Annotated in this window: 20 protein-coding genes (2 of these 20 cut by a window edge); 13 read left to right on the top strand and 7 right to left on the bottom strand. The window is 72.2% G+C overall.

Features of this window, described 5'->3' with window-relative positions; all coding sequences use genetic code 11:
* The 8 genes from JIG36_RS29735 to JIG36_RS29700 form a co-directional block, all read left to right on the top strand.
* Positions 1 to 1,125, top strand: partial view of an NAD(P)/FAD-dependent oxidoreductase gene (locus JIG36_RS29735; RefSeq protein ID WP_203379680.1) — the 3' portion only. The gene continues 612 nt to the left of window position 1, outside the view; the window shows 1,125 of its 1,737 coding nt (coding positions 613-1,737); its start codon lies beyond the left edge, outside the window; its stop codon occupies positions 1,123 to 1,125.
* Between the two features lie 119 nt (positions 1,126 to 1,244).
* Positions 1,245 to 2,369: a substrate-binding domain-containing protein gene (locus tag JIG36_RS29730; RefSeq protein ID WP_203379679.1), complete on the top strand. Its 1,125-nt coding sequence runs from the start codon at positions 1,245 to 1,247 to the stop codon at positions 2,367 to 2,369.
* 54 nt (positions 2,370 to 2,423) lie between these two features.
* Positions 2,424 to 3,176 carry an ATP-binding cassette domain-containing protein gene (locus JIG36_RS29725; RefSeq protein ID WP_203379678.1) on the top strand — a complete coding sequence of 251 codons (753 nt, stop codon included), beginning with the start codon at positions 2,424 to 2,426 and terminating at the stop codon, positions 3,174 to 3,176.
* Complete coding sequence (locus tag JIG36_RS29720) at positions 3,173 to 4,369, top strand: sugar ABC transporter permease (RefSeq protein ID WP_203379677.1); 1,197 nt, start codon at positions 3,173 to 3,175, stop codon at positions 4,367 to 4,369. Before JIG36_RS29725 ends, JIG36_RS29720 begins: the two co-directional genes overlap by 4 nt.
* Entirely contained in the window at positions 4,366 to 6,462 is a 2,097-nt protein-coding gene (locus tag JIG36_RS29715; protein WP_203379676.1) for an AMP-binding protein, read from the top strand. The genes JIG36_RS29720 and JIG36_RS29715 overlap by 4 nt, the downstream gene beginning before the upstream one ends.
* A 131-nt stretch (positions 6,463 to 6,593) precedes the next feature.
* Complete coding sequence (locus JIG36_RS29710) at positions 6,594 to 7,244, top strand: TetR/AcrR family transcriptional regulator (protein WP_203379675.1); 651 nt, start codon at positions 6,594 to 6,596, stop codon at positions 7,242 to 7,244.
* Entirely contained in the window at positions 7,241 to 7,942 is a 702-nt protein-coding gene (locus tag JIG36_RS29705) for an SDR family oxidoreductase (RefSeq protein ID WP_203379674.1), read from the top strand. The genes JIG36_RS29710 and JIG36_RS29705 overlap by 4 nt, the downstream gene beginning before the upstream one ends.
* Positions 7,939 to 8,928 (top strand): phosphotransferase family protein, encoded by a 990-nt coding sequence (locus JIG36_RS29700; RefSeq protein ID WP_203379673.1) that lies wholly within the window; start codon positions 7,939 to 7,941, stop codon positions 8,926 to 8,928. Before JIG36_RS29705 ends, JIG36_RS29700 begins: the two co-directional genes overlap by 4 nt.
* On the opposite strand, the gene JIG36_RS29695 is transcribed toward JIG36_RS29700, so the two are convergent.
* The 3 genes from JIG36_RS29695 to JIG36_RS29685 form a co-directional block, all read right to left on the bottom strand.
* Positions 8,920 to 10,500 (bottom strand): P-loop NTPase family protein, encoded by a 1,581-nt coding sequence (locus tag JIG36_RS29695; protein ID WP_203379672.1) that lies wholly within the window; start codon positions 10,498 to 10,500, stop codon positions 8,920 to 8,922. The two genes, JIG36_RS29700 and JIG36_RS29695, sit on opposite strands and share 9 nt — an antisense overlap.
* Positions 10,497 to 14,237 (bottom strand): GTPase, encoded by a 3,741-nt coding sequence (locus tag JIG36_RS29690; protein WP_203379671.1) that lies wholly within the window; start codon positions 14,235 to 14,237, stop codon positions 10,497 to 10,499. The genes JIG36_RS29695 and JIG36_RS29690 overlap by 4 nt, the downstream gene beginning before the upstream one ends.
* Positions 14,238 to 14,433: 196 nt before the next feature.
* Positions 14,434 to 15,552 (bottom strand): SGNH/GDSL hydrolase family protein, encoded by a 1,119-nt coding sequence (locus JIG36_RS29685; RefSeq protein WP_203379670.1) that lies wholly within the window; start codon positions 15,550 to 15,552, stop codon positions 14,434 to 14,436.
* Positions 15,553 to 15,785: 233 nt separating this feature from the next.
* On the opposite strand from JIG36_RS29685, the gene JIG36_RS29680 reads away from it, so the two are divergent.
* Positions 15,786 to 16,172 (top strand): DUF6069 family protein, encoded by a 387-nt coding sequence (locus tag JIG36_RS29680; RefSeq protein WP_203379669.1) that lies wholly within the window; start codon positions 15,786 to 15,788, stop codon positions 16,170 to 16,172.
* Between the two features lie 58 nt (positions 16,173 to 16,230).
* Here JIG36_RS29680 and JIG36_RS29675 read toward each other — a convergent pair whose 3' ends face one another.
* Positions 16,231 to 17,703 carry a multicopper oxidase family protein gene (locus JIG36_RS29675; protein WP_203379668.1) on the bottom strand — a complete coding sequence of 491 codons (1,473 nt, stop codon included), beginning with the start codon at positions 17,701 to 17,703 and terminating at the stop codon, positions 16,231 to 16,233.
* 1,012 nt (positions 17,704 to 18,715) lie between these two features.
* Here JIG36_RS29675 and JIG36_RS29670 point away from each other — a divergent pair.
* Entirely contained in the window at positions 18,716 to 19,405 is a 690-nt protein-coding gene (locus tag JIG36_RS29670; RefSeq protein ID WP_203379667.1) for a PAS domain-containing protein, read from the top strand.
* A 144-nt stretch (positions 19,406 to 19,549) separates the two neighbouring features.
* On the opposite strand, the gene JIG36_RS29665 is transcribed toward JIG36_RS29670, so the two are convergent.
* The 3 genes from JIG36_RS29665 to JIG36_RS29655 all read right to left on the bottom strand — a co-directional run bounded on the left by JIG36_RS29665 (position 19,550) and on the right by JIG36_RS29655 (position 24,083).
* The gene (locus tag JIG36_RS29665) at positions 19,550 to 20,260 is read right to left on the bottom strand and encodes a LuxR C-terminal-related transcriptional regulator (protein WP_203379666.1); all 711 of its coding nucleotides are present in this window, start codon (positions 20,258 to 20,260) and stop codon (positions 19,550 to 19,552) included.
* A gap of 186 nt (positions 20,261 to 20,446) precedes the next feature.
* Positions 20,447 to 22,318 (bottom strand): ABC transporter ATP-binding protein, encoded by a 1,872-nt coding sequence (locus tag JIG36_RS29660; RefSeq protein WP_203379665.1) that lies wholly within the window; start codon positions 22,316 to 22,318, stop codon positions 20,447 to 20,449.
* Positions 22,302 to 24,083 carry an ABC transporter ATP-binding protein gene (locus tag JIG36_RS29655; protein WP_203379664.1) on the bottom strand — a complete coding sequence of 594 codons (1,782 nt, stop codon included), beginning with the start codon at positions 24,081 to 24,083 and terminating at the stop codon, positions 22,302 to 22,304. The genes JIG36_RS29660 and JIG36_RS29655 overlap by 17 nt, the downstream gene beginning before the upstream one ends.
* 127 nt (positions 24,084 to 24,210) lie before the next feature.
* Here JIG36_RS29655 and JIG36_RS29650 point away from each other — a divergent pair, with 127 nt between their 5' ends.
* The 3 genes in view from JIG36_RS29650 to JIG36_RS52375 are tightly spaced (at most 28 nt apart) and all read left to right on the top strand, a layout consistent with a single transcriptional unit that may run on beyond the window.
* A complete protein-coding gene (locus JIG36_RS29650) occupies positions 24,211 to 25,242 on the top strand; it encodes a GDP-mannose 4,6-dehydratase (RefSeq protein WP_203379663.1) in 1,032 nt (343 codons plus the stop codon).
* 28 nt (positions 25,243 to 25,270) lie between these two features.
* Positions 25,271 to 51,943 (top strand): type I polyketide synthase, encoded by a 26,673-nt coding sequence (locus JIG36_RS29645; protein ID WP_203379662.1) that lies wholly within the window; start codon positions 25,271 to 25,273, stop codon positions 51,941 to 51,943.
* Positions 51,940 to 57,671: the start of a type I polyketide synthase gene (locus tag JIG36_RS52375; RefSeq protein WP_236048429.1), read on the top strand. 14,581 nt of this gene lie beyond the right edge of the window; 5,732 of the gene's 20,313 nt are visible here — the first part of the coding sequence; the start codon lies at positions 51,940 to 51,942; its stop codon lies beyond the right edge, outside the window. The genes JIG36_RS29645 and JIG36_RS52375 overlap by 4 nt, the downstream gene beginning before the upstream one ends.

Below are 57,671 nucleotides of genomic sequence, written 5' to 3'. Positions count from 1 at the left end.
GGCTGGCGCAAGCGCTACCACTCGCTCGTGCTGCACGACCCGGTCTGGGCCGACGCGCTGCCCTACATGCCGTACCCGGAATCGTGGCCCGTCTACTGCCCGAAAGACAAGATCGCCGACTGGTTCGAGTCGTACGCCGCAGCCATGGAGCTCAACGTCTGGACCTCGGCCGATCTGCGTTCCAGCGCGTACGACGAAGCGACCGGCCGCTGGACGCTGCGGGTCGCGCTGCCGGACGGGGAGCGGGCGCTGCATCCGCGCGACGTCATCCTGGCCACCGGAGCCGCGGGCGAGCCCAACGTGCCCGACGTGCCCGGCCTCGACATCTACCAGGGCGAGAGCTACCACTCGAGCCGGCACACCGACGGTGGTCGCTGGGCCGGGCGCAAGGCCGTTGTCGTCGGCGCCTGCAACAGCGGCCACGACATCGCCCAGGACCTCTATGAGGCCGGCGCCGACGTCACGCTCGTGCAACGGTCGTCGACCCACATCATCAGCCAGCAGCACGGCATCCCGGCCATCTTCGGCAGCAACTTCGTCGAGGGCGGCCCGCCCACCAGGTACGCCGATCTGCTCGCGGCCGGCACCCCGTGGCCGCTGGTGCTCGAGATGGCCAAGGAGGGCGTGAAGGACACCGCCCGCAAGGACGCCGACCTGCTGGCCGCGCTCGACGCGGTCGGCTTCAAGCGCAACGACGGCCCCGACGGCACCGGCTTGATGGGCTACGCCCTGGCCTACGGCGGCGGCTACTACATCGACGTGGGCGCTTCGGGGCTCATCGCCGACGGGAAGATCAAGCTGGCTCAGGGATCCGGGCTGGCCGAGTTCACCTCCGACGGCATCAAACTGGAGGACGGCCGCACCCTGGAGGCCGACCTGGTCGTGCTCGCGACCGGTTACCGCAACATGCGCGAGACGGCTCGCCGGCTCTTCGGCGACGAGGTCGCCGACCGGCTCCCGCTCGTCCTCGGCATCGGCGAGGACGGCGAGATCGGCGGACTGTACCGGCGCACCGGACACCCGGCGTTCTGGTACATGGGTGGCCCGCTCGCCTGGGTCCGCATCTACTCCAAGCACCTCGCACTCCAGATCACCGCGAAGCAGGCGGGGATCCAGCCGGAGTAACCGATCACCCTGACGCCGTCGGGCCCGGTATCGCTGACTCTCTTGCAGCGCGCGGCTCCCGGCGTGATGCCCCATGCCCTTCTTCCGCCGGAAAGGCGGAAGAGCAGAGGAGTCAGCCCATGAAACGCACCTTTGGAGCCATAGCCTGCGCCAGCCTCCTTCTCGTCTCGGCCTGCGGAAGCGGCGACTCGGACGACGCCTCCGGCACCGGGAGCGGTGGACCTAAGCTCGTCTACTTCATGGCCCCCAACACCACCCCCACCCGCTACATCCAGCAGGACGGCCCGGCGTTCGAGAAGGCCATCAAGGCGCTCGACCCCAGTGTCGAGGTCAAGTTCGTCAACGCCGGCGGCGACTCGAACCAGCAGCTCGCGCAGGCCAACGCGGCGATCGCGGCCGGCGCCAAGGCCCTCGTGGTGGTGGCGGCCGACCCCAACACCAGCGCCGGACTGCTGCAGACCGCCGAGCAGGCCCAGGTGCCGGTCATCGGCTATGAGAACCCGCCGGTCAAGGGCACGCTCTACGCCCAGGTCATCTTCGACCCCGAGAAGGTCGGCGAGCAACAGGCCACCTACTTCGCCGAGCAGGTCACCAGCGGCAAACTGGGCGCCAAGCCGGTCAAGATCGCCCGCCAGTACGGCAACAAGGGCGACGTCTACACCACGCAGATGCTGGCCGGGCAGAACAAGGTGATCGACCCGCTGATCCAGAGCGGCGACATCCAGGTCGTCTGCGAGGACTACATCAAGGACTGGGCGCCCGACAACGCCACCAAGGCGACCGAGCAGTGCCTGACCAGGACGCAGAACGGCGTCAACGCGTTCTTCGGCTTCTACGACGGCATCACGGCCGGCATCATCGCGGCCCTCAAGGACAAGAACCTCAAGACGCCCGTGTACGGGGGGCAGAACCCCGAGCTGACCGGCCTGCAGTACATGCTCACCGGCGACCAGCAGGACAACGTGCTCAAGGCGTTCTCGGTCGAGGCCGAAGGGGCGGCCAAGATCGCGCTGGCCGCCGTGAACGGGCAGCAGCCACCGGCCGACCTGGTCAAGGACACCATCGACAACGGCGCCATGCAGGTGCCCACGGCCAAGCTCGAGTCGACGCTCATCCACCTCGAGGACGGCAAGGACCCCGGTGACGCCGTACAGAAGGCCGTCGATCTCGGCATCTTCACCTGGGCGCAGATCTGCGTGGGCCCGGCCGAGGGCACCGAGACCTGCAAGACCCGCAACAAGTAGGCCTTTTCACCTCGGGCGGCCGGCTGACCCCGGCCGCCCGCGCGGGAGGACACCATGACCCTGCTCGAGCTCACCAAGATCTCGAAACACTTCGGCGGCGTACGGGCCCTGCACGAGATCGACATGTCGGTGCACCAGGGCGAGGTCGTCGCGCTCATCGGCGACAACGGCGCCGGCAAATCCACCCTGGTCAAGATCGTGTCCGGGGTGGAGTCACCGGACACCGGCGAGATCCGGGTCCGCGGCGAGAGCGCCCGCCTGGTGTCGCCCCGTGCGGCGGCCGAAGCCGGGATCCGTACGGTGTTCCAGGATCTCTCGCTCTGCGACAACCTGGACGCCGTCCAGAACCTGTTTCTCGGCCAGGAGCGCTACGGGCCGGTGTGGTCCGGTCGCCGGGTCCGCCGGCACCTGATGGAGGAGCAGGCCCAGCGGATCCTGGAGTCGCTGTCGGTCAAGCTCCGCTCGCTCAGCACCCCCGTTGTCGCCCTCTCCGGCGGCCAGCGGCAGGGAATTGCGATCTGCCGCGCCCTGATCAGCGATCCCGCGGTGGTGATCCTCGACGAGCCGACCGCGGCCCTCGGCGTCTCCCAGCGCGGCGAGGTGCTCGACCTGGTCCACCGGCTGCGTGACCAGGGCCGGGGCGTGGTCGTCATCTCGCACGACATGAAGGACGTACGGCAGATCGCCGACCGCGTCGTGGTGCTGCGCCTGGGCACCAAGGTGGCCGAGTTCCGCCGCGGTGAATACACGCCGTCCGACCTGGTCAGCGCCATGACCGGGGCGCACGAGGAGGACGGGGACCGATGAGCGTCGCCACCGAGACCACCGCCCGCACTCCCGCCGCCCGGGTCATCGAGATGGCCGGCCGGGGTCACCGCAGCATTCCCGTGCTGGTCACGCTGGCCATCATCTGGGCCGTCTTCTACAGCCAGAGCTCGGCCTACCTGAGCTTCCGCAACATCACCAACCTGACTCTGCAGATCGCCACGACCGCGATCCTCGCCCTGGGCGTGGTTTTCGTGCTGCTCGTCGGCGAGATCGACCTGTCGTCGGCCGTGCTCTCCGGCGTCTGCGCGGCGGTCGCGGCCGGGTTGGCCGTCAACAGCGGTCTGCCGTTGCCGCTGGCCATCGCCGTGGCGATCGCGGCCGGCATGGCCATCACGCTCATCGAGGCCCTGGTCATCACGTTCGGCGTGCCATCACTGATCGTCACGCTGGGCGGCATGGTGATCCTGCAGGGCCTCATCCTGGTCGTGCTCCCGCCCGAGTTCACGGTCAGCGTGGCCGGCACGTCGTTCGCCAAAATCGCGAGCACGGCGATCCCCGCGGGCACCAGCTATCTGCTGGCGGCGGTGGGAACACTGGCCTTCGCGGCCTACGGCACGTTCCAATACCGGGAGCGGCTCTCCACCGGCACCCGCACGTCACCGGTGTCAGTGGTCGTGCCGGCCGTGCTGGTGGCCGCGGTGCTCTTCGGGGGCGTCTTCATCCTGACCCGCCAGCGTGGCCTGCCCATGCCGGTGCTGATCGTCGCGGTGATGTTGCTGATCGCCTGGTACTTCACCACCCAGACCCGTTACGGCATCCACCTCTACGCGGTCGGCGGTGACCGCGAGGCCGCGCAAAGAGCCGGCATTCCCGTACGCCGGATGGTCCTCTACTCCTTCCTCATCCTCGGCGCGTGCGCGGCCGTGGCCGGCATGATCGACGCTTCCCGACAGCTGGGCGTCTCGGTAACCTCCGGCGGCGGCCCCTTGATGCTCAACGCGATCGCCGCCGCCGTGGTAGGTGGCACCAGCCTGTTCGGCGGCCGAGGCTCAATCTGGTCCGCGATCCTGGGCGCCCTGGTAATAGGTTCCATCAGCAACGGCGTGCAGTTGCTAGGCCTGACGACCGAGGTCCAGTACTTCGCCACCGGCGCGGTGCTCATCATCGCCGTAGCCGTCGACGTGGTCCTGACCCGTGGTTCCCTGCTACCCACCCGCGGGCGGCGCTCATGACCTGGCTACCCGACCCGGTCGGGGTTCGTGATGCGCGGATCGTGCACTTCGCGCAATGGGTGGCCGATCGCGGTCTCGCCGCGTTCGACGACGTGACCGACTATCGCGAGCTGCACGCGTGGTCCGTGGCGTCGCCCGGGGATTTCTGGGGAGCGGTGGCCGACTTCTTCGCGGTCGACTGGGTGACGCCGCCGAGCGACACCCTCGCGCAGAGCCGGATGCCCGGCGCCGAGTGGTTCCCGGGCGGAACACTCAATTTCGGCCATCACCTGGTGCGCGCAGGCGCCGCCGATCAGGACGCCGTGGTCCTGGTGAGCGAGGACGGAGTGCACACCTCGCTTACGTACGGGCAACTGCGCGCACAGTCAGCCGCCGTGGCCGGACACCTGCGCGCGCTCGGGGTCGAGCCGGGAGACCGGGTAGCCGCCTACCTGCCCAACTGCGTCGAGGGAGTAGTGGCGTTCGTAGCGACCGCGCTGATCGGCGCGGTGTGGGCACAGACCGGCCTCGACTACGCGGCGCAGTCAGCGGCCGAGCGGATGGCCCAGCTGTCCCCGCGCGTGCTGATCGCCGGCACCGGCTACTGGTTCGGCGGCCGCGTCCACGACCGCCGGCCCGAGGCGCGCGCCCTGCGTGACCTGCTCCCCGGCCTGCAGCACACGATCACCGTCGAGACCGCAGGCCTACCCGCAGCCGCCCCGGACCTCAACGTCAAGCTCACCCCCATCAACATCGACTCAGCCGTCAACAGCGACGCGGTCGTCAATATTGATCCGACGGTCAACGTTGACGAGAAAATCAATGTTGATTCCGGTGTCGGCGGTGGGGTCGGGCAGGTCAATGTTGATTCTGGTGTCGACGTCAGGGCTGGAAGCGGCGGTGGGACGTGGCGGGACGCGCTGGCGGCTGAACCGGTGCGGGAAGCTCTGACTGTGCCGTTTGACCATCCGCTCTGGGTGCTCTTCACCTCGGGCACCACTGGGCGGCCTAAGGGGATCGTGCACGGGCACGGGGGGATTCTGCTGGAGCAGCTTGTCTCGCCGGGTTTGCATATGGATCTGCGGGCCGAAGACACGTTCTTCTGGTACACGACGCCGAACTGGATGATGTGGAACGCGCAGGTCTGTGGGCTGCTGCACGGCGCGACCAACGTGCTGTACGACGGGAAGCCGACGGCGCCGGCGACGGATGCGTTGTGGGGGATCGTGGCCGATCTGGGTGTCACGGTGTTCGGCACCAGCCCGGGCTATCTGGAAGCCTCGCAACGGGCGGGACTGGAACCCGAAGTGCCTTCGCTGCGGCTGGTCGGTGTGACCGGGTCGGTGCTGCCGGCTGCGGCCAACGAGTGGTTCCGCGCGAACGTCAGCGAACGGGTGCAGCTGGGGTCGATGAGCGGCGGCACCGATATCTGCGGCATCTTTGTGGCCAGTGCGCCCAACACCCCGGTTTTCGACGGGGAGATCAGTGCGGCCGCCCTGGGCGCGGCGGTTGAGGTGTGGGACACCGGTGGCATGCCGGTGCCGGCCGGGACGCCGGGGGAGATGGCGATCACCGGGCCGATGCCGTCCATGCCGCTTCGTTTCTGGGACGACACCGGTGACGTGAGAATGCGGGACACCTACTTCGACATGTTCCCGGGTGTGTGGCGCCACGGGGATCTGATTGTCCGGACCGAGCGCGACACCGTTGTCATCCTCGGGAGGTCGGACGCGACCATCAACCGGCACGGGGTGCGGCTGGGCTCGGCCGAGATCTACGCGGCGGTTGCTGACCTCGTGGCGGACGCCCTCGTCGTGGGGGTCGAGGAGCCGGACGGGGGTTACTGGATGCCGCTGTTCGTGGTCGGGGACGCCGAACCGGACCGGATCCGGCGGGTCGTCGCCGAGCGGACCTCGCCCCGGCATGTGCCCGACGACGTGATCGCCGTCGCGCGTTTGCCTCACACCCGTACGGGAAAGCGCCTCGAAGTGCCCGTCAAACGCATCCTGCAGGGCGCCGACCCGGGGCGCGTGATCGACCGTGGAGCCGTCGACGACGCTGAGGCACTCGACGCCCTGATCGCCGCGGCCCGAGAACGAAGGAGCAAGCCGTGAGCCGCCCGGGATCCTCGACGGAAGAGGCGCAGGGGCAAGCTGCGAGCCGCCCGGGATCCTCGACGGAAGAGGCGCAGGGGCAAGCTGCAAGCCGCCCGGGATCCGCGGCGGGAGGGGCGACGGGGCAAGCTGTGAACCGCCCGGGATCCACGACAAGAGAGGCGGCGACCGACCCGATGTCGACCGAGTCCGATTGGCGCGCGTACGGGGAACTCGACTTCTCCCGCATCCTCGAGGCCGCCCTGCAGGCCTTCTTCGAGCACGGCTACCACGGCACGACGACCCGCGACCTGGCCCGCCGCTCCGGCCTGAGCGTCCCCGGCGTCTACCACTACTACCCGTCCAAACAGGACATCCTGTTCGACCTGATGAACGTCATCATCGACGAGCTGCTGACCCGCAGCCGGCAAGCCCTCCAGGACGCCGCGGCCGATCCTCGCTCGCAGTTCGACGCGCTGGTCGAATCGCTGCTGCGGTTCCACATGTACCGGCGTACGGGGGCCACCGTGTCGACGGCCGAACTTCGCAGCCTCGAACCGGGCAACCGGGAACGGTACGTGGCCAAACGCGACGAGCAGCAACGCATGCTCGACCAGGTGATCCTGGACGGCGTACGGGAAGGAATTTTCCACACCCCGTATCCGAAGGACGCCAGCCGGGCCATCGCGTCGCTCTGTGTGGGGGTTGCGTCGTGGTACCGGCCGGACGGGTCGCTGCCGGTGGAGGCGCTGCTCGAGCGGTACCAGCAGATCGCCCGCTCGATCGTCGAGACCGCGCCATGACCGGCCCCCGAAGGGCCGTGGTCACCGGGGCGTCGCGGGGCATCGGGCGGGGGATCGCGCTCGCCCTGGCCGCGCGGGGCTGGAACCTGACCCTGGTGGCGCGGCGCCCTTTTGAGGTGGCGGCCGAGGCCGAGGCGGCCGGCGCCGGAAAGGTCGAGGCCGTCGCGGCCGACCTCGCGACCGACGCTGACAACGTCGTCCTGGAGCACGACACGCTGGACGCCCTCATCCTGTGCGCCGGGGTGGGCTCGGCCGCGCCGCTGGCCGGTGATCCGATGGCCCGTTTCGACAAACAGTTCGCGCTCAACACGCGGGCGCCGTTCGTGCTCGTCACCAAGGCGCTGCCGTTGCTGCGGGCCGCTTCGGGCGGCGGCCGGGTCATCGCGCTGTCCTCGATCACCGGGATCCAGGCCGAGCCAAAGCTTTCCGCGTACGGGGCGAGCAAGGCCGCTCTGCTGGCCCTCGTCCGTGGCATCAACGCCGAGGAATCGGCCCACGGGGTGACCGCGACGGCGATCGCGCCCGGCTACGTCGACACCGACATGAGCGCCTGGATCCGCGACACCGTGCCGCCGGAGCGGATGATCCCGGTCGACGACGTCGTGCGGACCGTACTGACCCTGCTCGACCTGTCCCCGCGTACGGTGATCAACGAGATCGTGATGAGCCGGGCCGGGACCCGGGGGTACGAGGCATGAGTCTCGACCTGGACGGGGTCGCCGCGTTCCTGCGCAGCCGGGATGTGCCGGTGGCCGGGCCGCTCACGAGCGAGCTGGTCAGCGGCGGGCGCTCCAACCTGACGTACGCGGTCACCGACGGCCTCCACCGCTGGATCGTCCGCCGGCCGCCGCTGACCGGGCTCACCCCGTCCGCCCACGACGTGGCCCGGGAATGGCGGGTCGCCCAGGCGTTGCAGTACAGCCCGGTGCCGGTGCCCGCCGCCGTCGCGCTCTGCGAGGACACCTCCTGGATCGGCGCCCCGTTCGCCGTGTCGGCCTTCATCACCGGGCTGGTCGTACGCACCCGGGCCCAGCTCGACACCTACACCGACCGCGAGCTCGAGGCCTGCGTCACCGAGCTGGTGCGGGTGCTGGCCGACCTGCACTCGCTCGACGTGGCCGAGGTCGGGCTGAGCGGGCTGGGCCGGCCCGACGGCTTCCTGGAACGTCAGGTGCGCCTGTGGTGGCGGCAGTGGACCGAGGTGAAGAGCCGCGACCTGGCCGACGCGACCCGGTTGCACGCCCGCCTGGTCGCCGCGCTGCCGGCCGGTCCGGCTCACATCGGCGTGGTGCACGGCGACTTCCGCATCGACAACACGCTGCTCGACCTGGCTGACATCAGCAAGGTGCTGGCCGTGGTCGACTGGGAACTGGCCACCGTGGGCGACACGCTCACCGACATCGCGCTCATGTGCGTCTACCGCCAGCCGCAGCTCGACCCGATCCTGGCCCTCGACGCCGCCTGGGCCAGCGACCGCCTGCCCGGCGCCGACGCGATCGCCGAGGCGTACGCCCGCCGGCGCGGGGTGAGCCTCGACGACTGGCCGTTCTATCTGGCCCTGGCCAACTTCAAGCTGGCCGTCATCGCGCAGGGGATCAGCTACCGCGCCGCCGACGCCACCTCGGCCCAGGCCGAACAGGCCGTCCCCGAACTGCTGGCGGCGGGCCTGCGGGCACTAGCTTAGGTTCTCGCCCTCGGCCACGGCCCTCTCCAGCTGTCCGACCAGATCGCGCAGCTGGGCGTCGAGGGCGACCTGGTCGGCGGTCTCGGCAACGATCTCGTCGCGCACGTCGTCGACGAACGGCTGCCAGGCCTCGCGGGCGCGTTGCGTGCACTCGGCGACGACCTGCTGCCGGGCGTCGACAGCGGCCCGTTCCTCGTTGCGGCGGGCCTGGTCCGACCGCTTCTCGTCGACGAACTTCGCGACGTGCACGGCGAGGGGCAGGACCGCCTCGGCGACGCCGATGCCCTTGCCCAGACGCCCCGCCGTCTTCGCCGCCTTGGCCGCGGCCTTGCGGCCCGAGGGCGTGCCGGCCACTTCGGTCGCGGCCCGCAGCACCCCGATCAGCATGGGACCGACCGTTTCGACGTGTCCCGAGATGTCGCTGCCCTCCGGCTGTCCGGTCGTCTGATCGGATCCGAGGTTCTCGACCAGGGCGGCGAACCCGGCCCAGGACGGCCGGGCCCGCTCGCGTTCCTTGGTCTTGCGGACCGACTGCCGCAGCCGCTGGAGGCGAACCTCGTGCCGGGTGAACCAATCGTCGAAGGCGCGCTGGATCTCGGTTTTCAGGTCGTCCGCGTTCGCATCCCAGGTGCGTCGCACGACCTCGTCGACGAGACCGTCGAGGCCGGCCCGGGCGGCTTTGTCGAGGGCGTCGAGCTCGTTCTCCCAGAGTTCGCGGCGGGCCACGCCCTGGGCCGCCACCTGGGCCTGGGTCGTGTAGTCGGCCAGCTGGGCCCGCAGCTCGGTCACGGTCTCGTCCAGAACCCGGGCCCAGTAACGCTGCCCGGCCGCCGCACGCCATTCGGGGCGGTCCGGCGACGACGACACCGCCGCGAGCGCGCCGGCCAGGTCGTCCATGCCGTCCCAGCCCCGGAACTCGTCCCAGGTCGTCCGGTCGAGATCGGTGAAGGAGCCGGCCGTCTGGTACGGGTCGGGAGCGACGACGAAGATCCGGGCCCGCTCGTCCAGGCCGAACAGATCCCGCAGCTCGCTGACCTTGCGGTCGCGCAGTTCCCGGTAGTCCGCGAGGTCGTACTCCGGGTCCACCCCCGCCTCGTCGAAGCGCGAGATGACGAACCACATCGTCCCGGCCGGCCAGCGCTGGGCGACCAGCTCCTGCAGGAGGTCCCGTTCGGCCGTGGCCAGCTGCGAGGTCAGCACCGCGACGCCGACGTCGGTGAGCCCGACCGCCGCCATCGCCCGGCCCGTGTTGGTGCGGGCGCGCAGGTCGGAACCGCCGACGCTGAAGCCGGGGGTGTCCCGCAGGACGCAGCCGTCGAACTCGGCGTCGTTGACCTCGAAGGTCTCGTGGCGGGCGCTGATGGTGAGCCAGCCCGGAACCTCCCGGCCCGCGTCGACCAGCAACCGGCGCAGCAGCGAACTCTTGCCGGTGTCGTACGAGCCGAACAGCGTCACGACCGGACGGTCCTGCTTGGCGAAGACCTCCCAGTCGTCCGACTGCGCCCCGGCCGGTGATCCTCCGGGCAGACGACCCAGCCATTCCCGTACGGCGTTGATGTCGACCACGGTCACTCATTCCCCTTCGACGAGCCGGTCAGTTCGTCCGCGGCCGCGATCAGGGCCCCGGCCATCGCCGCCCGGGTCTGGGCCGACCGCATCCGTCCGGTGATCGACGCGGCCCGGCCGAGGTGCTCGTCGAGCAGTGCGCCGAGTTCCCCGGCCCGCGCCTCGAGAAAACCGACCGGACCGTCGCCCTGTTCGCCCTGCATGATCTGGTCGACCAGGGCGGCCCCGGCCTCGTCGATCGCCTGCGCCGCCGACTCCAGCTGGGCCCGGTGCTTGCCGTCCTTCTGGGCGTCCGTGGCCATCGACGCGATGTCGGCGGCGGTGGCGATCGCCCCGAGGACCGCACCCACCTTGGCGACCTTGAGACCGCCGTTCACCGCGCCCCACGGCTTGAACTTGACGTCGAAGAACTTGCCGATCGTGTAGACCGCGTCCCGGTTGCCCAGGATCTTGGCCGCCTTCGCGGCGACGTCGGCGACGATGCCCGCCTTCTCGGTCACGTTCTCGTGCCAGGCCGTGCCTTCGGCGGCCTCGAACGCGGCTGCGAACTCGGGCGCCACCTGGAACTCGGCGGCGCGCAGCTCGCGGCCGATGGCCGAGACGTGGTCGGTGTGCCAGTCGGCCAGCTTGCGGGCGGCGTCGGCCAGGAACCGGTCGAGGTCGGCCTCGAACGCGGGCGTCCGCCACCACGAGTCGACCAGATGGGCCAGTTTGCCGGCGTCCCCGCGGTCGACCCGCGCGACCTCGGCCTTGGCCGTCACCACGTGCGCGGTCACGATGCGGCGGGCGTCCTCGCGCAGGGACCCTTCGAGGAGGCCGGCGTCCTTCACCGCGGCCCGGAGGGCTTCGATCAGCGGTTCCGAGCGCTTCAGTTCCCGTTCGCCGTCGGCCCGGATCTCCCGCAGGCCCTGCCGGTGCCGCTTGAGGTCGGTGACCGCCGCGTCGAACGCCGCCACCGAAGCGGCCGCCGAGCGCTGCTCGTCGGTGAGTCCGGACAGCGCGCCGGTGACCGCGTCGACGCCGTCCCACGCGCGGTTCTCGTCGAAGTCGGCCCGCTCGGCCGGGGCGGCGTCGCTCATGAGACCGAACGGGTCGCCGGACAGGCAGTGGATCCGGTCGAGACCGATGTCGACCGACCGCGTGGTGAAGGCCGCCCGCAGCTCCTCGCGCTTGCGGTCCTGCAGGTTCAGATACTGCTCGGGGGCGGTCAGCGGGTCCACGCCGAGCTCGTCACAGCGGTTGATGAGGAACACCGTCCGGTCGCCCTTGGCCGCGACCAGTTCCTCCAGTGCCCGGGTGTCGCCGACCATCAGATTGTTGTGGACGACGACGACCGCGAGGGCGGCCTCGGCGACCGTCGCGAACGCCGTCGCGTCGTGCCCGCCGTCGCCGCTCTGCAGGCCCGGCGTGTCGACCAGATCAAAGCCACCCAGCGGGTAGCGGCTCGCCGTGGCGGTCGCGGGTGTCGCCCGGATGTCGAACGCCGCCGGCGGTCGCTCTCCGCGGTCGACCAGGATCCGGCGGATCAGCGACGACTTGCCGGAGTTGTAGTCGCCGAGCACTACGACGGCCGGCCGTGCCGCCTCCACCCGCCAGAACGTGCGCTCGATGTCGAACAGCTCCGGGTCGTGCCGGGCCGCGGCGCCGAGGTCGTCGCGCCACGAGCGGACCCGCACGGCCGTCGCGGTGTCCCACACCCCGGCCAGCACCCGCGTCAGGCGGCTGTGGTCCTCTTCCGCGCGGCGGGCGTACACCTCGCGGGCGGCGTCACCGATCGACGCCGGCTGGTGGTCGACGGCGGATTCGAGCCAGTCCTCGCCCAGCAGCGCCCGGGTCACCGCGGCCGGGGTCGCGCCCATCCGGCGCTGCGCCCGCAGCAGGACATCGGTCACCGGCGGCGCGGGATTGATGCCGTCCTCGGCGGCCCGCAGGCTGTCGATCAGCTCGGCGATCCGGTGCCCGGCCGTGCGCAGCGCGGTCGCGGCGCGCAGCGACTCACTGACCGCCGGGGCGAGCAGCGTCCACGCCCCTTCGCGGCTGTCGCGGACGATGGCCTCCTCATAACCGTCGAACGTCTGGCCGACGGCGTGGTGGCTGTCGGCGATCGCGCGGGCCCTCGCCTTGCGGGCCTGGTCCGACGAGTCCTTGGTGATCTTCTTGCCGAAGTGCTGGCCGACCTGTCCGGCGATGCCGACGCCCAGCGCGGTCAGGCCGATGGCCCAGCCTACCGGGTTGGACAGGATGGCGACGGCCACGAACGGCACGGCCACCGCGCCCGCGCCGACCGCGATGCCGGATCCGCGCAGCAGGTCGCCCGCGATGCCGCCACCCTTGTTGCCGAGCACCTTGGCGGCGTGCGCGGCCGCTCCGCCGTACCCCAGGGACCGGTCGTCCACCGCGGCTTCGAGCTCGCGTTGCAGAAACGACCGGCGCCCCTCCTCGACGGCCTTGATCGCGGTGTCCAGGGCGGCCTGATCGAAGACGGCCTCCCGGAACTTCGTTTCGTCGTACGCGGTCTGCTTGTCGAACGCCTTCCGGATGAGCTCGTCGGCCCGGGCCATCGCCTGCTGGCGGGCGCCGGACAAGTGCGAGGCGGCGAGGTGCCGGACGAACCGGTCCAGGGAGCCGCGGACCGGGGACGTGTACGGGCGGTCGCCGCGCGCCTTCTCCGACCCGTCGACCAGATCGGCCCCGGACTCCGCTTCGTGCAGCCAGCGGGCCCGCTCGGCCTCCTCCGGATAGCCCACCACGGCGAACAGCGACTCGACCTCGTCCTCGAGGGCCGCGGCCTCCCGCTCGACCGTGGCAGCCAGGTCTTCGAGCTCGCCGATGCCGTGGCGGACCCGGGACCGGATGTCCTCGCGGAGCGCGGCCAGCCGCAGGTCGGCGCCGCCCTCGGCGATCGCGGCGACGATCAGGTCTTCGAGGGCGCCGATGTTCGACCAGCGGTCGAGGTAGTCCGGGCCGAACGCCTCCCGCTCGTGGTGGAAGTCCTTCTGGGCCGGGCCGCGGAAAGGGGTCGAGGCGCGGGCGAACAGGGCCCGCCGGCTGTTGATCGCGACCACCGGGACGTCGTGCAGCTCGATCTGGGCCAGGTGGGTGCGGATGTTGTCGACGTGCTGGCGCACCGGCTCGGACAGGTTGCGGCGCGATGCCGGCCGGACCTTGGCCGGGTGGCGCCAGCGGGCGTTGCGGACGTTGAGGACGGCCACCACCGGCTTGCCGTGGGCGCGGATCCACGAGGCGATCTTCTGGAACTCCATCGCCTGCTGCGACTGGCTGTCGAAGCACAGCAGAACGATGTCGGCGATCTCGACCGCCCGGCGGGCCTCGGCCTCGAGGACCTCGCGGCTGCGGGTGCGGCCCCAGCCGTTGGTCCCGGGGGTGTCGTAGAGCCGGCAGTCGCGCCAGTCGATCGGGCGGATGTCGGTGGTGCAGTCGCTCTCACCGGGGGAGACATACTCGCCGTCGAGCCGCCCGAACGTCGACAGCAGGGTGCTCTTGCCGGCGCCGGTACGCCCGAAGAACGCGATGTTGAACGACCCGAGCGATCCGCGTTCCCGGTCGAGGTGGCGGCGCAGCTCGTCCGGGAACGCCCGGGTGAAGTCGTCCAGCCGGGCGTGCGCGCCGGTCGCCCCGTGCGCGAACGCACCGATCAGCGTGCCGGTGATGTCGTCCAGGAGCTCGAGCTCCGCGTGTCCCTGCTCGACGGCCGAACGGACGGCCTCCTCGAGAGACCGCACTTCTGTCGTCACCTTTGGTCGTCACTTCCTACCGGCCCACCACCGGTCACGCGGGAACGGACCGATGATCATCCTCGGTCACCGACCGACCCTCTCACGATCGGTTACGCGTGGGGCGGCAGTGACACGAAGGGCGACGAATCGGCCGGGCGGGACGAGCCGCCCGGCCGGGAAGCAACGACGATCGGCCGAGAGGTCAGGCCGCCGGGGCGAGGGCGTAGCGCTGGATCTGGGCGATGTCGACGGCGCCACCCATGGCCAGGAAGCCGGCCCGGTTGGGGTGCAGGTGGTCGCCGGGCCCGCCGACGCTGCTGTTGGTGTCGAAGGCCGGCTTCAGGTGCCCGGGGTTGGCCGGGTCCTCGGTGACCGCGGAGAAGTCGGCCACCCCGTCGAACTGGCCGCTGGTGCGGATGAAGTGGTTGACCGCGCGGCGCTTGGCGTCGGTCTCGGGCGTGCCGTAGAGGCCGAACGCGGTGCCCGCGGACGGGGTCAGGGTGGCACCGATGATCTTGATGCCCCGGGCGTGGACCCGGCGGATGATCTCCTGGTAACCGGCGATGACCTGGTCGGCCGTGGCGTTGCCGCCGCCGAGGTCGTTGATGCCCTCGAGCAGGATGACGACCCGTACGCCGGGAACGTCGAGGACATCGCGGTCGAGGCGGTCGAGAGCCGGGGGACCGTCGCACGGTGTGCACCCGCCCGGGGTCCGGCCGATGCGGGTCACCATGTTGCCGCAGATCGCCTGCGTCACCACCGAGACGGGGCCGCGCGCGGACGGGCGCTCGTTCAGGCGGCGTTGCAGGACGTCGGGCCAGCGGTCGTCGCCGTTGATGGTGGAGAAGAAGCCGTCGGTGATGGAGTCGCCGAACGCCACGACGGTCGAGGTGGCGGGGCGTTGCGCCTGCACCTCGGAGAGGAAGAACCAGGACGTGGTCGAGTGCGGGAACGCCGTGTCGGCGCGGTCGGCGGTGTGGTCGCCGGCGCCCGGATCGGACAGGTAGGACGTGGTGAAACCGGCCGCGTGCCATGTCATCGGGCCGCTCGCGCCGGCCACGAACAGGCTCACCGCGAGGCGCTGGGTCTGGGCGTCGGACACCTTGACCGGCACCGGGTCGCTCCAGGCGGCGCGGCCGGCGGGCACGGTGACCGACGAGCGTCCGGCGAACGTCAGGGGACGGTTGGTGCCGGGCGCCACGTTCGCGCCGGTCGACTGCCTTCCCGCGTACGCCCGCTGGAAGGTCACCGGCCGCGTGCCGAACTCGTTGGTCACCCGGATGCGCCAGCTCGTGCCGGCGACGCTCGGCTTCACCAGCATGCGCAGGGTCTGGTCCCGCGCCTGGTTGTCGGGGAAGGCAGCGACCGCATCGGGGGGAAAGCAATGCCTGGCGCAGCGCAGCCGGGCTTCGACCGAACGCCTGGCCGGAGGAACCCGGGCAGCGCGGACTTTAAGGAATTCTCGGTGCGAACGCCGTTAACGTCAGGCTGGACGATTGATGGGGATCGACGGCGAGGTGGCGTGTGGCGAATGTTGTTGGTACCGGCCGCGGAGTGACCCAACGGCGGCTGATCACGATTCTGGTGGCCGCGGTGGCTACGGCCGTGGTGTGGGTGATCGCGCACCTGGCCTTCGGAGTCGAGATCCGCGCGAAGACGGGAGGCGCCGAGCAGACGGTCGGGCTGGCCGCGGTGATCATTGCGACGGTCGTGGCCGGGTTCGCCGGGTGGGGTGTGCTCGCGCTGCTGGAGCGCTGGACGGCCAACCCGGGGCGGGTTTTCACGATCGTCGGGGCGGTGGTGCTGCTGCTGTCGCTGGGTGGCCCGGCCGGCGGGCTGACCACGGGCGCGAAGGTTTCTCTGGCGCTGCTGCACCTGGTGGCGGCGCTGATCCTTGTGCCTGGGCTGGCGGGCACGGCTCAACCCCGTACGGGAAAATAAGCGCAAGCGGGACGCGCGCCCGGACCCCGAGTCGTGCGGGTCCGGGCGCGGTCGTCGATCAGGCGATGCGCATCTGGGCCATCATGCCCATCGCGCTGTGATCGACCATGTGGCAGTGGTAGGGGAAGACGCCGCGGTAGGTGTCGAAAGTGGCCCGCAGCGTGACGTATTCGCCCGGCCACAGCAGCACGGTGTCTTTGAGGCCGGTTTCGAAGCCGGTCGCGGGACCGCCGTTGCGGCCGGTCACCCGGAACTGCACCAGATGGGTGTGGAAGTTGTGCGGGATGGTCTGGCTCGTGTTGGTGAGGATCCACTCCTCGGTGCTGCCGTGCTTGATGTCGATGTCGATGCGGCCGGCGTCGAAGGCCTTGCCGTTGAGGAACGCGTTGGTGCCGGCGCCGACCTCGTCCATGTACATGACCATCTGGCGGGTGGTGTCGGCCTCGGGGACGGCGGGCAGCGTGCGCAGCGTGGCCGGGACCGAGCTGGTGTCGCGGACCTTGCGGCCGACGTCGAAGCGGATGACCTCGCCGATCAGCGAGGGGTCGCCGGGCGGCAGGTCGTTCTTGAGGATCAGCTGGGTGCCGGGGGCGTACTTCGAGAAGTCGATGATCAGGTCGGCGCGCTCGCCGGGCGAGATCAAAAGGCGTTCCGTCTCGTACGGGGCGGGGAGCAGGCCGCCGTCGGCACCGATCACCGTGAGCGGCGTGCCGTCCGAGAGGCTGAGCCAGAACATGCGCAGGTTGGACGTGTTGACCAGGCGGAACCGGTACTTGCGGGCGTCCACCTTGAAGTACGGGCGCGGGCGGCCGTTGACCAGCAGCGTCGTACGGTTGAAGGCGTCGTCCATCTCGTAGACGAGCTGGCCCTTGCTGTCGAGCCGCACGTCGCTGAGCATCAGCGGCACGTCGTAGCGGCCGGACGGCAGGGGCAGTGACTGCTCGATCCGGTCGGTCAGCAGGTAGAGGTTGGCGAGCCCGCGGTAGAGGTGCTCGGACTCCAGGTGGTGGGTGTGGTCGTGCATCCACAGGTTCGCGTGCGGCTGCAGGTTGGGATAGGTGTAGATCTGCGAGCCGCCCGACTTGATCGGCGTCATCGGGGAGCCGTCGCTGGCCTGTTCGACCGAGCCGCCGTGCAGGTGCACCGAGGCCGGCTCGTCCAGGTGGTTGCGCTGCTTGATGACGACCTTGCGGCCCGACCGGGCGCGGATCGTCGGCCCCGGATAGCTGCCCTGATAGGTCAGCACCTCGGTGCGGGCGCCGGGGACGATGTTCGCGTGGCTCTTGCCGATGGTGATCTCGTAGTAGTCGGTGTCGGCGGTGACCTTCGACGGGCGCAGCGTCGGCGGGACGCTGAGCGGCACGGAGAAGGCCGGGGGAGTGGCCACCGGCCGCGCCGACGGGGTTGCCGACGGGGCCGGACGCACCTCGGCCGCGGCGGCCTGGGTGCGGAAGTAGCCGGCGCCCGCGCCGGAGGCGGCGACTATGCCGGTCGCGGCGCCGAAGCGCAGGATCTGGCGGCGTGAGGACAAGGTCTCTCCTTAGAGAGGGGCTATAAGGGATGGCGGGGCAGCGATGCCGCCGCGACGTACGCAGGGTGTACGACGAGATGGGACCGCTCCCGGCGTCTGGAAATCACTAGAGCTCACCGGCGGGCCGGTGACCGGTTCGCGGATGTGGGTGGCCGGTTCGTGACCGGAAGGCCGGGCCGGGTGTGGGCCGCCGGTCGCTCGCGGCGGGCACCTTAATATTCGTTTTGGTGGCTCCGGGATGCCGGTGGGCGCCGGGCGCGATACCGGGCAAATCCCCTTGGCGGGGACCCTGGTGAGTGGGCGCGGTCACAGGGCTCTCGTCGGGATGCTGGTGGCAATCCGAAAAGTGGGTCCTAAGGCCATACTTTCGGTCAGTCCGGCTCGGCCGAACCGGCGGCCCCGCGGGGCGGGCAGGGGTCCGGTAAGGGTGTCGGCCGAGGCCAGGGCGTTGCCGGGGCCCGTCGGGAATCCATTCCGATAATCACGGTAATAGCACGTCGAATCGATTCGACAATCAGCTTTACAATCTCACCGGAAGGCATTCTCTGGTTGCACTTAAATGTTCACTGCGAATGCCATAACGCGCTTGTATCAAGCTTTGAAGGATCGCACTTGTCGGACCGCGGATACGTCGGTCATTGACGGCTCGATGTCCGCGGTTTGACGGGCGCTACTCGGGCGTGAGCCGGGCCTGGCGATGACCGAGTCGTGTGGTAAACCGCCCCTGGCCTGCCCGTATCCTCATCGCCGGGATGGCTGATACGGGCCGGGAACATTAGCGTGACGTTGCGGTTAACTCGTCGGGAGCGCTTGCCCCAACGCGCAAGTTTTACTCAAGACGCGGGTTTGCCGATAGGTGGAGAGAGATGCGACACGTAGGCTACTTGCAGTTTCAAGCGTTGCCCCTGGTGTGACGAGATTGCGGGGCGGCGTCACGGGGTCCCAGCGCGCTCGTCAGTGCCGGAGACGAACGATGTCGAAGGCCGGATACCTGTTGGAAGGGTCAGTACTGATGAATCCTGTGGAAGACGCGATATTCTTCGAAAGCTCTTCCGTGGGCCTCCTGGACTCCGGCGAGTTCGCCGACGGGTTCCGGTCGCTGTTCGAGCAGTCCGGCCTCTGCATGGCCAACCTCGACGCCCGGCTGCGGGTGCGGGAGGCGAACACCGACTTCCTCCGCGAGGTCAACCGCCGGCCGCAGGACACCTACGACCGCCCGTTCCTCGCTCTGCTGCACCGCAGCGTCCGCAGCACCGTCGAGCGGGAGCTGACCGAACTCGTCGCCGGGCGTCGCGAACGGTTCACCGAGCGCATCCTCGCGGTCCAGCCCGACGGCACGCTCGTCCCGGCCGAGATGACCGCGATCGCGGTGGCCGACGCCGCCGGACAGGTCGACACCGTTCTGGTTCTCGTCATCGCCAAGCCCCGGGAGGACGAGCGGCCGGCGCCGGCCTCGGTCAAGCTGTCGCTCCAGCCGATGGACGCGCGCATCCTCGAGGGCGTGGCCGCCGGGGTGTCCACCGTGAAGCTCGCCTCGCTGCTGTTCATGAGCCGCGGCGGGGTCGAATACCGGGTCACCGCACTCCTGCGAATGCTGCGTGCCCCGAATCGTCCGGCGCTCGTCTCGAAGGCGCATTCCATCGGCATGTTCAATACCGAGGTGTGGCCGCCGAAGGTGCACCCGGAGTATGTGAAAGTCTGACCATTCGTCAAGAATTTTTCTGACCGCTCGTCCAGAAATGCGAAATGGACCCCGCCCGGCGGCGCGGGTCCATTTGTGCGTTCCGGAAAACGCTGCGGAAACGAAAAGGCGCCGCGCGGTAATCGCCCGGCGCCTTCGGCGTGACTAGTAGACGAATTGCGGATCGGCGCGCGGCGGCCAGGTGCCGGCACTGAGAATTCCGAGCTTGTACGCCCGCGAGACGAGCGCCGGCCGGTTGGGGGCCTTGAGGCGTCGCAGCATGGCGCTCACGTGATATTCCACGCCCTGGCGGCTGAGGAAGAGCTGGCCGGCCATCTGCACGGTCGAGGCACCCGCGGCGACCCCCTCGAGGATCCGCGCGTCCACCTCGCTGAGCACCTTGGTGCTGGCCACGGCCGGCTCGGGAGCCACCGGCTTCCGCGACCTGACCAGCAGAATCATGATGGCGGTGGGGTCGGCGCCGCTGACCCGCAGCGGCACCGCGGTGAGGTGGCCCTCGGCCGCGCTGCCGTCCGGGCGGCGGACCTGCACGTGTTCGCCGAACCGGCGCTCGCGGCCCGCACGCAGGCCGTCGAGGCTGTTCAGCAGGCGCCGCCGGCACTCGGTGGGCAGCAGCCCGGAGAACTCCAGGCCCTCCACCTCGGCGGCGTCGCGATCGAGAATGGACAGCAGATCGGCATTGGCCCGCTGAATCCGGCAACCACCGTCGAGAACGGCGATGCCGACACCCGATCGCTCGAACAGCGATCGGAAGAGTTCTCCGCTCCGGCTGGTCGCGGGGAGCAGCGGAGAGGAATATCCGAGGACGTCCAATGGTGACGTCGGGGGGCGGTGAGCAGCGTCGAGCACGGTCATCCTAACGGCTCCTAGTAGGAGTATTACGGATCATCCCGTCAGCGATACTAGGAGAATACATCGAGGCTCGGCAATCGAGGCAGGGAAAGCACCCGCGAACCGGACCGCCCGGTGTTCCGAATGGAAACAAACGCAAAACATCGGCGTCGATAACAGTTTTTTGTCTAGTGAAAGTACTGGGCCCGGTCAGCTATCGGCCGGCGCGAGCGACCCCGCGTACAGCTCGGTGTAGAGGCCGCCGTAGGCCAGCAGCTGGTCGTGGGTGCCCCACTCGACGATGTCGCCGCGGTCGAGCACCAGGATGATGTCGGCCGAGCGCACAGTGGAGAGCCGGTGGGCGATCACAAAACTGGTGCGCCCGGCTCGCAGCGTGCTCATCGCCTCCTGCACGTAGGCCTCGGTGCGGGTGTCGACCGAGCTGGTGGCCTCGTCCAGGATGAGCACGGCCGACTGGCCCAGGAACGCGCGGGCCAGCGTGATGAGCTGCCGCTCGCCGGCGCTGAGAGTGGTCCGGTCGTCGTCCAGCACGGTGTCGTAGCCCTCGGGCAGGGCCCGCACGAACCGGTCCACACCGGTCGCGCGGGCGGCGGCCACGACCTCTTCGCGGGAGGCGCCGGGACAGCCGTACGCGATGTTCTCGGCCACCGTGCCGGCGAACAGCCACGGCTCCTGTGGCACCAGGCGGATCTGGGAGCGCAGCTCGTCGCGGCTCATGGCGGCGATGTCGGCGCCGTCGAGCAGGATGCGGCCCTCGTCCACCTCGTAGAAACGCATCAGCAGGTTGCCCAGGGTGGTCTTGCCGGCGCCGGTCGGGCCGACGATCGCGACCATGCTGCCCGGCGCCACGCTCAACGACAGCTGCCGGATGAGCGGGACGTCGGGCACGTAGCGGAACGCGACCCGGTCGAAGTCGATGCGCCCGCGCACCACCTCGGGGCGGATCGGCGTCGCAGGGTCGGGGTTCTGCTCCTCGGCGTCGAGCAGCTCGAAGACGCGCTCGGCCGAGGCCAGCCCGGACTGCATCTGACCGGCCACCCCGGCCAGCACCACCATGGGACGGGTGAACTGACCGGCGTACTGGGTGAACGCGAGCACCTCGCCGATCGACATCGAGCCGGCGGCGACCCGGGCCGCCCCGAACACGGCGACCAGGACGTACGAGAAATCGGTGATGAACCTCGTGGACGGCTCGATGAGGCCGGTGAGCGCCTGAGCCTGGCGTTCGGTGTCGGCCAGCGCCTCGTTCTCGGCGTCGAAGCGGGCCTGCACCCGCTGCTCGCGCCGGAAGCCGCGGACCAGGTGGTGCGCCGAGTAGACCTCCTCGACGCGCGAGGTGATGGCGCCGTTGGCCGCCCACTGCGCGGCGAACCGCAGCCCGGCCCGCTTGCCGATGAGGAACCACAGCGCGCCCGCCATCGGCACGGTGATCAGCACGAGCAGGGCCAGGGTGGGGGAGAGGACCAGCATCACGATCAGCGCGCTGACGATCGCGAAAATCATGTTGAGGGTCTGCCCGACCGTCAGCTGCAGGGTCTGCTGCAGGTTGTCGACGTCGCTGGTGACCCGGCTCAGCACCTCACCGGGCGGCGTGCGGTCGTAGTAGCCGAGCGGCAGCCGGGCCAGCTTGCGGTCGACCCGGTCGCGCAGCTCGAACAGGGCCTTCTGCACGGCCAGGGCAACGACCCGGCCCTGCAACCACAGGCACAAGCCGCCGATGACGAAGACGGCCAGGCTGGCCAGGATGACAAAACCCAGCTTGGTGAAGTCGACACCCTCGCCCGGCACCAGGTCCATGGTGCTGAAGACGTTGGCCAGCGTGCCGTCGCCCTGCTCGCGCAGCCGGGCCAGCACGTCCTGTTTGCTCGCGCCGGGGTCCAGGGTGCGGCCGACCATGCCGGCCGCGATCAGGTCGGTGGCCAGGCCCAGCAGGTACGGACCGAGCAGGCTGGCCGCCGTCGACAACAGCGCGAGCACGACGGCGCCGATCAGGGCCGCGCGTTGCGGGCGGAACAGGGCGAGGAGGCGGCGGGCGGTGTCGCCCTTAGTCGTGGGCGGCATCCACGGCTTCCCTTCCGGGTGTCTCGGTTCCGAGCGGCTGGGACTGCACGATCTCGCGGTAGACGCGGCAGTCGCGGATCAGGTCGGCGTGCCGGCCGTCACCGGCGAGGCGCCCGGCGTCGAGCACCACGATCCGGTCGGCGTCCCGCACCGCCCCGGCCCGCTGACTGGTCAGCAGCACGGTGGTGCCGGACAGTTCGTGGCGCAGGGCAGCCCGCAGCCGCGACTCGGTGCCGCCGTCCAGGGCCGAGAAACAGTCGTCGAGCAGCAGAACCCGGGGCCGGCGCAACAACGTACGAGCGATCGCAAGCCGTTGCCGCTGGCCACCCGAGAGGCTGCGGCCGCCCTGCGCGAGCGGAGTGTCGAGCCCGTCGGGCAGCTCGGCCACGAAGGACTCGGCCTGCGCGACCCGCAGCGCCCACCACAGCCGGGTGTCGTCCGCGCCTGGATCACCGAAGTGCAGATTCTCCCGTACGGTGCCGGAGAACAGCCGGGTCGTCTGCGGCACCACCCCGACCAGGGTGGTCAGCCGGTCGGCGCTCAGATCCCGGACGTCCACCCCGTCGATGCGGATCGCGCCACCGGTGACGTCGTAGCGGCGCAGCACCAGATTGAGCAGCGTCGACTTGCCGCTGCCGGTGCCGCCGACCAGGGCCACGGTCTCGCCCCGGCGGACGACGAGGTCGACGCGGTGCAGGACGGGCGCCTCCGAACCGGGGTGCCCGAAGTCGACCTCGCGCACCTCGATGAAGCCGCCCTCGGTGCGCGACTGCACCGGGACAGCGGGCTCGTCCACACTCGGCTCGGAGTCGAGCACCTCGGTGATGCGGCGCACGGAGGCGAGCGCGCGCGACAGTCCGGTGACGACCACCAGAATCATCACCATCGCCAGCACGATCAGCGTCAGATAGCCGATGAGCGCGCTGAGCGTGCCCAGCTGCAGCGAGCCGTCGTCGATGCGCCGGCCGCCGAACCACACCAGCGCGGTCATGAAGATGTTGGTCACCAGCGTCACCATCGCGGCGAACGTGGTCATCAGGCGGCCCACCCGCAGCGAGGGCTGGAAGATGAACCGGTTGGCCGCGTCGAAGCGCTCGTGCTCGCGCCTTTGCTGGACGAACGCGCGGACCACCCGGACCCCGATGATCTGCTCGCGCAGGATGCGGGAGATGAGGTCGATGCCGGTCTGCAGGCGTTCGAACAGCGGCGCCATCGTCGCGATCATGAAGCCGATGCACCCGCACACCGTCAGGAACATGGCGACCAGCAGCAGGCCGAGCCAGAAGTCCTGGGTCACGGCCAGAACCACGCCGCCGATCGACAGGATCGCCGTGGCCAGCGCCGTGTCGAAGAGGGTGAGCGTGAGGGTCTGCGCATGTTTGACGTCGTTGACGGTGCGGGTGATCAGCGACGGCGTGCCGAAGTGGTCGACCTCGCGGGCCGACAGGCTCAGCACCCGCCGGAACACCGCCGACCGCAGGTCACGGCCGAGGGCGGCGGAGACGGCGGCCCCCTTGCGTTCGGCCGAGATCGCCACGGTCACCTGCACGAGCGTGACCGCGCCCATCGCGACGCCGACCCCCACGATCCAGCCCATCGAGCCCTCGACCACGCCGTTGTCGATGACGAGCGCGTTGAGGGTGGGCAGCAGCAGGATGCACACGGTCTGCACGAGCTGCAGGCCCGCGATCAGAGCGATCCTCGACCGGTACGGCCGCAGATAGGCACGCAGAAATCCGGTCAGCACCGGACGAGTTGACCCCATGTTCCGCCGGTAAATCACTAGGCCTGGGCGCCCAAGTTCCGCAGATTTCCCTAGTCGTAGCTGACCTAGTGTCCCCTCGAAGCGACGCCTCGCGTCCTCGAGCGAAGTGACCAGGGAGACGACATCGATGCCCAAACGCGCGCTGATCACCGGAGTCACCGGCCAGGACGGGTCCTATCTCGCGGAGTATCTGCTGGAGCAGGGCTATGAGGTGTGGGGCCTCGTGCGGGGCCAGGCCAACCCGCGCAAGTCGCGGATCAGCCGGCTCGCGACCGCGCTCAACTTCGTCAACGGCGACCTGATGGACCAGGCCAGCCTGGTGTCCGCAGTGGACAAGGTGCAGCCGGACGAGGTCTACAACCTGGGCGCCATCTCGTTCGTGCCGATGTCGTGGGAGCAGCCCGAACTGGTCACCGAGGTCAACGGCATGGGCGTGCTGCGCATGCTCGAGGCCATCCGCATGGTCAGCGGCCTCAAGACGCCGCACCGCGACTCCAGCGGCCAGATCCGCTTCTACCAGGCCTCGTCGTCCGAGATGTTCGGCAAGGCGGCCGAGACCCCGCAGTCGGAGACCACCAACTTCCACCCCCGTTCCCCGTACGGCGTGGCGAAGGTCTATGGGCACTTCATCACCCGCAACTACCGCGAGTCGTTCGGGATGTACGCGGTCAGCGGCATGCTCTTCAACCACGAGTCCCCGCGGCGCGGCTCCGAGTTCGTCACCCGCAAGATCTCCCTGGCGGTGGCCCGCATCAAGCTCGGCGTGCAGGACAAGCTGCACCTGGGCAACCTCGACGCGGTGCGCGACTGGGGATTCGCCGGCGACTACGTGCGGGCCATGCACGCCATGCTGCAGCAGGAGGACCCGGGCGACTGGGTGATCGGCACCGGTGTCATGCACACCGTGCGCGACGCCGTCGAGATCGCCTTCGACCACGCCGGGCTCAACTGGAAGGACCACGTGGTCATCGACCCGGCCCTGGTGCGGCCGGCCGAGGTCGAGGTGCTCTGCGCCGACACCACCCGCGCCTGCGCGGCCCTCAACTGGAAGCCGGCCGTCTCGTTCGGCGAGCTCATGCGCATGATGGTCGACTCCGACCTGCGGCAGGTGGCGCGGGAGCACGAGTACGGCGACCTGCTGACCGCGGCCAACTGGTGACACTTCTTCAAAGGGCAGGTTGACGAAGATGGATACCGAAGACAAACTTCGCGACTATCTCAAGCGGGCGACCGCCGACCTGCGACGGTCGCGGCAGCGGCTGCAGGAGGTCGAGGAGGCCGCGGCCGAGCCGATCGCCGTGGTCGGCATGGCCTGCCGCTTCCCGGGCGGCGTGCGCAGCCCCGAGGATCTGTGGGATCTGGTGGTCGAGGGCCGCCACGGCATCGGGCCGTTCCCGTCCGACCGGGGCTGGGACCTCGCCGCGCTGGGCGCCGACCCCGAGGGCACGGCGGGCGGATTCCTCTACGAGGCACCGGACTTCGACGCCGACTTCTTCGGCATCTCGCCGCGTGAAGCCACCGCCATGGACCCGCAGCAGCGGCTGCTGCTCGAGGTCACATGGGAGGCCCTGGAACGCGCCGGCATCGACCCGCATTCGGTCAAGGGCAGTGACACCGGTGTCTTCGCGGGCGCGATGTCGCAGCAGTACCGGGTCGATCCCGAGGAGGCCGAGGGCTTCTCGCTGACCGGCAACGCCAACAGCGTGCTCTCCGGCCGTCTCGCCTATGTGCTGGGCACGGTCGGGCCGGCCGTCACGGTCGACACCGCCTGCTCGTCGTCGCTGGTCACCCTGCACCTGGCCGCGCATTCCCTGCGTACGGGGGAGAGCCGCCTCGCGCTGGCCGGCGGCGTGACCGTCATGTCGAGCCCGGTCACGTTCTCGGAGATGGGCCGCCAGGGTGGTCTCGCCGCGGACGGGTTCTGCCGCGCGTTCGCCGACGACGCCAACGGCACGGGCTGGTCCGAGGGCGTCGGCATGCTGGTGCTGGAACGGCTCTCCGACGCGCGCCGCAACGGGCACACCGTGCTGGCCGTGGTGCGGGGCAGCGCCATCAACTCGGACGGCGCCTCCAACGGCCTCACCGCGCCCAACGGGCCGTCGCAGAAGCGCGTGATCCAGCAGGCGCTCATCAACTCCCGCCTGTCCAGCGACCAGATCGACGTGGTCGACGCGCACGGGACGGGGACGACGCTGGGCGACCCGATCGAGGCGCAGGCGTTGCTTTCGACGTACGGGGTCTCGCGGCCGGCCGATCGGCCCCTGCTGCTCGGCTCGATCAAGTCGAACATCGGCCACACCCAGTCGGCGGCCGGGGTCGCCGGTGTCATCAAGATGGTGATGGCGATCCGGGCCGGGGTTGTGCCCAGGACTTTGCACGTTTCGCAGCCGTCGACCCGGGTGGACTGGGCCTCGGGGGCCGTGTCGCTGGTGCGCGAGAACCAGCCGTGGCCGTCGACCGGGGCGCCGCGCCGGGCGGCCGTGTCGTCGTTCGGTATCAGCGGGACCAACGCGCACGCGGTCATCGAGCAGGCGCCCGCCCTCGACAGCATTTCCGCTCCCGACGAGTCGGGCTCTCCCGCCGCTCCCTCCTCTGCCGCGTCGGGCTCTCTCACGCGGGCCGCTGCCTCCTCCTCCTCGAGCGCCGATTCTGCGTCGGGCGGAGTCGCGGTGCCCGTGCTGCTCTCGGGCCGCACACGGGAAGCTCTCGCTGCCCAGGCGCACGCTGTCGCGGCGCAGCCGGGGTCGCTCGCGGATCTCGCGTTCTCGCTGGCCACGACCCGGTCGTCGTTCGAGCACCGCGCTGCGGTTGTCGCGCGCGACCTGGACGAGCTGCGGGCGGGGCTGACGGCGCTGGCCGAGGACGTGCCGGCGGCCGGGCTCGTGCGTGGTGCCGTAGGGGCGCGGGGCAAGCACGCCTTCCTCTTCACCGGGCAGGGTGCGCAGCGCCTCGGTATGGGACGCGAACTGGCCGCGCGTTTTCCTGTTTTCGCTGACGCGCTCGACGCCGTGGTGGCCGAGCTGGACACGCATCTCGACCGGCCGCTGCTCGACGTCATGTGGGGCGACGACGATGTGGCGCTGCGGGGAACGGCGTACGCGCAACCGGCCCTTTTCGCCGTTGAAGTTGCGCTGTTCCGGCTGGCCGAATCGTGGGGGCTCAAGCCGGACTTCCTGGCCGGGCACTCGATCGGCGAGATCGCGGCCGCCCATGTCGCCGGTGTCTTCAGCCTGGCCGACGCGGCGAAGCTGGTCACCGCGCGCGGGCGTCTCATGCAGGCGCTTCCGGCGGGCGGCGCGATGGTTGCCGTGCAGGCCGCCGCATCCGAGGTCGTGCTGACGCCCGGAGTCTCGATCGCGGCGATCAACGGGCCGCGCTCGGTCGTGCTCTCGGGTGACGAGGAGGCGGTGCTGACGCTGGGCGCCGGCTTCGAGAAGACCAAGCGGCTCCCGGTGTCGCACGCGTTCCACTCGGCGCTCATGGAACCGATGCTCGACGAGTTCCGCGCGGTCGTGGCCGCCCTCGATCCGCAGCCGCCGCTGATGCCGATCGTCTCGACGGTCACCGGTGAGCAGGCCGGAGTCGAACAGCTCACGTCGGCCGACTACTGGGTCTCCCAGGTGCGCGAGGCGGTGAACTTCGCCGGGGCGGTCGGATGGCTGGCCGAGCACGGCGCCGGCACCTTCACCGAGCTCGGCCCGGACGCCGCGCTCACCCCGATGGTCGCCGAGACCGCGCCCGACGCCACCGCGGTCGCCCTGCTGCGCGCGGGCCACGACGAGGTTGCCACCAGCGCCACCGGCTTGGCCCGGTTGCATGTCACCGGTGTTCCGGTGCGCTGGGCGGGGTGGTTCGAAGGTTCGGACGCGCGGCGGATCGACCTGCCGACGTACCCGTTCCAGCACCGCCGGTTCTGGCCGCGCTCGCCGCAGTCGTTCGGCGCCGAGCACCACGGCGACCACCCGCTGCTGGCCGCCGTCATCTCCCTCGCCGACTCCGACGGCGTGCTGCTGACCGGGCGGCTCTCGCTCGAAACGCACCCGTGGCTGGCCGACCACACCATCCACGGCACGGTTCCGCTGCCCGGCACGGCCGTGCTCGAACTGGCGATGCGCGCGGCCGAGGAGGCGGGTTGCGACCGGGTCGAGGAGCTGACGCTGTCGGCCCCGATCGTGCTGCCCGCGCGGGGCGGTGTGCAGGTGCAGTTGTGGATCGGGCGGCCGGACGCCGTTGGCCGCCGCTCGGTGACCGTGTATTCCCGGCCCGACAACGACGACGACCACCCGTGGCTGACCAACGCCACCGGGTCGGTCGCGAGTGGCCGCACCGCGTTCGCGAGTGTGCCGTGGCCCCCGGCCGGCGCCGACCCGATCGACCTCAGCGGCTTCTACGACACCCTGGCCGAGTCGGGTTTCGCCTACGGCCCGGCGTTCCGGGGGCTGGCCGCGGCCTGGCGGTCCGGCGCCGACGTGTACGCCGAGGTGGCCCTGCCAGCCGGCACCGACGTGGACGGCTACGGCATCCACCCGGCGCTGCTCGACGCCGTGCTGCACACCTCGGCGCTGATGGACTTCGGGGGCGGCCTGCCGTTCTCGTGGGAGGGCGTGTCGCTGCACGCGACCGGCGCGACCACCGTACGGGTCAAGGCTTCTCCCGCCGGTGCCGGCGCGATGGCGATCAGCGTGGTCGACCCGGCGGGGGAGCCCGTCGCGTCGATCGAGTCGCTGACGTTGCGGGTGCCCGCCGAGCGTTCGGCCGCGGACGATGTGCGCGATTCGCTGTTCACCCTCGACTGGACGACCGTCGTGCCGTCCACCGAGTCGCCGGCTCACATGTTCCACGCCGACCTGCGCACTTCGGGTGCGGAGGCCGCGGCCGGGGAGGACGTGCCGCCGTACGTGCTGTATCCGGTCGCGGACGGCGAGACCCGCGAGGTGGTGGCCGGCGTGCTGGCGGTCGCTCAGGGGTGGATCGCCGACGAGCGGTTCGCCGGGTCCTGCCTCGTGTTCGTGACCGACGGCGGGCTGGCCGGCGCTGCTGTAGGTGGCCTGGTCCGCTCGGCTCAGGCCGAGAACCCGGGCCGGTTCGGCCTGATCGAGACCGACACCGCGGCGCTCGTGCCGGCCGCGCTGGCGGCGCTGGCCGGCGGCGAACCGCGCGTCCGCGTGCGTGACGGCGAGGTCCAGGCGCCGCGCCTGGCCCGGGTGCGACCCGTTGACAACGCCGACGCCGGCCCGGTGACGTGGTCCGAGGACGACGTCGTGCTCATCACCGGTGGCACGGGCGGACTCGGAGCGCTTCTCGCCCGGCATCTCGCGGCCCACGGCGTACGGGAAATGGTTCTGCTCAGCCGGCGCGGGTCAGCGCGGCCGGAACTGCTCGCTGATCTTGCCGACACCGGTGTCGTGGCGCATGTGGTTGCGTGCGACGCCGCCGACCGGGACGCGCTGGCCGACGTCTTCGCGGCCCACCGCGTGACGGCGGTGGTGCATGCGGCCGGCGTTCTGGACGACGGAGTGCTCGCCTCGCTCACCGCCGAGCGTCTGGACGCGGTGCTCGCGCCCAAGACGACCGCGGCCTGGAATCTGCACGAGCTTGCGCGCGAGGTGCGCGTTTTTGCTCTCTTCTCGTCCGCGGCCGGCGTGTTCGGCAATCCTGGACAGGGCGCCTATGCGGCCGGAAACGCCTATCTGGACGCGCTCGCTCAGTATCGCGCCGACCGTGGCCTGCCGGCGGTGTCGATGGCCTGGGGCGCGTGGGAGACCGAGGGCATGGCCGGCGACGAGCTGGCCGAACGCCTGCGCCGCGCCGGCATGCCGCCCCTCACCGAGGCCCAGGGGCTGGCGCTCTTCGACGCGGCGCTGACCGCCTCCACCGACCCCGGGCGCCCGGCTGCCGCAGAGCCCGGGCGCTCGGCGAACAACCTGATTCTGCCGCTTCCGCTGGACCTGGCGGTGATGCGCGGGCTGCCCGAGGTGCCGCCGCTGATGCGCGGACTCGTGCGTACGCGGAATCGCCGGACCGCGGCTGCCTCGGAGCGCGCCACCGGTCTCACCCGCCGCCTGGCCGGGCTGGACGAGCACGGCCGCTTCGACGCCGTGCTGGAGCTGCTGCGCGGCCAGGTCGCGGCGGTGCTCGGCCACGACGACGGCGCCGGCATCGACCCCGACCGGCAGTTCAAGGATCTCGGCTTCGACTCGCTCACCGCCGTCGACCTGCGCAACAACCTCGGCACCGTGACCGGGCTCCGGCTGCCGGCCACCCTGGTCTTCGACCACCCGACGCTGCGGGCGCTGACCGGGTTCGTTCTCGGCGAGCTGTTCGACGCCGGTGCGGCCGCCGTGGAGACGGTCACCGCGGCCCGCGACGACGACCCGATCGTCATCGTCGGCATGGGTTGCCGCTACCCGGGCGGCGTGGGCTCGCCCGACGACCTGTGGCGCCTGGTCGACGAGGGCCGCGACGCCATTTCGGGCCTGCCGGTCAACCGCGGCTGGGACCTGGAACGGCTCTACCACCCCGATCCGGACCACCCGGGGACCTCGTACGTGCGCTCGGGCGGCTATCTGCACGACGCGGGCGAGTTCGACCCGGCGTTCTTCGGCATGTCCCCGCGCGAGGCCACCGCCACCGACTCGCAGCAGCGGCTGCTGCTCGAGACCACGTGGGAGGCGATCGAGCACGCCGGCATCGACCCGGTGTCGCTGCGGGGCAGCCAGACCGGGGTGTTCGCCGGTGTCATGTACAACGACTACGGGTCCGGCCTGCAGACCGAGTCCGAGGGCATGCAGGGCAGCGGCACCTCGCCCAGCATCGTCAGCGGCCGGGTCTCGTACACGCTCGGCCTGGAAGGCCCGGCCGTCACCATCGACACCGCGTGCTCGTCGTCGCTGGTCGCGATGCACTGGGCCATGCAGGCGCTGCGGGCCGGGGAATGCTCGCTCGCCCTCGCCGGCGGCGTCACCGTCATGTCGACCCCGCTGGCACTCATCGAGTTCTCCCGGCAGCGCGGCCTCGCACCGGACGGACGCTCGAAAGCGTTCGCGGACGCGGCCGACGGTGTCAGCTGGTCCGAGGGCGTCGGCGTGGTCGTGCTGGAGCGCATGTCGGACGCGGTGCGCAACGGCCACCAGGTGCTCGCCGTCGTGCGGGGCAGCGCCGTCAACCAGGACGGCGCCTCCAACGGGCTGATGGCCCCCAACGGCCCGGCCCAGCAGCGGGTCATCCGGCGTGCCCTGGCCGCGAGCGGGCTCACCACGGCCGACGTCGAGGTCGTGGAGGCGCACGGCACCGGCACCTCGCTCGGCGACCCGATCGAGGCACAGGCCCTGCTCGCCACCTACGGTCAGGACCGCGAGCAGCCTCTGCTGCTCGGCTCGGTCAAGTCGAACCTCGGTCACACCCAGGCCGCGGCCGGTGTCGCCGGTGTCATCAAGATGGTGCAGGCCATGCGGCACGGCACCGTCCCCCGGTCGCTGCACATCGACCAGCCCTCGTCGCACGTGGACTGGACCGCCGGAGACATCGAGCTGCTCACCTCGGCCCGGCCCTGGCCCGCCACCGAGGGCCCGCGGCGGGCCGCCGTCTCGTCGTTCGGCATCAGCGGCACCAACGCGCACGTCATCCTCGAACAACCGGCCCTCCCGGCCCCGAAGGAGGCCGAGCGCACCGAAACCGGGCCGCTGCTGGTCTCCGGCCGCACGCCGGCCGCCCTGCGCGACCAGGCCCGGCGGCTGCGGGCCGTGGCCGAGAACGCCGAGCTGTCCGACGTCGCCTTCTCCCTGGCCACCACCCGCTCGGCGTTCGAGCGCCGGGCCGCCGTCGTCGCCGAGGACCGCGAGACCGTGCTGGCCGCGCTCACCGCGCTGGCCACCGGTGGCACGCACCCGGCGGTCATCGAGGACGAGGCCGGCGGCACCGGCCGGATCGCGGCGCTGTTCACCGGCCAGGGCAGCCAGCGCCCGGGCATGGGACGCGAGCTCTACGAGCGGTTTCCCGTCTTCGCCGGCGCCCTCGACGAGGTTGCCGCGCACCTCGACATGCCGTTGCGGGACCTGATGTTCGGCGACGACGCCGACGCGCTGAACCGCACCGCCAACACCCAGCCCGCCATTTTCGCTTTCGAGGTCGCGCTCTACCGCCTCGCCGAGTCGTTCGGGCTGCGGCCCGCTTCCGTGGCGGGGCACTCGATCGGCGAGATCGCGGCCGCGCATGTCGCCGGTGTCCTCTCACTGGCCGACGCCGCTCGGCTCGTCGCCGCTCGCGGCGCGCTCATGCAGGCCCTGCCGGCCGGGGGCGCGATGGTCGCGGTGCAGGCCGCCGAATCCGAAGTGGACTTGACGCCAGGAGTCTCGATTGCGGCGGTCAACGGGCCGCGCTCGATCGTGCTCTCCGGCCTCGAGGACGAGGTCCTCGAACTGGCCAGCGGCTTCGAGAAGACCAAGCGGCTCACCGTGTCCCACGCGTTCCACTCGGTGCTGATGGAGCCGATGCTCGACGAGTTCCGCACGGTGGTCGAGGGCCTGACCTTCCACGAGCCGAAAATCCCGTTCGTGACCGCGGGCGACGTGACCGACCCCGCCTACTGGGTCTCGCACGTGCGCGGCACCGTGCGGTTCGCCGACACGGTCACCGCGCTGCACGAGGCCGGCACCGGCACCTACGTCGAGATCGGCCCCGACGGCGTGCTCTCGGCCATGGTGCAGGACGTGCTCGGCGACGACGCCGTCGCCGTACCGCTGCAGCGGGCCAAGCGCACCGAGCGGCAGGCCCTCACCTCCGGCCTGTCCCGCCTCTGGGCGCGCGGCGCGACCGTCGACTGGACGGCCTGGTTCGCCGGCACCGGCGCCCGCGTCACCGGCCTTCCCACGTACGCCTTCCAGCACTCCTTCTTCTGGCCGGTGGGCACGATCGCGCCGGTCGGGGCCCGCAGCGGCCCGGCCGAGGACGAGTTCTGGAGCCTGGTCGAGAGCGGCGGCCTGGCCGAGGCCCTGAACCTGGACGACGAGCTGGAAGCGGCTCTGCGGCCCGCCCTCACCTCGTGGCGCGAGGGCAACCAGCGCCGCCGCCAGGCCGACTCCTGGCGCTACCGGACGGCGTGGGCGCCGCTGCGCGTGGCCGACAGCCCGGTCTTCGGCGGCACGTGGCTGCTGCTCTCGACCGACCAGACCCACGGCGGCCTGGCCGAGCGGCTGCGCGACACCCTGACCACGCACGGCGCGACCGTCGAGCACCTGGTGCTGGACGAGACCTGCACCGACCCGGCCGTGCTGGCTGAACGCCTGCCCTCCGGGGCGAGCGCCATCGTCTCGCTCGTCGCCCTGGACGAGCGTCCGCACCCGATGCTGTCCGTCGGCCTCGCCCTCACGGTCGCGCTGGCCCGTGTGGTGGAGGCCCCGCTGTGGACCGTCACGCGCGGCGCGGCCGGCGAGGTGCACAGCCCCGCCCAGGCCGCGGTCTGGGGTCTGGGCCGGGTCGTGGCCCTGGAACGGCCGCAGCAGTGGGCCGGCCTGGTCGACCTGCCGATCGACGGCGACGCCACGTCCGCGGTCGGCAAGCTGGTCGGCGTGCTCGCCGGCGGCACCGGCGAGGACCAGGTGGCGGTCCGCGACACCGGGCTGCTCGGCCGTCGCGTGCTGCGCCGGCCGATCGACGCTCCGGCCGCGGTGTTCACCGCCCGCGGCACCGTCCTGGTCACCGGTGGCACGGGCGGCATCGGTGCCGCCACCGCGCGCTGGCTGCTCGACCGGGGCGCCGAGCGGGTCGTGCTCACCAGCCGCCGCGGCCCGGATGCGCCCGGCGCCGCCGAGCTGGCTGCGGAACTGGGGGAGCGGGCCGAGATCGTGGCCTGCGACGTGGTCGACCGCGAGTCCCTGGCCGCTGTGCTGGACCGGATCGGCGACGACCTCACCGGTGTCGTGCACGCGGCCGGCGCGGGCCAGAACACCGGGCTCGACGAGACCACCGACGAGCAGTTCGCCGCGCTGCTGGCGGCCAAGGCGCACGGCGCGGCCCACCTCGACGAGCTGCTGGGCGACCGCGAGCTCGACCTGTTCGTGCTGGTCGGCTCGATCGCCGGGGTGTGGGGCGGCGGCGGCCAGACCGCGTACGCGGCCGGAAACGCCTTTCTCGACGGCCTGGCCGAGCAGCGCCGCGCCCGTGGGCTGGCCGCGACCACCGTGTCGTGGGGGCCGTGGGCCGAGATCGGCATGGCCACCGACGAGACCGTCGCGGCCGGCTTCGCGCGCCGTGGACTGCGGATGCTCGACCCGGCGGCGGCGATCGACGAGCTGAACCGCGCGCTCGTGCAGGGCGACACGAACGTCACCGTGGCCGACGTCGACTGGGACCGCTACCACCCGCTGTTCACCTCCGTGCGGCCGAGCCCGCTCTTCACCGACCTGCCCGAGGTGCGTGCCCTGGCCCGCAGCGCGCGGGAGACCACCAAGCAGGGCGCCGAGTTCGCCCGGGGGCTGCGCGAACTGGGCGGGGCCGAGCGCAAGCGGGCCCTGCTCGACCTCGTGCGTACGCAGGCCGCCGCCGTGCTCGGGCACAGCAGCGCCGACGAGGTGGGCGAGCAGCTGGCCTTCCGCGACCTCGGATTCGACTCGCTGACCGCGGTCGAGCTGCGCAAGGCGCTCAGCGGTGCCACCGGTGTCGAGCTGAGCGCCACCCTGGTCTTCGACTACCCGACCCCGAGGGTGCTGGCCGAGCACCTGGAGGCCGAGCTGCTGGGGGCGGGCGCCGCGGCCGTCACCGCCGTGCGCGAGGACGGCGCGGCCGGCGAGCCCATCGCCATCATCGGCATGAGCTGCCGCTTCCCGGGCGGGGCGAGCAGCCCCGAGGAGTTCTTCGAGCTGATCCGCGGTGGCGTCGACGCCATCACCGAGTTCCCGGCCGACCGGGGCTGGGACGTGGCCGCCCTCTACGACGCCGACCCCGACCGCTCCGGCGCCACCTACTCGCTGGCCGGCGGCTTCCTCACCGGCGCAGGCGATTTCGACCCGGCCTTCTTCGGCATCTCGCCGCGCGAGGCGCTGGGCATGGACCCGCAGCAGCGGCTGCTGCTGGAAACCTCGTGGGAGGCCACCGAGCGGGCCGGCATCGACCCCCAGACGCTGCGCGGCAGCCGCACTGGCGTGTTCGTCGGCTCCAGCTACGCCGAATACGGCGGTGACTCCGACGGCGGCGAGGGCTATCAGGTCACCGGCACCATCCCGAGCGTTCTCTCCGGTCGTCTGTCCTATGTGCTCGGCCTGGAGGGCCCGGCGCTGACCGTCGACACCGCCTGCTCGTCCTCGCTCGTGTCGCTGCACATCGCCTGCCAGTCGCTGCGCTCGGGGGAGAGCACGCTCGCCCTGGCCGGCGGCGCCACCATCATGCCCAACCCGAAGCCGCTCATCGCGTTCAGCCGGCAGCGGGCCCTGGCCCAGGACGGCCGCTGCAAGGCGTTCAGCGACTCGGCCGACGGCATGACCGTCTCCGAGGGCATCGGCATGCTGATGCTGGAGAAGCTTTCCGACGCCCAGCGCAACGGGCACGAGGTGCTGGCGGTCATCCGGGGCAGCGCGGTCAACCAGGACGGCGCCTCCAACGGGCTCACCGCCCCCAACGGGCCGTCCCAGCAGCGGGTCATCATGCAGGCGCTGGCCAACGCCGGCCTTGCCCCGGGCGAGATCGACGCGGTCGACGCGCACGGCACCGGCACCGCGCTCGGTGACCCGATCGAAGCCCAGGCGCTGCTGGCCACGTACGGGCGGGAACGCGACCCGGACCGCCCGCTGTGGCTCGGCTCGGTGAAGTCGAACATCGGCCACACCCAGTCGGCGGCCGGCGTGGCCAGCGTCATCAAGATGGTGATGGCGTTGCGCGCGAACGTGCTGCCGCGCACGCTGCACGTCGAGACGCCCTCCACGCACGTGGACTGGAGCCCGGGGACGGTCGCGCTGCTCGCCGACCAGCGCGACTGGGTCACCGGTGACCGGCCCCGCCGCTGCGGTGTCTCGGCGTTCGGCATCAGCGGCACCAACGCGCACACGCTGATCGAAGAGGCTCCCGCATCGGTTGTGCGAGAAGCGCCGGAGACCCGCCTGGCCCCTTGGGTCATCTCGGCCCGCACCGCCGCCGCCCTGACCGCCCAGGCTGAGCGGGTGCGGGCGGTGGAAGCCCACCCGGTCGACGTGGCCTACTCCCTGGCCACCACGCGCACGCTCTTCGACCACCGCGCGGTGCTGGTCGACGGCGAGACGGCCACCGGCGTCGCCGACCTGACCGGCCGTGTCACGTTCGTCTTCCCCGGCCAGGGCACCGCCTGGGCCGGCATGGGCGCGCGGCTGATGGACGAGTCGCCGGTCTTCGCCGCCCGCATCGCCGAATGTGCGGCCGCGCTGGCCCCGCACACCGACTGGTCGCTGGTCGACGTGCTGCGTCAGGAACCCGGCGCTCCCGGCCTCGACCGGGTCGACGTGGTGCAGCCTGCCTCCTGGGCCGTGATGGTCTCGCTGGCCGAGCTGTGGCGCAGCCTCGGCGTTGTCCCGGACGCCGTGGTCGGCCATTCCCAGGGCGAGATCGCGGCCGCCGCCGTCAGCGGCGCCCTGTCGCTGGCCGACGCGGCCCACGTCGTCGCCCGGCGCAGTCAGGTGATCGGCCGGGTCATGTCCGGCCGCGGCGGCATCGCCTCGATCGCGCTGCCCGCGGCCGAGATCCTGGAGCGGATCGCTCAATACGACGGCCAGGTCTCGCTGGCCGCCGACAACGGGCCGGGGGCGGTGGCGGTCTCGGGTGAGACGGCCGCGCTCGACGACCTCTGCGAGCGGCTGACCGCCGAGGGTGTGCGCGTACGCCGCATCGCCGTGGACTACGCCTCGCACTCCGCGCTGGTCGAGGAGCTGCACGAGGAGCTGCTGCCGGAGTTGGAGGGCATCGCTCCGCGCGTACCGGAAATCCCCTTCCGTTCCACCGTGACCGGCGACTGGGTCACCGAGCCGATCACCGGACCCGACTACTGGTACAACAACCTGCGCCGGACCGTGCTGCTGCGCGACGCCGTCACCACCCTGCTCGACGAGGGCCACCGCGCGTTCGTGGAGGTCTCCTCGCATCCGGTGCTGGCCGTCGGCCTCGAGGACACCATCGCCGCCGCCGGGGTGCGCGCGGTCGTGGTCGGCAGCGTCCGCCGCGATCTGGGCACCCTGCAACAGTTCCTGGTCTCGGCCGGTGAGCTGTTCGTGCGGGGCATCCCGGTCGACTTCGGCCCGCTGCACGCCGGCGGCCGGCGGGTCGACCTGCCCACGTACGCCTTCCAGCACGAGCACTTCTGGGCCATGCCGGCCGTCCCGGCCGCCCCCGGGGAGGGCGGCGACGACGCCGAGTTCTGGGCCGCGGTCGAGGACGCCGACGTGGACGGGCTCAGCGCCCGCCTCGACGTCGACGGCGGACAGCTGGCCGCCGTGCTGCCCGCGCTGGCGCAGTGGCGCAAGCAGAAGAAGGACCGCAACACCACCGACTCGTGGCGCTACCGGCCGGGCTGGAAGCCGATCGGCACCCTGCCGATGGCCGCCCTCACCGGAACCTGGCTGCTGGTCACCACTGACGAGATCGACGACGCCGACGTGGCCGCCGCGCTGACCGGGCACGGCGCCGCGGTGGAACGTCATGTGCTCGACGGATCCCACCTCGACCGCGCCGCGATCGCGGTGCCGGAGGGGCTCGCGGGCATCGTGAGTGTGCTCGCGGCCGACAACCGGCCCGTCGACGGCCTCCCGGCCACCTCGCTCGGGCTCGGTCTCAGCCTCGCGCTGGCTCAGGCGGTCAGCGATCAGGAGGTCACCGCACCGGTCTGGACCATCACCCGGGGCGCCGCCGCGACCAGCCGGGCCGACCGGCTCACCCACCCCGAGCAGGCCGAGGTGGCCGGTCTCGCCTGGTCGGCCGCCCTCGAAGCGCCGAACCGCTGGGGCGGTGTCATCGACCTGCCGGCCGAGCTCGACCAGCGGGCCGCCCAGCGCCTGGCCGCCCTGCTCACCGGTGGCACCGGCGAGGACCAGCTGGCCGTCCGCGCGTCCGGCGCCCTGGCCCGGCGCCTGACCCGGGCCCCGGGATCGCCGCAGCCGGCCCGTGAGTGGACGTTCGGCGGCACCACGCTCATCACCGGCGGCACCGGAACGCTCGGCCCGCACATTGCCGGCTGGGCCGCCCACCACGGCGCCGAGCACATCGTTCTGGTCAGCCGCAGCGGCATGGACGCGCCCGGAGCCGAGCGCATCGTCGAGGAGATCTCCGCCCTCGGCGCGCGCATCGAGATCCGGTCGTGCGACATCACCGACTCCGACGAGCTGGCCGGACTGCTGGGCACGCTTCCCGACCTCCGTACGGTCGTGCACACCGCCGCCGTCATCGAGCTGGCCATGCTGGCCGACACCAACGCCGAGCAGTTCGACAAGGTGCTGCACGCCAAGACCGTCGGCGCCCGCAACCTCGACCGGCTGCTCGGCGCCGAGGTCGAGACGTTCGTCATGTACTCGTCGATCTCGGGCGCCTGGGGCAGCGGCAACCACTCCTCGTACGTCGCCGCCAACGCCTATCTCAACGCGCTGGCCCACGAGCGCCGCGCCCGTGGCCTGCACGCCACCGCCGTCTCGTGGGGCATCTGGGCCGACGACCTCGGCCTCGGTCGCGTCGACCCCGAGCAGATCCGCAACAGCGGCCTGGTCTTCATGAACGCCCGCCTGTCACTGGACGCCATGCGCCAGGCCGTCGAGAACGACGAGACCGAGCTGGTCGTCGCCGACATCGACTGGTCCCGCTACCACCCCGTCTTCACCGCGGCCCGGCCCTCCACCTTCTTCGACGACCTGCCCGACGTGGCCCGGCTCGCCGAGGCGGCGGCCGCGACGGTCACCGACGACGGTTTCGCCGGCCGGTTGCTGGCCCAGCCTCCGGCCGAGCGGGAGCGGGTGCTGCTCGACCTCGTGCGCACCACCGCCGCCCAGGTGCTCGGCCACTCCAGCGGCGAGACCCTGGCCGAGCACCAGGCGTTCCGGGACGTCGGCTTCGACTCGCTGACCGCGGTCGACCTGCGCAACCGGCTCGTCGCCGCCACCGGCCTCACCCTGCCGACCACGATGGTCTTCGACCACCCGAGCCCGCTCGCGCTGACCGCCTTCCTGCGGGCCGAGATCGAGGGTTCCGACGCCGGCGTGGCCGGGCCGGTGCCCGTCGCGGCCGCGGTCGACGACGACCCGATCGTCATCATCGGCATGGGTTGCCGCTACCCCGGCGGCGTCACCTCACCGGACGAGCTGTGGGACCTGGTCGACGGCGGCGTGGACGCCATCTCACCGTTCCCGGCCGACCGGGGCTGGGACGCCGACTCGCTGTTCGACTCCGACCCGGACGCGTCCGGCGCCACCTATTCGGTGCAGGGCGGCTTCCTGCGCGACGTGGCCGACTTCGACCCGGGCTTCTTCGGCATCTCGCCGCGCGAGGCCCTGGCCATGGACCCGCAGCAGCGGCTGCTGCTCGAAACCACGTGGGAGACGGTCGAGCGGGCCGGCATCGACCCGCGCACGCTGCGCGGCAGCCTCACCGGCGCGTTCATCGGCGCCAGCTACCAGGACTACTCGAACGCCCAGGCCGGCTCGCCGGACTCGGCCGACGGCGCCGAGGGCTACATGGTCACCGGGTCGCTGTCGAGCATCCTGTCCGGCCGCGTGAACTACCTGCTCGGCCTCGAAGGCCCGGCGGTCACGCTGGACACGGCCTGCTCGTCGTCGCTGGTCGCGCTGCACCTGGCCTGCCGGTCGCTGCGCGACGGGGAGAGCTCGCTCGCGCTGGCCGGCGGCGTCAGCATCATGGCCACGCCGGGCGCGTTCGTCGGGTTCAGCCGCCAACGCGCGCTCGCCGTGGACGGGCGCTGCAAGGCGTACGCGGAAGCGGCCGACGGCATGACGCTGGCCGAGGGCGTCGGCCTCGTGCTGCTCGAGCGCATGTCGGACGCCAAGCGCAACGGGCACCACATCCTGGCCGTGGTCAAGGGCACCGCCATCAACCAGGACGGCGCCTCCAACGGCCTCACCGCGCCCAGCGGACCGGCCCAGCAACGCGTCATCCGGCGCGCGCTGGCCGCCGCTGGGGTCACCCCGGGCGAGATCGACGTGCTCGAGGGCCACGGCACCGGCACCGCGCTCGGCGACCCGATCGAGGCCCAGGCGTTGTTCGCCACCTACGGTCAGGACCGCTCGCCCGAGGCGCCGCTGCTGCTCGGCTCGGTCAAGTCGAACATCGGCCACACCCAGATGGCCTCCGGCGTCGCCAGCGTCATCAAGCTCGTCCTGGCCATGCGGCGCGGGCTGGTCCCGAAGTCGCTGCACATCGACCAGCCCTCGACCCACGTGGACTGGTCGTCCGGCGCCATCCAGCTGCTCAGCGACGCCGTCGAATGGCCCTCGACCGGTCGGGTGCGGCGCAGCGCGGTGTCCTCGTTCGGGCTGAGCGGCACCAACGCCCACGCGATCCTGGAGGCGTACGAGGAACCTGCTCTTGCTCCGGAGGACGAGACCCCGGGCCCGGTGGCCGTGCCGGTCTCCGCCCGTACGGAGGACGCTCTGCGGGCCCAGGCCGGCAAGCTGCTCGACCTCGTGGCCCGCGACGACGTCCGGATCGCCGACCTGGCCGTGGCCCAGGCGACCACGCGGTCGGCGTTCGAGCGCCGGGCCGTGGTGCTGGCGTCCGACCGCGACGAGCTGGTCCGTGGCCTCACCGCGCTGCGCGACGACGTTCCCGCGGCCGGGCTGGTAACCGGCTCGGCCGGGCGGGGGCGCCTGGCGATGCTGTTCACCGGGCAGGGCGCCCAGCGCCTCGGCATGGGCCGCGAGCTCTACGACCGGTATCCGGTCTTCGCCGACACCTTCGACGAGGTCACGGCGCACCTCGACTTGCCGCTGCACGACCTCGTGTTCGGCGACGACGCGGACGCGCTCGACCAGACCGCCACCACTCAGCCCGCCCTGTTCGCCGTCGAGGTCGCCCTGGCCCGGCTGCTCGAGTCTTGGGGGCTGCGTCCGGCCTACCTGGTCGGCCACTCCATCGGCGAGCTGGCCGCGGCCCACATCGCCGGGGTCATGTCGCTGGCCGACGCTGCCCGGCTGGTCGCCGCCCGCGGCGCGCTCATGCAGGCTCTGCCGGCCGGGGGCGCGATGGTCGCGGTGCAGGCCGCCGAATCCGAAGTGGACTTGACGCCAGGGGTCTCGATTGCGGCGGTCAACGGGCCGCGCTCGATCGTGCTCTCCGGCGTCGAGGACGAGGTTCTCGCGATCGCGGCCCGCTTCGAGAAGTCCAAGCGGCTGGCTGTCTCGCACGCGTTCCACTCGGCCCTCATGGAGCCGATGCTGGCCGAACTCCGCGCGGTCGCCGAGAGCATCGACTACCAGGCGCCGTCGGTGCCGATCGTCTCCACCGTCATCGGCGAGCCGGCCGATGTCGCCAACGCCGATTACTGGGTCGGGCAGGTGCGGGCCACCGTCCGCTTCGCCGACGCCGTGAAGTGGCTCGAAGGCGAGGGCGTCCGCACCTTCGTCGAAGCTGGTCCGGCCGGTGTGCTCTGCGGCATGGCCCAGGAGTCGCTGACCGCCGAGGCTGTGCTCGTTCCGGCGCTGCGCCCGGAACGGCCCGAGGTGGCCACTCTGCTCACGGCGGTCGCGGGGCTCCACGCGTACGGCGTGACCGTCGACTGGACGGCGGTGCTGGCCGGCTCCGGGGGACGGGCGATCGACCTTCCCACGTACGCGTTCCAGCGCCGCCGGTTCTGGCCCGAGAACCCGATGGGCGTGGGAACCCCGGCCGCCGCCCTGGACGAGGGACCGGCCGAGCTGTGGGACGCCATCGACCGCGCCGACCTGGAAACAGTCGCCGCCACCCTGCGCCTCGACGGCGTCACGGTCGCCGAGATGGTGCCCGCCCTCGCCTCCTGGCGGCGGGCCGGCCGCGAACGGGCCCGGCTCGACGGCTGGCGCTACACCGTCACCTACAAGCCGGTCACCGCGACCGGCACACCCCCGCCCGGCCCGTGGATCGTGCTGACCGACGACGACACGACCCTCGACCTCGGCCTGCCGACCGTCCGGGTGCCGGTCACCGGCGACCGGACCGCCATCGCCGAGCAGCTGCGCGAGGTCACCGCGGGCGGCCACCGCTTCGCCGGCATCCTGTCCACGCTGACCGGCCTGCCCGCCACCCTGGCCGCGATCCAGGCCGTCGGCGACGCCGGCATGGACGCCAAGCTCTGGGTGGTCACCCGGGGCGCGGTCTCGGTCGGCCGTTCCGACCGGCTCGCCGGGCCCGAGCAGGCCATGCTGTGGGGCCTGGGCCGGGTCGCCGCCCTCGAACTGCCCGAGCGCTGGGGCGGCCTGATCGACCTGCCCGCCGAGGCCGACCCGGCCGCCGAACGGCGCCTGCCCGGCGCGCTGGCCCACCCCGCCGAGGACCAGGTCGCCGTACGGGCCTCGGGTGTCTATGCCCGGCGGCTCACGCCCAGCCCGGCCCGGGGCGAGGGCACCCCGCTCGACCTGACCGGCACCACGCTGGTCACCGGCGGCACCGGGGGAGTGGGCGCACACGTGGCCCGTGACCTGGCCCGTCGTGGTGCGGCCCACCTCGTGCTCGTCTCGCGCCGCGGCCCGGACGCCCCGGGCGCGGCCGAACTGCGGGCGGAACTGACCGCGCTGGGCGCCCGTGTCGACGTGCTCGCGTGCGACGTCGCCGACCGCGACGCCGTGGCCGCCCTGCTCGCCGAGCACCCCGTGACCGCCGTCTTCCACGCCGCCGGGGTGGTCGCGGACGGGCTGCTCGACCAACTCACCCCCGAGATGCTGGCCGCCGTGCTCGGCCCCAAGGCGGACGCGGCCCGGCACCTGCACGAGCTGAGCGGCGACCTCACCGCGTTCGTCCTGTTCTCGTCCACCGCCGGGGTCATCGGCGGCCCCGGTCAGGGCAACTACGCCGCGGCCAACGCCTATCTGGACGCGCTGGCCGAGCACCGGCGCGCACTGGGGATGCCCGCGACCGCGGTGGCCTGGGGCGCCTGGGCCGAGGGCGGGATGGTCGCCGACGGCGGTCACACCGACCGGATGCGCCGCGGCGGCCTGCAGCCGATGCCCACCGAGCCGGCGCTCGCCGCGCTGCACCAGGCCGTCGAGCGCGGCGACACCGCCGTGGTCGTGGCCGACATCGACTGGGACCGCTACGCGCCCGCGCTCACCATGACCCGGCCCCTGCCGCTGATCGCCGACCTGGTCTCGGCACCGGTGAAAGTGGCCCGGCCCGAGCGCCCGGCCCTCGCCGACCGGGCGGCCGTGCTCGGCCTGTTGCGCGACCAGGCGGCGGCCGTGCTCGGCCACGACGGCGCCACGCAGATCGAGGCCGACAAGGCGTTCAAGGACCTCGGTTTCGACTCGCTCACCACCCTCGAACTGCGGAACCGGCTGCAGGTCGCGACCGGCCTGACGCTGCCCGCCTCGCTGGTGTTCGACTATCCGACACCGGGCGAGCTCGCCGACCACCTCTTCGGCGAACTGCACGGCGGCGGGGGTCAGATCGCACCGGTCGCCCCGGTCGCGGCCGCTGCCGGCCGGGGTGAGGACCCGATCGTCGTTGTCGGCATCGGCGTCCGGATGCCCGGTGGCGTCTCGACGCCTGAGCAGTTCTGGCAGCTGCTCGACGAGGGCCGGGACGCTGTCTCGCCGTTCCCGGCCGACCGCAACTGGGACCTGGACATGCTCGCGCAGGGCCACTCGGCCACCCGCGAGGCCGGATTCCTCGACGGGGTTGCCGACTTCGACGCCGCGTTCTTCGGCATCTCGCCGCGCGAGGCCCTGGCCATGGACCCGCAGCAGCGGCTCGTCCTGGAAACCGCGTGGGAGGCCCTGGAACGGGCCGGCATCGACGCCGGAACCCTGCGCGGCAGCCCGACCGGGGTCTTCGTCGGCACCAACGGCCAGGACTACGGCGAGATGCTGCGCCGCCACGCCGACGCCGAAGTGCTCGGCTACATCGCCACCGGCACCACCGCGAGCGTGCTGTCCGGCCGCCTCTCGTACGCGCTGGGCCTCGAAGGACCGACCGTCACCGTCGACACCGCCTGCTCGTCGTCGCTGGTCGCCATCCACCTGGCCAGCCGCGCGCTGCAGGCCGGCGAATGCGGGCTGGCGCTGGCCGGCGGCGTCTCCGTGATGTCCAGCCCCGATTCGTTCATCGAGTTCACCAGCCAGGGCGGCCTGGCCGCGGACGGCCGCTGCAAGGCGTTCGCCGAGGCCGCCGACGGCACGGCCTGGTCCGAGGGCGTGGGCGTGCTCGTGCTCGAACGGCTCTCCGAGGCCCGCCGCAACGGCCACGAGGTGTGGGGTGTCGTGCGCGGGTCGGCGGTCAACTCCGACGGCGCCTCCAACGGCCTCACCGCCCCCAACAGCCTCTCGCAGCAGCGGGTCATCCGGGCCGCGCTGACCGACGCCGGGATCACGCCGGCCGACGTCGACGCGATCGAGGCGCACGGCACGGGCACCACGCTCGGCGACCCGATCGAGGCGCAGGCGCTGCTGGCCACGTTCGGCGGTTCGCGCCCGGCCGACCGGCCCCTGCTGTTGGGCTCGGTCAAGTCGAACATCGGTCACACGCAGGCCGCGGCGGGCATGGCCGGGGTCATCAAGATGCTCCTCGCGATGCGGCACGGGACGCTTCCGCGAACCCTGCACGTCGATGCACCGTCGTCGCATGTGGACTGGAGCTCGGGCGCGGTTTCGCTGCTCACCTCCGCACAGTCGTGGCCCGCGGTCGAGCGGGCCCGCCGGGCCGGTGTTTCGGCCTTCGGGCTCAGCGGCACCAACGCCCACGTCGTCCTCGAAGAGGCGCCGCCGTCGCCGGGCGCCGCGGAACCCACGATCCGGCCCTCCGCGGTGCCGTGGATCCTCTCGGCCCGCTCCCGCGAGGCCCTGGACTCCATGGGTGCCTTCGAAGGCGACCCGCTGGACGTCGCCTACACCTTGGCCGTCGGCCGGGCCACCCACCCGCACCGGGCGGCGCTGGTCGACGGTCTCGAGGTCGCCCGGGGCCAGAGCCGGGGCGCCGGGCCGCTGGCGTTCCTGTTCACCGGCCAGGGTTCGCAGCGACTCGGCATGGGACGCGAGCTGAACGAGCGCTATCCGGTCTTCGCGGCCGCCTTCGACGAGGTCGCGGCCTACCTCGACGTGCTGCTGGAACGCCCGCTGCGCGAGGTGGTCTGGGGCGAGGACGCCGCGCTGCTCGACCGGACCGGCTGGGCCCAGCCTGCGCTGTTCGCGATCGAGGTGGCCCTGTTCCGCCTCGCCGAATCGCTCGGCCTGCGCCCCAGCTTCGTGGCCGGGCACTCGATCGGCGAGATCGCGGCCGCCCACGTGGCCGGCGTGCTCTCGCTGTCCGACGCGGCTCTGCTGGTGACCGAGCGCGGCCGCCTGATGCAGGCGCTGCCCGCCGGTGGCGCGATGGTCGCCGTGCAGGGCTCGCCGGGCGGCGTCGAGCTGACCGCCGGGGTCTCGATCGCCGCGGTCAACGGCCCGGAATCGTTCGTGCTCTCCGGTGTCGAGGACGAGGTGCTCGCCATCGCGGCCGGCTTCGAGCGGACCCGCCGGCTCAACGTGTCGCACGCGTTCCACTCGCCGCTCATGGAGCCGATGCTGGCCGAGTTCCGCGCGGTGGTCGCCACGCTCACGCTCGAGCAGCCGCAGATTCCGTTCGTGGCGTCCGGCGACGTCACCGACCCCGAGTTCTGGGTGCGGCACGTGCGCGACACCGTCCGCCACGCCGACCATCTGACCGCGCTCACCGACGCCGGCGTGACCACGTTCGTCGAGCTCGGCCCGGACGCGGCGCTGACCGCGATGGCCGGCGACCGGACCGTCATCCCGGTGCTGCGACGCGACCGGCCCGAGGAGACCGCGTTCGCGACCGCGCTCGGCCGCCTCTTCGTCGAGGGCGCTGACATCGACTGGACGGCCTGGTTCGAGGGCACCGGCGCGCGTTTGACCGACCTGCCCACCTATCCGTTCCAGCGTCAGCGTTTCTGGCCCGGAGGATCGGCCGCACCCATGCCCGTTGACGTCAGCCAATGGCGATACCGCGTCGCCTGGTCGCCCCTCGCCCTCGAACCGGTCGATGCGCTCAACGGCCGTTGGCTGCTGCTCACCGGCGACGAACCGCACCCGCTGGAGGCCGAAGTGCGAGCCGCCCTGGGTGAGGCCGCCGTGGACGAGGGCCCGTTCGACGGTGTGGTCTCGCTGCGGCCCGAGCTTCCGACCGGGCAGGACCGCGAGCAGGGCCCGCTGTGGTGCGTCACGTCCTCGCCCGCGGCGTGGGGTGACGGCCAGGTGGCGGCCCTCGACCACCCCGCCGGCGGTCTCGTCGACCTCGCCGAGGGCTTCGACCCCGCCCTGCTCCGGGCCGCTCTGACTGCGAAGCAGACCCAGTTCCGCGTACGGGGGGAGTCGGTCGAAGCCCGCCGTGTGCAGCGCGCCCAGCCGGTCACCCAGCCGTGGCAGCCCCACGGCAAGGTTGTCGTCATCGGCTCCGACGCCGCCGCCGCGTGGGTGCCCGAGGCAGTCGGGATCGACGCCCTCGACGAGGCCACCGCCGTCATCTACGGCGGCGACCTGGCCGGACTGACCGAAGTGGACGCCCTCATCGGCGACCGCCTGCTCGTCGTGCTGGCCTCGGTCGCCGGCGTGTGGGGCTTCCGCGGCCAAGCCACCGAGGCCGCCGCCCAGGCCGAGATCCTGGCCTACGCCCGCCGCCGCCACGAGAGCGGCCGCCCCACGGTGGCCGTCGCGTTCGGCCCGCTCGCCGAGACCACCCCGGCTGCCATGGCCACCCACCTCACGGTCAACGGCCTGCGGCCGATGCCCTCCGAGCGGGCGATGACCGCGCTGGCCCAAGCGGTCGCGGCCGGCGACCCCGAGGCGATCGTGGCCGACGTGGCCTGGGACCGGTTCGCCGAGTCGTGCCCGCCCGGCCTGGCCGCCGAGCTGCCGGTCCCGGCGCGCACCGAGTCCACGTTCCGCCGCCGCCTGCTCGAACTGCCCGAGGAGACCTGGGCCGACGAGCTGCTTGCGCTGGTCCGCGGGGCCGCGGCCACCGTGCTCGGCCACGCCGGGGCGGACGCGGTCGAGGACGACGTGCCGTTCCGCGACCTCGGCTTCGACTCGCTCACCGCGGTCGACCTGCGCAACCAGCTGAACGCGGCGACCGGCCTGAGCCTGCCGGCCACGCTCGTCTTCGACTACCCGACCCCGGTGGAACTGGCCGCCCATCTGCGTTCCGAGCTGGTGGGCAGCGAGCCGGCTCCCCTCACCCCGGTGGTGGCCACCGCGGCCACCGGCGAGGATCTGATCGCGATCGTCGGCATGGCCTGCCGCTACCCGGGCGGGGTCACCTCGCCCGAGGATCTGTGGCGGTTGCTGGTCGACGAGGTCGATGCGGTCGGGCCGATGCCCACCGACCGCGGCTGGGACCTCGACAACCTGCGCAGCGTCAGCCGTCAGGGCGGATTCCTCTACGACGCCGCCGACTTCGACCCCGACTTCTTCGCCATCTCGCCGCGCGAGGCCGTGGTCATGGACCCGCAGCAGCGGATCGTCCTCGAATCGGCCTGGGAGGCCCTGGAACGGGCCGGCATCGACCCCGCCGGGCTGCGCGGCAGCGACGCCGGTGTCTTCATCGGCGGTGGCAGCGGCGAATACCGCGTCGACGCCGAGACCTTCGGCCAGGAATGGCAGACCGCGCAGGCGGCCAGCCTGCTCTCCGGCCGCCTGGCCTACACGTTCGGCCTGCAGGGCCCGACCGTCAGCGTCGACACGGCCTGCTCGTCGTCGCTGGTCGCGTTGCACCTGGCCGGGCAGGCCCTGCGGACCGGGGAATGCTCGCTGGCCCTGGCCGGCGGCGTCACGGTGATGTCGACGCCGGTGGGCTTCGAGGAGTTCAGCACCCAGGGCGCGCTCTCGGCCGACGGCCGCTGCAAGGCGTTCTCGGAGGACGCGGACGGCACCGGCTGGTCCGAGGGCGTCGGCATGCTCGTACTGGAACGCCTCGACGACGCCCGCCGCAACGGCCACCGCGTGCTCGCCGTCGTGCGGGGCAGCGCGATCAACTCGGACGGCGCCTCCAACGGCCTGACCGCTCCCAGCGGACCGGCCCAGCAGCGGGTCATCCGCAAGGCCCTGGCCGCCGCCCGGCTCGGCCCGGCCGACGTGGACGCGGTCGAGGCGCACGGCACCGGCACCAAACTGGGTGACCCGATCGAGGCGCAGGCGCTCCTGGCCACGTATGGGCAGGGTCGTTCCGAGGCGTTGCGGCTGGGCGCGGTGAAGTCGAACCTGGGCCACACCCAGGCCGCCTCCGGTGTCGCCGGTGTCATCAAGATGGTGCTCGCGATGCGGCACGGCCACCTGCCGAAGACGCTGCACGCGGCCGAGCCCACCTCGCACGTGGACTGGTCGTCGGGCGCGATCGAGCTGCAGCGCGAACCGGGCCCGTGGCCGTCGACCGGGCGGCCCCGCCGCGCTGCCGTCTCCTCGTTCGGCGCCAGCGGCACCAACGCCCACGTGATCCTCGAACAGGGCGACCCGGTCGCCGAGCGGGCCGAGCCCGACGCCCCCGGCCTGCTTCCGGTCGTCGTGTCCGGCCGGACCCCGCAGGCGCTGCGCTCCCAGGCGGCGGCCCTCCTGGCCCGCACGGGCCCCGGGGTCGGCGACCTGGCCTGGTCCCTCGCCACCGGGCGGGCGCACTTCGAACACCGCGCGGCCGTCCTCGCCGATGACCGGGAAGGCCTGCTGGCCGGGCTCACGGCACTGGCCGAGGGCCGCTCCACCGGGAGCGTGGTCACGGACGAGGCAGCCCGCTCGGGCAAGCTCGCGTTCGTCTTCGCCGGGCAGGGCAGCCAGCGCGCCGGGATGGGCCGCGACCTCGCCGCCCGGTTCCCGGCCTTCGCCCGGGCCCACGCCGAGGTGGTCGCCAAGCTGGGCGTGGACCTCCCGGACGACCAGGAATCGCTGGACAACACCGGGTTCGCCCAGCCGGCCCTGTTCGCCTTCGAGGTGGCGCTGTTCCGCCTGCTCGAATCGTGGGGCGTCCGACCGGCGCTGGTCGGCGGCCACTCGATCGGCGAGATCGCGGCCGCCCACGTGGCCGGGGTGCTGTCGCTGGACGACGCCTGCACCCTCGTCACCACGCGGGCCCGGCTGATGGCGGCGCTGCCGACGGGTGGGGCGATGGTCGCGGTGCAGGCCGCGGTCGACGATGTGGTTTTGACCCCCGGCGTCTCCATCGCCGCGGTGAACGGGCCGCGCTCGATCGTGCTCTCGGGTGTCGAGGACGAAGTGCTGGCGATTGCCGCCCGCTTCGAGAAGACGAAGCGGCTGAGGGTGTCGCACGCGTTCCACTCGTCGCTGATGGACCCGATGCTCGACGAGTTCCGCGCGGTCGTCGCCGGCCTGACCTTCGCGCCGCCGCGCCTGCCGATGGTGGCGGGTGGCGACGTGACCGACCCCGAGTTCTGGGTGACCCACGTGCGGGACACGGTCCGGTTCGCCGGGACCGTGACGACGCTGCACGAGCGCGGGGCCCGCACGTTCCTCGAGATCGGCCCCGACGCGACCCTGTCGTCGCTGGTCGGCGAGATCGGTGCCGGGCTTGCGATCCCGGCGCAGCGCAAGGACGGCGACGAGGAGCGGCCGATCCTGACCGCGCTCGCCCGGCTGCACACCCACGGCGTACGGGTGGACTGGCGGGCCTTCTTCGCCGGCCGTGACGTGGCGTGGACCGACCTGCCCACGTACGCCTTCCAGCGCGAGCGCTTCTGGGCCGACCAGACCCGGTCCCGCCCGGCCGCCCCGACCGGCGGCGACGACGGGCTGTGGGAGGCGCTGACCGGCGGCGGACTCGGCATCGACGGCGACGCGCTGTCGCAGGTGCTGCCCGCGCTGCGCGACTGGCGGCAGCGCCGGCAGGACCAGGCCGGCCTCGACGCGATCCGCCACCGCATCGGCTGGAAGCGGCTGACCATGCCGACGACCGCCGCGCTGCCCGGTTCCTGGTTGGCCGTGCTCCCCGCCGGGGAGGTGCTGCCCGAGGGGCTCGGCGACGTGACCACCGTGGAGATGGCCGACCGCGAACCGCTGGCCGCCGCCCTCCGCGAGGCCGGGCCGGTGCGGGGTGTGCTCTCGTTCGTGCCGGACGCCGTGCGGACGGCAACGGTGTTGCAGGCCCTCGGCGACGCCGGCCTGCGGGCGCCCCTGTGGGCGGTCACCCGCGGAGCGGTGTCGACCGGACCGGGCGACCCGGTGGTGAACCTCGACCAGGCCGCGGTCTGGGGCCTGGGCCGGGTGGCCGCCATGGAGTATCCCGACCGCTGGGGTGGCCTGGTCGATCTGCCCGCAGCGCCCGACCCACAGGCGGTGCGTGGTCTGATCGCCGCCGTCACCGGCCCGGCCGGCGAGGACCAGCTGGCGATCCGTGCGGCCGGCGTCTTCGGGCGGCGCCTGCTGCCCGCCCCGGCGCCCGATCCGGCCACGCCGTGGACCCCGAGCGGCAGCGTGCTCATCACCGGCGGCACCGGCGCCCTGGGCGCTCACGTCGCCCGCACGCTCGCCCAACGCGGCGCCCGGCGCCTGGTCCTGGTCAGCCGCCGCGGCATCGACGCGCCCGGCGCCACCGAGCTGCGCGACGAACTGGCCGCTCTCGGAGTCGAAGCGGTGGTGGCGGCCGCTGACGCCGCCGACCGTGCGGCCATGACCGATCTGATCGACGGCCTGCCCGACCTGACCGCTGTGGTGCATACCGCGGGCGTGCTGGACGACGGTGTCATCGACCGGCTCACCCCGGATCGGTTCGCCGGTGTCTTCCGGGCCAAGGTCGATCCGGCGCTGCTGCTCGACGAACTGACCGCCGGGCGCGAGCTGGACGCCTTCGTGCTGTTCTCGTCGGCCTCGTCGGCGGTCGGCAACCCCGGCCAGGGCAACTACGCGGCGGCCAACGCCGTGCTGGACGCGCTGGCCGAGCGCCGCCGTGGGAACGGGCTTGCCGCAACCTCCATCGCCTGGGGCGCCTGGGGCGGTGACGGCATGGCCGCCGGGGCCGACGCCGAGGCGCACGCCCGGCGGGCCGGCATCGCGGCCCTCGACCCCTCGGACGCCTGCGCGGTGCTGATGCAGCTCGCGGGGGAGCCGCTGGCCACGGCCGTCGTGGTCGCGGTGCAGAGCGGACCGTCGGCGCCGATGCTGCGGCCCAGCAATCTGCTCAGCGACATGCCCGGCTGGACCGAGCCGGCCGCGGTGGCCCCGCGCGACGAGACCTCGGCCCGCGCCTTCCGGGACCGGATCACGGCCCTGCCGGCCAACCGGCGCCTGGAGGCGGTGCTCGACCTGATCCGGGAGCAGGCGGCCGAGGTGCTGGGACGGAACGACATCGAGGGCATCACCGCCGAGCGGCCGTTCCGCGACCTCGGGTTCGACTCGCTGGCCACTGTCGAGCTGCGGAACCGGCTCAACGCCGCGACCGGACTGGACCTGGCGGCCACGCTCGTGTTCGACCACCCGACCTCGCTGGCGCTGGCCGAGTACGTGCTGGAACAGCTCGACCCGGGCTCCTCGGAGGACGGCGAGGAGGCCACCGTCCGCCGGCTCTTGGCGAGCCTGCCGATGGACCGGCTGCGTGAGCTGGGTGTGCTGCAAGCGGTCCTGAAGGACGCCGGCGGCGAAGAAGAACCGTCCGAGTCGATTGACGAGATGTCCGTGGACGACCTGGTGCGAGCCGCGCTCGAGGGCGCCGGCGAGGAGGACCGATGACCAGCCCCGGTGACAAGGTCGTGGAGGCGCTGCGCGCCTCGATGAAGGAGACCGAGCGCCTCCGCCGGCAGAACCGCGATCTGATGGCCACGCTCGCCGAGCCGATCGCCGTCGTCGGCATGAGCTGCCGCTACCCGGGTGGCGTGCGCTCACCCGAGGAGCTGTGGCAGCTCGTGGCCGACGGCCGCGACGCGATCGGCGGCTTCCCGGACGACCGCGGCTGGGACCTCGAAGCGCTCGGCGCCTCCTCGGTGGACGAGCGCGGCATGAGCGTGAGCCTGCAGGGCGGCTTCCTCGACGGGGTGGCCGACTTCGACCCCGGCTTCTTCGGCATCTCGCCGCGCGAGGCCGTGACCATGGACCCGCAGCAGCGCCTGCTCCTGGAGACCTCGTGGGAGGCGTTCGAGCGGGCCGGCATCGACCCGGTCTCGCTGCGGGGCAGCCGGACCGGCGTGTTCGTCGGCACCAACGGGCAGGACTACGCCCACCTGATGATCCGCTCGGTCGCGGACGCCACCGGTGACATCGGCACCGGGATCGCCGCCAGCGCCACCTCGGGCCGGCTCTCCTACGAGCTCGGTCTCGAGGGCCCGACCGTCACCGTCGACACCGCCTGCTCGTCCTCGCTGGTCGCCCTGCACCTCGCGGCGCACGCGCTGCGCAACGGCGAATGCACCCTGGCCCTGGCCGGCGGCGTCAACGTGATGGCCACCCCGGGCTCGCTGGTCGAGTTCAGCCGCCAGGGCGGGCTGGCCCGCGACGGGCGCTGCAAGTCGTTCTCGGACGACGCCGACGGCACCGGCTGGTCCGAGGGTGTCGGCGTGCTCGTGCTGGAACGCCTCTCCGACGCCGAGCGCAACGGCCATCACGTGCTCGCGGTCGTGCGCGGCTCGGCGGTCAACTCCGACGGCGCCTCCAACGGCTTCACCGCCCCCAACGGCCGCGCCCAGCAACGTGTCGTGCGGCAGGCCCTGTCCAAGGCCGGGTTGCGGACCGGCGACGTCGACGTGGTCGAGGCCCACGGCACCGGCACCCGCCTGGGCGACCCGATCGAGGCGCAGGCGCTGCTCGCCACCTACGGCCAGGACCGGACCGGCGCGCCCCTGCTGCTCGGCTCGGTCAAGTCGAACATCGGCCACACCCAGGCCGCCGCCGGCGTCGCCGGTGTCATCAAGATGGTCCAGGCCATGCGCCACGGCGTGGTCCCGCCGACGCTGCACGTTCGCACGCCGTCGAGCCAGGTCGACTGGACGCGCGGCGCGGTCCGCATCGCCGAGTCCGCGCAGGAATGGCCGGCATCCGAGCGTCCCCGGCGGTCGGCGGTGTCGTCGTTCGGCGTCAGCGGCACCAACGCGCACGTCATCCTCGAACAGGCTCCGGCCGCCGTCCCCGCCGCTTTCGCCGCCGAGGAGCCGACGGTCACCGCTTCGGCGCTGCCCTGGCTGCTGTCCGCCCGCACCCCGGACGCCCTGAAGCAGCAGGTCCACAACCTGCTTCCGTGCGCGGGCACGCTCGACCTGGCCTACTCGCTCGCCGTCACCCGGTCGGCCTTCGAGGAGCGCCTGGCCGCGACCGACCTCAACGCGCTGTCCGCCTGGGCTGCTACCGGCACCGCGCCCGGAGTCGTCACCGGAACGGCGGCGTCGCGGGCCAAACTGGCCGTGCTGTTCGCGGGTCAGGGGTCGCAGCGGGTCGGTATGGGCCGGGGCCTGGCGGCCCGGTTCCCGTTGTTCGCGTCGGTGTTCGACGACATCCTCGACCGGCTGGGCGTGGTCGTCCCGGACGACGAAAACCTGCTTTTCCGTACGGGCGTGGCGCAGCCGGTGTTGTTCGCGTTCGAGGTGGCGCTGTACCGCCTGATCGAATCGCTCGGCATCCGGGTCGACTTCCTGGCCGGTCACTCGGTCGGTGAGATCGCCGCCGCGCACGTCGCCGGTGTTCTTTCCCTCGACGACGCGTGCACGTTGGTGAGCGCTCGTGCGCGTTTGATGGACGCGCTGCCCGCGGGCGGCGCGATGGTGGCCGTGCAGGCCGCGCCGTCGGATCTCGTGCTGACACCCGGAGTCTCGATCGCGGCGATCAACGGTCCCCGCTCGATCGTGCTGTCCGGTGTCGAGGACGAGGTTCTGGCGATCGCTGCCCGCTTCGAGAAGACCAAGCGGCTCAAGGTGTCGCACGCGTTCCACTCGCCGTTGATGGAGCCGATGCTGGACGAGTTCCGGTCGGCCCTCGCCGGTCTGACGTTCCACGAACCGCAGATCCCGCTGGTGGTGTCGGGGGACGTCACATCGGTCGACTTCTGGGTGTCGCACGTGCGCGACACCGTTCGTTTCCACGAGAACGTGCAGAAGCTGTCGTCCGCGACGGCATTCCTCGAGATCGGCCCCGACGGCACGCTCTCCGGGCTGGTCAACGGCATTCCGGCGGTCCGGCGCGACCGGGACGAGGAGACCGGCTTCGTGGCGGCGCTGTCCCGCCTGCACGTGGCCGGGGTCGGGGTCGACTGGCGGGCCTTCTTCGCGGGCACCGGCGCCCAGTGGGTCGACCTGCCCACCTACGCGTTCGAACACGCCCCGTACTGGCCGCGCCTGTCCCCGGCCGCCTCGGGCGACGCGGCCTCGCTCGGCCTCTCCGACGCCGGGCACCCGCTGCTGGGCGCGGCGACCAGCGTGGCCGGGTCGGGGGAGTTGCTGCTGACCGGCCGCCTGTCCGCCCTGACCCATCCCTGGCTGGCCGACCACGTGGTGGCCGGTGAGGTCACGCTGCCCGCGAGCGCCGTGCTGGACATGGCCCTGCGCGCGGCCGACCAGCTCGGCCACGACAGCGTCGACCTGTCGCTCGACTCGGCCGTCCCGCTGCCCGCACAGCTGCAGTTGTGGGTCGGCGGGCCGGACGAGAACGGCGACCGCGAACTCCGCCTGCACGCCCAGCACCCCGGCGACGAGGAATGGACCCGGCACGCCACCGGGCGCATGCACTCGCCCGGTTCGCCGGTGGAGCACGATTTCACGGCGTGGCCACCGTCCGGCGCCACCGTGGTCGACCTGGACGGCTTTTACGACGACCTGGCCGAGGCCGGGCTGTCCTACGGTGACACGCTGCGCGGGCTCCGGGCCGCCTGGCGTCGCGGGGCGGAGATCTTCGCCGAGGTCGCGCTGCCGGCGACGGTCGAGGACGGCAACGCGTACGGGGTCCACCCCGCCCTGCTCGACGCGGCCGTCCAGGCGGCATCGCTCGACGGCGACCCCGGCCTCGCGACCACCTGGGACGGTCTTACCCTGCACGCCACGGGCGCGTCGGTCCTGCGGGTCCGCCTGGCCCGTTCCGGCGACACGCTGACGCTGGCCGCCGCCGATGTCGAGGGCCGGCCCGTGCTGTCGGCCCGGTCGGTGGGCCTGACCCCGCCCGCGTCGGTTGCCGCGACCCGCCGGAACCCGCTCTTCGGCCTGGGCTGGGTGCCGGCCAACCCACATGCGGCCGCGGCTGTTTCCGACGTCGTCACGATCCGGATCGAAGAGTTGTCCATGCCGGCCGGCGATGGGCCCGGGGCCGTTCATCAGGCGGTGGCGGCTGCCCTCGGCGACCTTCAGGGGCACCTTCCGTCGGACACGCACCTGGTCTTTCTCGGCCACGGTGGGGATCCCGTCGTGGCGGCGGTGCACGGCCTCGTACGGTCGGCCCAGACCGAGAACCCCGGCCGTTTCCTGATCGTCGACACCGATGACAGCCCTGCCTCCGCCGCCCTGCTGCCGATCCTGCCTTCGCTGCTGGCCGAGGGCGAGACCCAGATCCGGGTCCGGGACGGCGAGGTGAGCGCCGCCCGCCTCGTCCGCCTGCCCGAGGCTCCGAGTGCCGCTGCGGCCTGGGATCCCGAAGGGACTGTGCTCATCACGGGCGGCACCGGCGGTCTCGGCGCCGAGCTGGCCCGGCATCTGGTGGAGGCTCACGGCGTACGGAAGCTGCTTCTGCTGAGTCGCCGTGGCCCGGAAGCCCCCGCCGCCGAGGAACTGCGGCGACTCCCGGCCGACGTCGAGATCGTCGCCTGCGATGTGGCCGACCGGGACCAGCTGGCCGCCGCGATCGCCGGTCACCGCCTGACCGCGGTCATCCACACCGCCGGCGTGCTCGACGACGGCGTCATCTCGTCGCTGACGCCCGAGCGGATCGACACCGTGCTGCAGCCGAAGGTGGACGCCGCCCGGCACCTGGACGAGCTGACCCGAGACCACGATCTGGCCGCCTTCGTGCTCTACTCCTCGGTCTCGGGGCTGATGGGCGCGGCCGGGCAGGGCAACTACGCGGCCGGCAACAGCTACCTCGACGCACTCGCGGCCCAGCGGCGCGCGGAAGGCCGGCCCGCCCTTTCGATCGCGTGGGGCGCCTGGGCGCAGGACAGCGGCATGACCGCCACGCTCGGCGAGCGCGACGCCCGCCGCATCGCCGACGCCGGCGCGCCGCTGCTCACCGTCGAGCAGGGTCTGGCCGCCTTCGACGCCGCCCTGACCCGCGACGAGCCCCTGGTCGTGGCACTTCCGGCCGGAGCCGGCCGGGCCGCTGGGCCCAGGCCGGTCCCGGCGCTGCTGCGCGGCATCGTGCGAACCGGCCGCCGCCAGGCCGCCGACGGACGCGGACCCGCCGCCGGTGGGCTGGCGAAGCGGCTGGCCGAGGCCCGCGAGAACGACCGCGAACGCCTCGTCACCGACATCGTGCGGGCCGAGGCCGCCGCCGTGCTGGGCCACGAATCGGCCACCGCCGTCGGCGCCGACCGGGAGTTCCGGCAGCTCGGCTTTGATTCGCTGACCGCGCTGGAACTGCGCAACCGGGTCGGCGCCGCCACCGGGCTCACGCTTCCGGCCACGCTCATCTTCGACTACCCGACCCCGCGCGTGCTCGCCGCTCACCTGCTGGCCGAGCTCCTCGGCGCCGCCGCCACCGAGACCGAGACCGTCGCGGTGGACGACAACGACGACCCGATCGTCATCGTGGGGATGGCCTGCCGGTTCCCCGGCGGTGTCCGCAGCCCCGAGGACCTGTGGCGGCTGCTCACCGACGGCGCCGACGCCATGACCGGCTTCCCGGCCGACCGGGGCTGGTCCGACGGGCCGCTCGCCGACGTCACCGGGCAGGGCGGCTTCCTCGACACGGCCACCCGTTTCGACCCGGCCTTCTTCGGCATCTCGCCCCGCGAGGCCACCGCCATGGACCCGCAGCAGCGGCAGCTCCTCGAGGTCTCGTGGGAGGCAGTCGAGCGGGCCGGCATCGACGCCACCAGCCTGCGCGGCACCCGCACCGGCGTCTTCATGGGCACCAACGGGCAGGACTACACCCAGCTCGTCATGCAGACCCGCCGCGAGGTCGAGGGCCACGCCAGCACCGGGCTCGCGGCCGCGGTCATCTCGGGCCGCCTGTCCTACACGTTCGGCCTCGAAGGTCCGGCGCTGACCGTCGACACCGCCTGTTCGTCCTCGCTGGTCGCGCTGCACCTGGCCGCGCAGTCGCTGCGCCGCGGCGAATCCTCGCTGGCCCTGGTCGGCGGCGTCACCGTCATGTCGACGCCGATGAACTTCGTCGGCTTCACCGCCCAGGGCGGCCTCGCTCAGGACGGCCGCTGTCGCGCCTTCTCCGACGACGCCGACGGCACCGGCTGGTCCGAGGGTGTGGGCGTGCTGGTGGTCGAACGGGCCTCCGACGCCGCTCGCAACGGCCACCCCGTCCTCGCTGTCGTCAA

The organism is Paractinoplanes ovalisporus, from assembly GCF_016834655.1.
GTDB classification, from domain to species: Bacteria; Actinomycetota; Actinomycetes; order Mycobacteriales; family Micromonosporaceae; genus Actinoplanes; species Actinoplanes ovalisporus.
Note: the sequence above shows the minus strand (reverse complement) of the source record. Positions and strands in the feature narration are given on the sequence as shown.

Excerpts from the sequence above, each read along its gene's own strand:
- JIG36_RS29655 (WP_203379664.1), bottom strand. The coding sequence starts at position 24,083 with ATGGGGTCAACTCGTCCGGTGCTGACCGGATTTCTGCGTGCCTATCTG.
- JIG36_RS29725 (WP_203379678.1), top strand. The coding sequence starts at position 2,424 with ATGACCCTGCTCGAGCTCACCAAGATCTCGAAACACTTCGGCGGCGTA.
- JIG36_RS29645 (WP_203379662.1), top strand. The coding sequence starts at position 25,271 with ATGGATACCGAAGACAAACTTCGCGACTATCTCAAGCGGGCGACCGCC.
- JIG36_RS29650 (WP_203379663.1), top strand. The coding sequence starts at position 24,211 with ATGCCCAAACGCGCGCTGATCACCGGAGTCACCGGCCAGGACGGGTCC.
- JIG36_RS29720 (WP_203379677.1), top strand. The coding sequence starts at position 3,173 with ATGAGCGTCGCCACCGAGACCACCGCCCGCACTCCCGCCGCCCGGGTC.
- JIG36_RS29715 (WP_203379676.1), top strand. The coding sequence starts at position 4,366 with ATGACCTGGCTACCCGACCCGGTCGGGGTTCGTGATGCGCGGATCGTG.
- JIG36_RS29665 (WP_203379666.1), bottom strand. The coding sequence starts at position 20,260 with ATGACCGTGCTCGACGCTGCTCACCGCCCCCCGACGTCACCATTGGAC.
- JIG36_RS29670 (WP_203379667.1), top strand. The coding sequence starts at position 18,716 with ATGAATCCTGTGGAAGACGCGATATTCTTCGAAAGCTCTTCCGTGGGC.
- JIG36_RS29730 (WP_203379679.1), top strand. The coding sequence starts at position 1,245 with ATGAAACGCACCTTTGGAGCCATAGCCTGCGCCAGCCTCCTTCTCGTC.
- JIG36_RS29685 (WP_203379670.1), bottom strand. The coding sequence starts at position 15,552 with ATGCTGGTGAAGCCGAGCGTCGCCGGCACGAGCTGGCGCATCCGGGTG.
- JIG36_RS29660 (WP_203379665.1), bottom strand. The coding sequence starts at position 22,318 with ATGCCGCCCACGACTAAGGGCGACACCGCCCGCCGCCTCCTCGCCCTG.
- JIG36_RS29705 (WP_203379674.1), top strand. The coding sequence starts at position 7,241 with ATGACCGGCCCCCGAAGGGCCGTGGTCACCGGGGCGTCGCGGGGCATC.
- JIG36_RS29700 (WP_203379673.1), top strand. The coding sequence starts at position 7,939 with ATGAGTCTCGACCTGGACGGGGTCGCCGCGTTCCTGCGCAGCCGGGAT.